This is a genomic window from Antrihabitans stalagmiti (assembly GCF_016482825.1).
Taxonomy (GTDB): Bacteria; Actinomycetota; Actinomycetes; order Mycobacteriales; family Mycobacteriaceae; genus Antrihabitans; species Antrihabitans stalagmiti.
Map to the genome: position 1 here is coordinate 848,749 of NZ_JAEMNV010000003.1, position 55,433 is coordinate 904,181.

General features: G+C 64.2%; 61 protein-coding genes (2 of these 61 only partly in view). 47 read left to right on the forward strand and 14 right to left on the reverse strand.

What is annotated here, in order from left to right; genetic code table 11:
* Both JGU71_RS12730 and JGU71_RS12735 read left to right on the forward strand, forming a co-directional pair.
* Positions 1–157 carry the end of a sensor histidine kinase gene (locus tag JGU71_RS12730; protein WP_199704464.1) on the forward strand. It extends 977 nt beyond the left edge of the window, so only the last 157 of its 1,134 coding nucleotides appear in the window; the start codon falls outside the window, past its left edge; its stop codon occupies positions 155–157.
* Positions 154–807 (forward strand): response regulator, encoded by a 654-nt coding sequence (locus JGU71_RS12735; RefSeq protein ID WP_199704465.1) that lies wholly within the window; start codon positions 154–156, stop codon positions 805–807. The genes JGU71_RS12730 and JGU71_RS12735 overlap by 4 nt, the downstream gene beginning before the upstream one ends.
* A gap of 73 nt (positions 808–880) precedes the next feature.
* Here JGU71_RS12735 and JGU71_RS12740 read toward each other — a convergent pair whose 3' ends face one another.
* The 4 genes from JGU71_RS12740 to JGU71_RS12755 all read right to left on the reverse strand — a co-directional run bounded on the left by JGU71_RS12740 (position 881) and on the right by JGU71_RS12755 (position 4,567).
* Positions 881–2,677, reverse strand: coding sequence for an acyl-CoA dehydrogenase (locus JGU71_RS12740; RefSeq protein ID WP_199704466.1), 1,797 nt, complete (start codon positions 2,675–2,677; stop codon positions 881–883).
* An 11-nt stretch (positions 2,678–2,688) separates the two neighbouring features.
* Positions 2,689–3,483 carry a class I SAM-dependent methyltransferase gene (locus tag JGU71_RS12745; RefSeq protein WP_199704467.1) on the reverse strand — a complete coding sequence of 265 codons (795 nt, stop codon included), beginning with the start codon at positions 3,481–3,483 and terminating at the stop codon, positions 2,689–2,691.
* 9 nt (positions 3,484–3,492) lie between these two features.
* A complete protein-coding gene (locus JGU71_RS12750; RefSeq protein WP_199704468.1) occupies positions 3,493–4,002 on the reverse strand; it encodes a DUF2505 domain-containing protein in 510 nt (169 codons plus the stop codon).
* A 61-nt stretch (positions 4,003–4,063) separates the two neighbouring features.
* Positions 4,064–4,567, reverse strand: coding sequence for a DUF2505 domain-containing protein (locus tag JGU71_RS12755; protein WP_199704469.1), 504 nt, complete (start codon positions 4,565–4,567; stop codon positions 4,064–4,066).
* Between JGU71_RS12755 and JGU71_RS12760 the strand changes: the two genes are divergently transcribed.
* From JGU71_RS12760 to JGU71_RS12775, 4 genes are all read left to right on the forward strand, one after another.
* Positions 4,566–5,684, forward strand: a complete 1,119-nt coding sequence (locus tag JGU71_RS12760; RefSeq protein ID WP_199704470.1) for a UDP-N-acetylmuramate dehydrogenase — start codon at positions 4,566–4,568, stop codon at positions 5,682–5,684. The two genes, JGU71_RS12755 and JGU71_RS12760, sit on opposite strands and share 2 nt — an antisense overlap.
* Positions 5,685–5,729: 45 nt before the next feature.
* Positions 5,730–6,986 (forward strand): L,D-transpeptidase, encoded by a 1,257-nt coding sequence (locus tag JGU71_RS12765; protein WP_199704471.1) that lies wholly within the window; start codon positions 5,730–5,732, stop codon positions 6,984–6,986.
* Between the two features lie 79 nt (positions 6,987–7,065).
* Positions 7,066–7,437: a TA system antitoxin ParD family protein gene (locus JGU71_RS12770; protein ID WP_233529041.1), complete on the forward strand. Its 372-nt coding sequence runs from the start codon at positions 7,066–7,068 to the stop codon at positions 7,435–7,437.
* Positions 7,434–8,009, forward strand: a complete 576-nt coding sequence (locus JGU71_RS12775; protein WP_233529042.1) for an ATPase — start codon at positions 7,434–7,436, stop codon at positions 8,007–8,009. Before JGU71_RS12770 ends, JGU71_RS12775 begins: the two co-directional genes overlap by 4 nt.
* 5 nt (positions 8,010–8,014) lie before the next feature.
* Here JGU71_RS12775 and JGU71_RS12780 read toward each other — a convergent pair whose 3' ends face one another.
* Both JGU71_RS12780 and JGU71_RS12785 read right to left on the reverse strand, forming a co-directional pair.
* Positions 8,015–8,752, reverse strand: coding sequence for an SDR family NAD(P)-dependent oxidoreductase (locus JGU71_RS12780; RefSeq protein WP_199704473.1), 738 nt, complete (start codon positions 8,750–8,752; stop codon positions 8,015–8,017).
* A gap of 40 nt (positions 8,753–8,792) precedes the next feature.
* A complete protein-coding gene (locus JGU71_RS12785) occupies positions 8,793–9,674 on the reverse strand; it encodes a TauD/TfdA dioxygenase family protein (RefSeq protein WP_372433159.1) in 882 nt (293 codons plus the stop codon).
* Between the two features lie 475 nt (positions 9,675–10,149).
* On the opposite strand from JGU71_RS12785, the gene JGU71_RS12790 reads away from it, so the two are divergent.
* The gene (locus JGU71_RS12790) at positions 10,150–11,427 is read left to right on the forward strand and encodes an ROK family transcriptional regulator (protein WP_199704474.1); all 1,278 of its coding nucleotides are present in this window, start codon (positions 10,150–10,152) and stop codon (positions 11,425–11,427) included.
* A gap of 9 nt (positions 11,428–11,436) precedes the next feature.
* On the opposite strand, the gene JGU71_RS12795 is transcribed toward JGU71_RS12790, so the two are convergent.
* Together JGU71_RS12795 and JGU71_RS12800 are read right to left on the reverse strand one after the other, a co-directional pair.
* Entirely contained in the window at positions 11,437–12,465 is a 1,029-nt protein-coding gene (locus tag JGU71_RS12795; protein ID WP_199704475.1) for a tocopherol cyclase family protein, read from the reverse strand.
* Between the two features lie 74 nt (positions 12,466–12,539).
* Complete coding sequence (locus JGU71_RS12800; protein ID WP_199704476.1) at positions 12,540–12,938, reverse strand: PaaI family thioesterase; 399 nt, start codon at positions 12,936–12,938, stop codon at positions 12,540–12,542.
* Positions 12,939–13,007: 69 nt separating this feature from the next.
* Here JGU71_RS12800 and JGU71_RS12805 point away from each other — a divergent pair, with 69 nt between their 5' ends.
* From JGU71_RS12805 to JGU71_RS12840, 8 genes are all read left to right on the forward strand, one after another.
* Entirely contained in the window at positions 13,008–13,865 is an 858-nt protein-coding gene (locus JGU71_RS12805; protein ID WP_199704477.1) for an SDR family oxidoreductase, read from the forward strand.
* A gap of 3 nt (positions 13,866–13,868) precedes the next feature.
* Positions 13,869–14,705 (forward strand): alpha/beta fold hydrolase, encoded by an 837-nt coding sequence (locus JGU71_RS12810; RefSeq protein WP_199704478.1) that lies wholly within the window; start codon positions 13,869–13,871, stop codon positions 14,703–14,705.
* A 22-nt stretch (positions 14,706–14,727) separates the two neighbouring features.
* On the forward strand, positions 14,728–16,080 hold the full coding sequence (mshA, locus tag JGU71_RS12815; protein ID WP_199704479.1) for a D-inositol-3-phosphate glycosyltransferase: 1,353 nt from the start codon (positions 14,728–14,730) through the stop codon (positions 16,078–16,080).
* On the forward strand, positions 16,077–16,598 hold the full coding sequence (locus JGU71_RS12820; RefSeq protein WP_199704480.1) for a type III secretion system chaperone family protein: 522 nt from the start codon (positions 16,077–16,079) through the stop codon (positions 16,596–16,598). The genes mshA and JGU71_RS12820 overlap by 4 nt, the downstream gene beginning before the upstream one ends.
* Before the next feature lie 4 nt (positions 16,599–16,602).
* Entirely contained in the window at positions 16,603–17,367 is a 765-nt protein-coding gene (locus JGU71_RS12825) for a phosphoglyceromutase (protein ID WP_199704481.1), read from the forward strand.
* Positions 17,368–17,517: 150 nt separating this feature from the next.
* Positions 17,518–18,765 (forward strand): sensor histidine kinase, encoded by a 1,248-nt coding sequence (locus tag JGU71_RS12830; RefSeq protein ID WP_199704482.1) that lies wholly within the window; start codon positions 17,518–17,520, stop codon positions 18,763–18,765.
* The gene (locus tag JGU71_RS12835) at positions 18,762–19,451 is read left to right on the forward strand and encodes a response regulator (RefSeq protein ID WP_199704483.1); all 690 of its coding nucleotides are present in this window, start codon (positions 18,762–18,764) and stop codon (positions 19,449–19,451) included. Before JGU71_RS12830 ends, JGU71_RS12835 begins: the two co-directional genes overlap by 4 nt.
* Before the next feature lie 162 nt (positions 19,452–19,613).
* Positions 19,614–19,856, forward strand: a complete 243-nt coding sequence (locus tag JGU71_RS12840; RefSeq protein ID WP_199704484.1) for a hypothetical protein — start codon at positions 19,614–19,616, stop codon at positions 19,854–19,856.
* Positions 19,857–19,906: 50 nt separating this feature from the next.
* On the opposite strand, the gene JGU71_RS12845 is transcribed toward JGU71_RS12840, so the two are convergent.
* Complete coding sequence (locus tag JGU71_RS12845) at positions 19,907–20,683, reverse strand: DUF3109 family protein (protein ID WP_199704597.1); 777 nt, start codon at positions 20,681–20,683, stop codon at positions 19,907–19,909.
* Between the two features lie 66 nt (positions 20,684–20,749).
* Here JGU71_RS12845 and JGU71_RS12850 point away from each other — a divergent pair, with 66 nt between their 5' ends.
* The 3 genes from JGU71_RS12850 (at position 20,750) to JGU71_RS12860 (ending at position 23,921) form a co-directional block, all read left to right on the forward strand.
* On the forward strand, positions 20,750–21,703 hold the full coding sequence (locus JGU71_RS12850; protein WP_199704485.1) for a Ppx/GppA family phosphatase: 954 nt from the start codon (positions 20,750–20,752) through the stop codon (positions 21,701–21,703).
* Positions 21,700–22,854: an Rv0497 family membrane protein gene (locus JGU71_RS12855; protein ID WP_199704486.1), complete on the forward strand. Its 1,155-nt coding sequence runs from the start codon at positions 21,700–21,702 to the stop codon at positions 22,852–22,854. Before JGU71_RS12850 ends, JGU71_RS12855 begins: the two co-directional genes overlap by 4 nt.
* A gap of 101 nt (positions 22,855–22,955) precedes the next feature.
* Positions 22,956–23,921 (forward strand): sugar phosphate isomerase/epimerase family protein, encoded by a 966-nt coding sequence (locus JGU71_RS12860; RefSeq protein ID WP_199704598.1) that lies wholly within the window; start codon positions 22,956–22,958, stop codon positions 23,919–23,921.
* Here JGU71_RS12860 and JGU71_RS12865 read toward each other — a convergent pair.
* Positions 23,880–24,296 (reverse strand): hypothetical protein, encoded by a 417-nt coding sequence (locus JGU71_RS12865; RefSeq protein ID WP_199704487.1) that lies wholly within the window; start codon positions 24,294–24,296, stop codon positions 23,880–23,882. The two genes, JGU71_RS12860 and JGU71_RS12865, sit on opposite strands and share 42 nt — an antisense overlap.
* A gap of 95 nt (positions 24,297–24,391) precedes the next feature.
* Here JGU71_RS12865 and JGU71_RS12870 point away from each other — a divergent pair, with 95 nt between their 5' ends.
* The 8 genes from JGU71_RS12870 to JGU71_RS12905 all read left to right on the forward strand — a co-directional run bounded on the left by JGU71_RS12870 (position 24,392) and on the right by JGU71_RS12905 (position 29,900).
* Positions 24,392–25,039, forward strand: a complete 648-nt coding sequence (locus tag JGU71_RS12870) for a MerR family transcriptional regulator (protein WP_199704488.1) — start codon at positions 24,392–24,394, stop codon at positions 25,037–25,039.
* A 38-nt stretch (positions 25,040–25,077) separates the two neighbouring features.
* On the forward strand, positions 25,078–25,914 hold the full coding sequence (locus JGU71_RS12875) for a thioesterase family protein (RefSeq protein WP_199704599.1): 837 nt from the start codon (positions 25,078–25,080) through the stop codon (positions 25,912–25,914).
* Between the two features lie 82 nt (positions 25,915–25,996).
* The gene (proC, locus tag JGU71_RS12880; protein ID WP_199704489.1) at positions 25,997–26,812 is read left to right on the forward strand and encodes a pyrroline-5-carboxylate reductase; all 816 of its coding nucleotides are present in this window, start codon (positions 25,997–25,999) and stop codon (positions 26,810–26,812) included.
* Positions 26,813–26,938: 126 nt separating this feature from the next.
* Entirely contained in the window at positions 26,939–27,181 is a 243-nt protein-coding gene (locus tag JGU71_RS12885; RefSeq protein WP_199704490.1) for a helix-turn-helix domain-containing protein, read from the forward strand.
* Between the two features lie 47 nt (positions 27,182–27,228).
* Positions 27,229–27,426, forward strand: a complete 198-nt coding sequence (locus JGU71_RS12890) for a hypothetical protein (RefSeq protein ID WP_199704607.1) — start codon at positions 27,229–27,231, stop codon at positions 27,424–27,426.
* Complete coding sequence (locus tag JGU71_RS12895) at positions 27,414–27,515, forward strand: 30S ribosomal protein bS22 (RefSeq protein WP_003402602.1); 102 nt, start codon at positions 27,414–27,416, stop codon at positions 27,513–27,515. Before JGU71_RS12890 ends, JGU71_RS12895 begins: the two co-directional genes overlap by 13 nt.
* A gap of 280 nt (positions 27,516–27,795) precedes the next feature.
* Positions 27,796–28,887, forward strand: coding sequence for an NAD-dependent epimerase/dehydratase family protein (locus JGU71_RS12900; RefSeq protein ID WP_307829621.1), 1,092 nt, complete (start codon positions 27,796–27,798; stop codon positions 28,885–28,887).
* The gene (locus JGU71_RS12905) at positions 28,884–29,900 is read left to right on the forward strand and encodes a lysophospholipid acyltransferase family protein (protein ID WP_199704491.1); all 1,017 of its coding nucleotides are present in this window, start codon (positions 28,884–28,886) and stop codon (positions 29,898–29,900) included. The genes JGU71_RS12900 and JGU71_RS12905 overlap by 4 nt, the downstream gene beginning before the upstream one ends.
* Before the next feature lie 11 nt (positions 29,901–29,911).
* On the opposite strand, the gene JGU71_RS12910 is transcribed toward JGU71_RS12905, so the two are convergent.
* A complete protein-coding gene (locus JGU71_RS12910; protein WP_199704492.1) occupies positions 29,912–30,904 on the reverse strand; it encodes an HAD family hydrolase in 993 nt (330 codons plus the stop codon).
* A 79-nt stretch (positions 30,905–30,983) separates the two neighbouring features.
* Here JGU71_RS12910 and JGU71_RS12915 point away from each other — a divergent pair, with 79 nt between their 5' ends.
* The 10 genes from JGU71_RS12915 to JGU71_RS12960 all read left to right on the forward strand — a co-directional run bounded on the left by JGU71_RS12915 (position 30,984) and on the right by JGU71_RS12960 (position 39,369).
* The gene (locus JGU71_RS12915) at positions 30,984–31,244 is read left to right on the forward strand and encodes a glutaredoxin family protein (RefSeq protein ID WP_199704493.1); all 261 of its coding nucleotides are present in this window, start codon (positions 30,984–30,986) and stop codon (positions 31,242–31,244) included.
* Between the two features lie 169 nt (positions 31,245–31,413).
* The gene (locus JGU71_RS12920; protein WP_199704494.1) at positions 31,414–32,292 is read left to right on the forward strand and encodes a redox-sensing transcriptional repressor Rex; all 879 of its coding nucleotides are present in this window, start codon (positions 31,414–31,416) and stop codon (positions 32,290–32,292) included.
* The gene (locus JGU71_RS12925; protein WP_199704495.1) at positions 32,289–33,710 is read left to right on the forward strand and encodes a glutamyl-tRNA reductase; all 1,422 of its coding nucleotides are present in this window, start codon (positions 32,289–32,291) and stop codon (positions 33,708–33,710) included. Before JGU71_RS12920 ends, JGU71_RS12925 begins: the two co-directional genes overlap by 4 nt.
* The gene (hemC, locus tag JGU71_RS12930) at positions 33,707–34,693 is read left to right on the forward strand and encodes a hydroxymethylbilane synthase (protein ID WP_199704496.1); all 987 of its coding nucleotides are present in this window, start codon (positions 33,707–33,709) and stop codon (positions 34,691–34,693) included. Before JGU71_RS12925 ends, hemC begins: the two co-directional genes overlap by 4 nt.
* A gap of 105 nt (positions 34,694–34,798) precedes the next feature.
* A complete protein-coding gene (locus JGU71_RS12935; protein WP_199704497.1) occupies positions 34,799–36,361 on the forward strand; it encodes a bifunctional uroporphyrinogen-III C-methyltransferase/uroporphyrinogen-III synthase in 1,563 nt (520 codons plus the stop codon).
* A 69-nt stretch (positions 36,362–36,430) separates the two neighbouring features.
* Positions 36,431–37,420: a porphobilinogen synthase gene (gene hemB, locus JGU71_RS12940; RefSeq protein WP_199704601.1), complete on the forward strand. Its 990-nt coding sequence runs from the start codon at positions 36,431–36,433 to the stop codon at positions 37,418–37,420.
* Positions 37,417–37,941, forward strand: coding sequence for a hypothetical protein (locus JGU71_RS12945; protein WP_199704498.1), 525 nt, complete (start codon positions 37,417–37,419; stop codon positions 37,939–37,941). The genes hemB and JGU71_RS12945 overlap by 4 nt, the downstream gene beginning before the upstream one ends.
* A 394-nt stretch (positions 37,942–38,335) precedes the next feature.
* A complete protein-coding gene (locus tag JGU71_RS12950) occupies positions 38,336–38,803 on the forward strand; it encodes a hypothetical protein (protein ID WP_199704499.1) in 468 nt (155 codons plus the stop codon).
* Positions 38,793–39,041 carry a hypothetical protein gene (locus tag JGU71_RS12955; protein ID WP_199704500.1) on the forward strand — a complete coding sequence of 83 codons (249 nt, stop codon included), beginning with the start codon at positions 38,793–38,795 and terminating at the stop codon, positions 39,039–39,041. Before JGU71_RS12950 ends, JGU71_RS12955 begins: the two co-directional genes overlap by 11 nt.
* A gap of 46 nt (positions 39,042–39,087) precedes the next feature.
* Entirely contained in the window at positions 39,088–39,369 is a 282-nt protein-coding gene (locus JGU71_RS12960; RefSeq protein ID WP_199704501.1) for a metal-sensitive transcriptional regulator, read from the forward strand.
* Between the two features lie 72 nt (positions 39,370–39,441).
* On the opposite strand, the gene JGU71_RS12965 is transcribed toward JGU71_RS12960, so the two are convergent.
* Positions 39,442–41,343 (reverse strand): acyl-CoA dehydrogenase family protein, encoded by a 1,902-nt coding sequence (locus JGU71_RS12965; protein WP_199704502.1) that lies wholly within the window; start codon positions 41,341–41,343, stop codon positions 39,442–39,444.
* A gap of 96 nt (positions 41,344–41,439) precedes the next feature.
* Between JGU71_RS12965 and JGU71_RS12970 the strand changes: the two genes are divergently transcribed.
* Entirely contained in the window at positions 41,440–42,129 is a 690-nt protein-coding gene (locus tag JGU71_RS12970; protein WP_199704503.1) for a TetR/AcrR family transcriptional regulator, read from the forward strand.
* Positions 42,130–42,182: 53 nt separating this feature from the next.
* Complete coding sequence (locus JGU71_RS12975) at positions 42,183–43,391, forward strand: acyl-CoA dehydrogenase family protein (protein ID WP_199704504.1); 1,209 nt, start codon at positions 42,183–42,185, stop codon at positions 43,389–43,391.
* Positions 43,392–43,445: 54 nt separating this feature from the next.
* On the opposite strand, the gene JGU71_RS12980 is transcribed toward JGU71_RS12975, so the two are convergent.
* Entirely contained in the window at positions 43,446–43,928 is a 483-nt protein-coding gene (locus JGU71_RS12980; RefSeq protein ID WP_199704505.1) for a group II truncated hemoglobin, read from the reverse strand.
* A gap of 65 nt (positions 43,929–43,993) precedes the next feature.
* Here JGU71_RS12980 and hemL point away from each other — a divergent pair, with 65 nt between their 5' ends.
* The 7 genes from hemL (at position 43,994) to JGU71_RS13015 (ending at position 53,112) form a co-directional block, all read left to right on the forward strand.
* Positions 43,994–45,316: a glutamate-1-semialdehyde 2,1-aminomutase gene (hemL, locus tag JGU71_RS12985; RefSeq protein WP_199704602.1), complete on the forward strand. Its 1,323-nt coding sequence runs from the start codon at positions 43,994–43,996 to the stop codon at positions 45,314–45,316.
* 11 nt (positions 45,317–45,327) lie between these two features.
* A complete protein-coding gene (locus JGU71_RS12990) occupies positions 45,328–45,978 on the forward strand; it encodes a histidine phosphatase family protein (RefSeq protein WP_199704506.1) in 651 nt (216 codons plus the stop codon).
* Positions 45,975–46,577 (forward strand): TlpA disulfide reductase family protein, encoded by a 603-nt coding sequence (locus JGU71_RS12995; RefSeq protein WP_199704507.1) that lies wholly within the window; start codon positions 45,975–45,977, stop codon positions 46,575–46,577. Before JGU71_RS12990 ends, JGU71_RS12995 begins: the two co-directional genes overlap by 4 nt.
* On the forward strand, positions 46,574–47,383 hold the full coding sequence (locus tag JGU71_RS13000) for a cytochrome c biogenesis CcdA family protein (RefSeq protein WP_199704508.1): 810 nt from the start codon (positions 46,574–46,576) through the stop codon (positions 47,381–47,383). The genes JGU71_RS12995 and JGU71_RS13000 overlap by 4 nt, the downstream gene beginning before the upstream one ends.
* 13 nt (positions 47,384–47,396) lie before the next feature.
* Positions 47,397–49,037 carry a cytochrome c biogenesis protein ResB gene (resB, locus tag JGU71_RS13005; protein ID WP_199704509.1) on the forward strand — a complete coding sequence of 547 codons (1,641 nt, stop codon included), beginning with the start codon at positions 47,397–47,399 and terminating at the stop codon, positions 49,035–49,037.
* 16 nt (positions 49,038–49,053) lie between these two features.
* Complete coding sequence (ccsB, locus tag JGU71_RS13010; RefSeq protein ID WP_199704603.1) at positions 49,054–50,013, forward strand: c-type cytochrome biogenesis protein CcsB; 960 nt, start codon at positions 49,054–49,056, stop codon at positions 50,011–50,013.
* Between the two features lie 267 nt (positions 50,014–50,280).
* Positions 50,281–53,112 carry an aminotransferase class I/II-fold pyridoxal phosphate-dependent enzyme gene (locus JGU71_RS13015; RefSeq protein ID WP_199704510.1) on the forward strand — a complete coding sequence of 944 codons (2,832 nt, stop codon included), beginning with the start codon at positions 50,281–50,283 and terminating at the stop codon, positions 53,110–53,112.
* Here JGU71_RS13015 and JGU71_RS13020 read toward each other — a convergent pair whose 3' ends face one another.
* A complete protein-coding gene (locus JGU71_RS13020) occupies positions 53,113–53,574 on the reverse strand; it encodes a winged helix-turn-helix transcriptional regulator (RefSeq protein ID WP_199704511.1) in 462 nt (153 codons plus the stop codon). It abuts the gene before it with no gap.
* A gap of 85 nt (positions 53,575–53,659) precedes the next feature.
* Between JGU71_RS13020 and JGU71_RS13025 the strand changes: the two genes are divergently transcribed.
* Both JGU71_RS13025 and JGU71_RS13030 read left to right on the forward strand, forming a co-directional pair.
* Positions 53,660–54,346, forward strand: a complete 687-nt coding sequence (locus JGU71_RS13025; RefSeq protein ID WP_199704512.1) for a nitroreductase — start codon at positions 53,660–53,662, stop codon at positions 54,344–54,346.
* A gap of 88 nt (positions 54,347–54,434) precedes the next feature.
* Positions 54,435–55,433, forward strand: the 5' portion of a protein-coding gene (locus JGU71_RS13030; RefSeq protein WP_199704513.1) for a lactate 2-monooxygenase. The gene runs 168 nt beyond the window's last position; only the first 999 of its 1,167 coding nucleotides appear in the window; its start codon is at positions 54,435–54,437; the stop codon falls past the right edge of the window.

Genomic DNA, 55,433 nt, shown 5'->3' on the forward strand with positions numbered 1-55,433 from the left:
AGTCGACGACGGACGCGGAATCCCTCGCGTGGTTCCCGGGCACGGGCTGACGGGCATGCGAGAGCGGATCGAAGCGCTCGGCGGGACCCTGAACGTGTCGTCGAGCCCGGGCAACGGCTTCGCCATCGAAGGCCGACTGCCTCGAGTGCTCGAATGACCGCGGCCATCCGGGTGCTCCTTGTCGACGACCAGACGTTGGTCCGGCAGGGTATTCGCAGCTTGCTTGCGCTGACCGACGAGGTCGACGTCGTGGGCGAGGGTGCCGACGGCGACGAGGCGTTGGACCTATTGGCCCGTGTCGACGTCGACGTCGTGCTGCTCGACCTGCGGATGCCCGGCCGCGACGGCATCGCAACCTTGCACGCGATGGCCGAGCGTGGGCATACGACGCCGGTGCTGGTGTTGACGACCTTCGACGACGACGAACTGGTGCTCGCGTCGCTACGCGCGGGCGCGAAGGGCTACCTGCTCAAAGACGTGACGCTGGAGCAACTCGTCAGTGGCGTCCGCTGTCTGGCCGCGGGCGGCACACTGCTGCAACCCGCTGTTACCGAGCGGCTGCTGCGCGCCATGACCGACCGCAGCTTCAACATCGGCGGAGCAGTGACTCCCGAGCCGCTGACCCCGCGCGAACTGGACGTCCTGCGGCTGGCCGCTGCGGGCTGGTCGAACCGCGAGATCGCCAAGGGCCTGCATCTTGCCGAGGGCACCGTGAAGAACCACATGTCGAGCGTTCTGCTCAAACTCGGTGTGCGGGACCGCACCCGGGCCGTGCTGCATGCCCTGGAGAGCGGCCTGTTCGACTAGGGCGCTCCGCGCCTCGTGAGTCTTTTCGGTGGGCGGGCCCACCGAAAAGACTCACGAGCGGCGTAGCCGCCTGCTAGAACCAGGCGTCCGACATATCCAAGGTAGTGCGGTCGAGGCTCGCGAGCAGATCGAGTTGCGGGGCCGTTTTCGGCAGTTCGTAGCGATAGAAGTACCGACCAGCCTGTCGTTTGCCGTCGTAGAAATCGCCGGTCTTCCCGTCGGCCGCCACGAGCTGTTCCAGCCAGATCCACGCCACGACAACGTGACCGAATGCCTCGAGATAGATCGAACTGTTCGCCATGGCGGCTTCGATGTCGCCGCCCGCGAACATCTCCGCGGTCACGGCAAGCAGCCGCTGCGACGTCGCCTGCAGAGCCACCCCGAGTTCCGCGAGCTCGCCACCGCGCTCCGTTGCCGCAGCCACGGTCCCGGACAACGCGCCACCGAAAGCCAGCAGGCTCGCGCCACCATTCTGAACTGCCTTGCGCCCCAACAGATCCATACCTTGGATGCCATGGGTGCCTTCGTGAATGGGATTGAGCCGGTTGTCTCGGTAGTGCTGTTCGACGTCGTATTCCCGGGTGTAGCCGTAGCCACCGTGTACCTGGATCGCCAAGCTGTTCGCTTCGAGGCACCACTGCGACGGCCAGCTCTTCGCGACCGGCGTAAGAATATCGAGCAATGCTGTTGCCCCGGAACGCTCGTCGTCGGATTCGGCGGTGTGCTGCAGGTCGACCAGACGCGAGCAATAGAGGTTCAACGCCAATGCGCCCTCGACATAGGACTTCTGTGCCAACAACATTCGCTTCACATCCGCGTGACCGATGATGGGAACCTGTGCGGCACTTGGATCCTTGCTCAGCGGCGAGCGGCCCTGCTCCCGAGCGCGGGCGTACTCGAGCGACTTCAGGTACCCCGTGTAACCGAGACTTGTTGCGCACAAACCGACTCCGAGGCGAGCCTCGTTCATCATGTGGAACATGTACGCCAGTCCGCGATGCTGCTCGCCGACCAAGTAGCCGACCGCTCCTGCCGCACCGCCGGGTGTGTACCTACCCTCGCCGAAGTTGAGGACCGTATTGGTGGTGCCGCGAAAGCCCATCTTGTGATTGAGTCCGGCGAGGACGACGTCGTTACGTTCGCCGATCGAGCCGTCGGGGTGCACCAGAAAGCGGGGAACGACGAACAGCGAGATGCCCTTCGTACCCGCCGGACCGCCGGGGATCTTCGCAAGCACCAGGTGGACGATGTTCTCGGTCAGTTCGTGATCACCACCCGAGATCCACATCTTGTTGCCGAACACGCGGTAGGTGCCGTCGTCGCGAGGCTCGGCGCGTGTGACGATGTCGGCCAGCGAGGACCCCGCCTGCGTTTCCGACAGGCACATCGTGCCGAAGAACCGACCGTCGAGCATTGGGCGAACGTAGGTATCGATCAGCTCGTCCGATGCATGTGCCACAAGGAGATTGGCGTTGCCGAGCGTGAGGAACGGATAGCCGGACGTGCCCACGTTTGCCGCCTGGAACCAGGCGAAGCACGCTGTTCCGACAGTGAAAGGCAACTGCGCCCCGCCGAACCTGTTGTCGAACGTCATACCGAGCAGATCGGCCTTCGCGAAGGCGTCGAGTGCGGTTGCAACTTCGGGAATGATCGTCACGCGATCACCGTCGAAGGTCGGTTCGTTGGCGTCGTTCAGCTTGTTGTGTGGTGCGAAATACTTTGTCGCGACCTGTTCGCAGAGATCGAGGACCCCATCGAAAGTCTCGCGTGAGTGGTCGGCGAATCGCTCCCTCGCCGTAAGTCCCTCGACGTCCAGCCATTCGTAGAGCAGGAAGTCGAGATCGCGTCGCGACAGCAGTGTCGAGCGCATACGTTCACCTTTCACCGTGGGTCTCTTCGAAGGTTAGGCGCAACGGCGTCCCACGGGACGGTCAGCACGTTGTCGCGCATCCGCCTGCGATACAGCGTGACCGGAACGCCCGCCGAATACAGCAGTTCCAGCGCGGACCGCCACCGCACGCGCGGCCCGAACGGTGCGACCGCTGCCGCGGAAGCCCAGGCACGGTCTGCGGCGGCGAGCAGCTCGTGGACCTGCTCACCGGGAATGTTGCGATGGATCAACGCTTTCGGGAGTCGCTCGGCGATGTCGGACGGTCGCTCGACGGCGAACGGATCCCATGCGAGGGTGAGCGAGACCGGGCCGTCGGTGTCGAGCAGAATCCACGAACACCGACGACCGATCTCGTCGCAGGTGCCGTCGACGATCAGGCCCGACGGAGCCAGACCGGATCGCAGCCTCGCCCACGCAGCCTCGACCGACTCTTCGGGGTACTGACGAAGAACGTTGAAGGCGCGCACCAGAACCGGTCGCAGGCCCGCAAGTTCGAAACCGCCACGGGCGAAGGTGACACCGTCCTGTCCTTGGACGACGCGACCGGGGTCTATTTCGAGGCCGACAACACGGACATCGGCCCGGACGGTCCGGAGTCGTTCGGCAAGTTCGAGCGTGGTGACCGGACTTGCGCCGTAACCGAGATCGACCACCAACGGGTCCTGCGCTGCGCACAGTACAGACCGAACCCGATCGTTGTGAACGAGCCAGCGATCGCTGCGGCGCAGTCGGTTGATCCCGGTGGTGCCGCGGGTGATCACCCCCTGCGGGGCAGGTGGGCGCATCGGATCAGGTCAGGACGCTGTGAGCTTGTCGAGCCAATCGACGGTCACTTCGGCTTCGCCGCGGAACAGGTCGATCACGTTGACGAGCATGAGTTGCTCGAGCTTCGGTCCGAATCCGGGGATGTATACCTTGGCCTCCGAGGAGGTCCGCAGTGTGCAGCCTGCCTCGGTCTCGAACAGTCGCATCGTGCCTGTGAGGCTGCCGGGACCTCCAGGAATCGACGCCGCGTACTGACCCGTCACCTCGGGGCCGAACGGCGAGAAGCTCTGCTTACGGGTGATGACCATGTCTTTGCGCATCACCGTCTGTGCGATCTCGGGCAGCAGTTCTCGCGGGAGGATGTGGTGGAACACGATGTCGATACCCGACGGTCCGACCTCGAAGCTCTCGATGTGATTCGGCGAGAACTCGCGCATCTTCTCGACGATCGCTTCCCAATAGTCACGGTTCGTCAATGCCGAATACACCTGCTCGGTGCTGTAGTGATACCGGGCGGAATAGTCGATTCGGCGGGCCATGGGCATTTAGATTACCGGGCCGCCGAACCCCGTTCGAACGAGCGTCCGCCCAACAGCGCGGTCAGGTTTGCTCCGACGTCCAATTTTCGGTGAACGCGTCTTCCTTCTCGTTGAGGCGCCGCAGCTGCTCTGCGATCGCCTCTTCGATCTTGCCGCCGAAGAACGGAATGTCGACCGTGACCGTGCCTTCGATGCGCAGCAGGGAACCGGTGCCGTCGGTCGTGAGCGTCAAAGTTCCGTAGATCTTGCCCGGTGCGCCTTCGGTTCGGACGGAGAATGTTCCCGTCGCCGAGCCGTTGCGTAGGGGTCCCCAGGACTCGGTGCGATCGATTCTGAGGTCGCCTGGGCGGATCCTCGTCACCATCGGCGGCAGATGTTTGGCTGCGATGCCCTGGATGAGGGTGACCGAGAACGTGTCCGAATCCGTGCGCGCTTCGACCAATTCCGCACCTGGGCCGCCGATCTCGGCAAGCCTGTCCTTCCAGTACTGCTCGGTGGTGAAAGCTGCGTGCAGAGCATCGACGGATTTCGTGTGCCGAGCGGAATGCTCGATGCGGTGTCCCATGCGCGGCACGCTACCGTTTGCAGTTGTGTTGAATCCACGCCTGCGTGCCGAACTCACTTCGGCGGGCGCTGTGCTGTCGGAGCAGGTCCCGCTCGCGGACCTCACGACGTTGCGCGTCGGCGGACCCGCGCGTGTTCTTGCCGAAGCGTCCACGACAGCGGCGTTGGTCGCAACGGTCCGCCTGCTCGATGCGGCAGGTATCCCGGTGCTGGTGCTTGCCGGTGGCTCCAACCTGCTGATTTCGGACGAGGGCTTCGACGGCGTCGTCGTGCGGGTTGCCAACGACGAGATTCGGATGGACGCAGCGAGCGTGTCGGTCGATGCGGGTGCCGAATGGGATCGGGTGGTCGCCGAGACCGTCGCCGCTGGTCTTGGCGGACTCGAATGTCTTTCCGGTATCCCCGGTTCCGCCGGTGCGACGCCGGTACAGAACGTCGGTGCCTATGGCGTCGAAATATCGTCGCTGCTGACGAGCGTCGACCTGCTCGATCGTGCGAGCGGCGACGTCCGAACCGTTGCTCCCGACGAACTCGGGCTCGCCTACCGGACCAGTGTGCTCAAGCATTCCGATCGTGCGGTCGTCCTGTCCGCGACGTTCGCGTTGCGCTCGGACGGGACGAGTGCGCCCCTGCGATTCGGCGAACTCGCTCGCGTCCTCACCGCAGACGAAGGTGAAACCCGCCCTGCGGCGCAGGTACGAGACGCGGTCCTCGGGCTCCGCCGCAGCAAGGGAATGGTCCTCGCGGCAGACGACAACGACACCTGGAGTGCCGGCTCGTTCTTCACCAATCCGGTTGTGGCAGAAGAGGACCTTTCGACCGTATTGTCCGCAATCGCCGACAGAGTGGGCGAGGTCACGGTGCCGCGTTTTCCCGCTCCCGATGGGGTGAAACTGTCCGCCGGGTGGCTGATCGAGCGCGCGGGATTCGCGAAGGGCTTCCCCGGCGTCGACGCTCCTGCTCGTTTGTCGACGAAACACACGCTTGCCTTGACGAATCGTGGTTCAGCACGGGCGTCGGACATCGTCGACTTGGCCCGAACGGTTCGCGCAGGGGTGCACGCGGCCTTCGGGGTGACACTCGAACCGGAGCCGGTGACCGTCGGCCTTTCGCTGTAGCCGGATCTCCTCGGTAGGGGAGAGCTCGCAGGTAACGTGGAGCGAGTGACTAGACGCAGTGCTCGGCAGATCTGGGGTAGAGCGTTCGCAATCGTGACGGCATTGCTCGCCACACTGGAGCTGCTTGTCGGCTGCAGCACCAAGTCGGACACCGAGCAGCCTCCCGAAGCCAAGGGTCCGCAGATCGTCTACGAACCCGCGGCCGATGCCGACGACGTCAGTCCGATCGCACCGGTTTCGGTGCGGGTCGAAGACGGCACGCTGCGCGACGTCACCCTGACGAACCCGGCAGGCAAGCCCGTCAAGGGCGCCCCGAGTGCCGACCTGACGACGTGGACTGTCGGCGAGCCGCTGGGCTACGGCGTGACCTACACCTGGTCGGGCACCGCGGTCGGCGAGGAGAACAAGACAGCGCCCATCGAGGGCAGCTTCACGACTCTGACGCCGGATTCGCGGACCTCGGCGAACATTCAGATCGCCGACGGTCAAGAGGTCGGCATAGCGGCGTCGATCATCGTGCAGTTCGATGCGCACGTCGAGGACAAAGCCGCGGTCGAGAAGGCGTTGACGGTGAATACCGATCCGCCGACCGTGGGCTCGTGGGCATGGTTGCCCGACGACAACGGCTCGCGCGCACACTGGCGCCCGCAGAACTACTGGGTGCCTGGCACCGAGGTCAGCCTCGACGCGAAGCTCTACGGCGTGAACTACGGCGACGGCGCCTACGGCGATTCCGACATCACGTCGAACTTCTCGATCGGCCGCAGTCAGATCGTCAAGGCCAGTGCGCCGAGCCACCGCATGCAGGTGATTCGTGACGGCGAGGTCGTCTTCGACTTCGCGGTCAGCTACGGCGAAGGCAACGAAGACCGCAACGTCACTCGCAGCGGTGTGCACGTCGTCAGCGAAAAACACGAAGATTTTCTGATGTCGAATCCGCCGTTCTACGAGAACGTTCGCGAACGCTGGGCAGTTCGTATCTCGAACAACGGCGAGTTCATCCACGCCAATCCGGAGACGACCGGAGTGCAGGGTTCGTCCAACGTCACCAACGGCTGCATCAACCTGTCACCGGAGGACGCTGCGGCGTACTTCCCGACCGCGCTGTACGGCGATCCGGTCGAGGTGACGGGAACTCGGATCGACCTGTCGGCGGCGGACGGCGACATCTACGACTGGACCATCGACTGGGAGACCTGGAAGTCGCTGTCGGCGCTTGCCGAGAAGCCTGGATCTCCGGTGTCCGCGACCGCGGTCAAGCCGGCGCCCATTCCGGCACAGCCGTCGACGCCCGGTCGCTGATCCGCGTTGTGACGTGGTAGAACTCACCTTCGCCTGCGCTGTTGCAGACTGCTACAGTTGATCGGAGGAGGTCACTGCCATGGCGACTACATCACCGACACGGATCGACAACGAGCTCTACGCGTCCGCGAAACTTGTTGGCGGAGTGATGAGCCGCAGCGCCGCTCAGCAAATAGCGCACTGGGCGCGGATCGGCCGCGAACTCGAATCGTCACACAGCGTCTCGCACAGCACCATCGCCGACGTTCTTGCCGGCCGCAGAGAATACGACGCGCTTACCGAGCGTGAGCAGGCAGTGGTCCGCGCGGAATGGACCGAACGAATCGGTGCCCGCCGAGAAGAGCTGAACCTCGCCGACGAGTTCTCCAGCGCTGGACGCTCGTACGTCGAACTCGACGCAGACGGCAACGTCGTCCACCATCCCCGTGCCGACGAGTCGGGCAGGGCTTGAGCCCTGACCCTGTCCTGCACACCATCGCGGGACCCAACGGTGCCGGGAAAACCACCTTCTACAACCGTGTGCTCGGACCAGCCACTCGATTGCCGTTCATCAACGCCGACGTCATCGCGGCGCAGCGGTGGCCGGAGCACGCCGCTGAGCACTCTTACGATGCCGCGAGGATTGCCGCCGAAGAGCGTGCGCAGCAGATAGCCGACCGGCGCTCGTTCGTCGCCGAGACCGTGTTTTCCCACGAGTCGAAACTCGAGCTGCTCCGCGACGCGAACGCGGCGGGTTTTCACGTCAGCGTCCACATCGTGCTGATACCGGAGCAATTGGCGGTCGCCCGCGTTGTCGACCGGGTAGCGAACGGCGGCCACTTCGTCCCCGAAGACAAAATTCGAGAACGCTTCGGTCGGCTGTGGGGACTGCTCGCGATCGCGATAGCCATGGTCGACCAGGCCTACGTCTACGACAACACAACCGCGGCCAACCCCTTTCGGCTGGTCGCGAGCTTCGCCGACGGCCGCCCAACCCATATGCCCGTGTGGCCGAAGTGGACGCCCGCCGAGCTGCGTGGCTGAGCCGGTCAACTCCGCCGATTGAACCTGCCTGCACCTGCCTGGTCGCGCGGTTGCACAACGATCTGATCGAGGTTCACGTGCGACGGTCGCGATGCGGCGAACGACACGATCTCGGCGATGTCGCTCGCGACAAGGGGATCGATACCCCGATACACCGCGGCGGCCTTGTCCTCGTCGCCGTCGAATCGGACGAGGGAGAACTCGGTTTCGACGGCACCCGGCGCAATCTCGGTGAGCCGCACAGGTTTTCCGAGTAGCTCCCCACGCAGGGTGCGATGCAGCAGGGCCTGCGCATGTTTGGCCGAGGTGTAGCCAGCCCCGTTGTCGTAGGAGACGAGCGCGGCGATCGACGTGATCGTCACGATCAGACCGTTGCCCGATTCGATCAGCTTCGGCAGCAACGCCTTCGTGATCCGCAACGTGCCGAGGACGTTGGTTTCCCACATCCACCGCCAGTCGTCGAGATCGGCGTCTGCAACCGAGGCGACGCCCTTGGCGCCGCCCGCGTTGTTGACCAACACGTCGACCCGGGGAATCACGGCGGTGAACGCCGCGACGGAGTCTTCGTCGGTGACGTCCAACTGCAGTGCCGTTGCGCCGATCTCGGCTGCGAGCTCTTCGAGTCGATCGACGCGTCGGGCTCCGATCACGACGTCGAAGCCGTCCGCCGCGAGAGCGCGCGCGGTGGCTGCGCCGATCCCAGAACTTGCTCCGGTGACGACTGCTGTGCGGTTCGTAGTCATGGTCGCGATCGTAATGCGAGGCGTCCTCGGTCCTCGCTACTCAGCCCTCGATCACCGAGTAGTGCTCGGCGTCGCCGGTGATGGACCGACTACGTTCGCCGTGTACGTCGACAGGTACGTCGCCTGCGAGAGTGATGCGGTTGAGGCGTCGGTACTGGTCGTCGTAGTCGGCAACCGCGTAGTGCTGGGTTGCCCTGTTGTCCCAGATCGCGACGTCTCCCACCGTCCAGTTCCAGCGGGTCGTGAACTCCAGTGTCGTTACGCGGTCCTGCAGGAGCGAGAAGATCGCCTGTGATTCCTTCGAGCCGAGACCGACGAACTGCTTGACGAAGTGGCCGAGCAACAGTGTGCGCTCGCCGGTTTCGGGATGTATGCGCACGACGGGGTGGACCGTCTCGAAGTAGGTCGATTCGAATTCCGCTCGGTACTCCCGCGTCTTCTCGTCGGCGGCAGTGCGAGCCGATGCCGCGGCGTAGTCGTAGCGGTTCGTGTGTACTGCCCACAGGTTCTCGACAAGATGCTTGAGCGGTGTGGGCAGAGCCGCGTAGGCCGCGGTCGTCGACGCCCACGTCGTCGTTCCGCCGTACTCGGGCAGGGTGATTGCGCGGAGTATCGAGGCCTTCGGGATGCGATCGACGAACGTCACATCGGTGTGCCAACTGTTTGCCTTGCCGTATTCGGAATCGATCGCGAGGGTCTTCGTGCCGCGGGAAGTGACGGTCGGATGCGGTGTGGTCGGCGTGCCGAGCAGCTGCGCGAACTCGTATTGGGTGTCGTCGTCCAAGTGACCTTGATCGCGGAAGAACACGACCTTGTGCTCGAGAATCGCGTTGCGAACGAGCTCGACGGTTGCTGGATCCAGGTCGCCGCCGAGCCTGATTCCGTCGATGCGGGCGCCGATGTGGGCACCGAGTTTAACCACCGATGGTGTTGTTGGAGAGGATGTTTCCGCTGACGAGTAGACATCGATCGACACTGGGTGACCTTTCTGAAGGTTGTGCGCGTGCGCGGGCTGCGATGCCCTACGCAACCAGCGCTCGATCGCGCCGCACATCCTTTCGGTCACGCTGATCACAAGCACGCCAGACCTGCGCGGATTGGACAACATGTCGAGGGGTGCTAGATTTTGCCTATGTCTGCCGGCCAGTCGACCGCTCTGCGGGTCACCTATGTGACCTCCGCATTGGGTTCACGGCTGCCGCTTGCGCGCGAACTGTGTTGTCGCTGTAGCTGTCGCTAGCGCGCCGCGCCATCACGTCGCCTTCGGGTGAACCCGTCTTTGCTCGACGAGTCGATCAGGTGCCGCTGCCAGCGTTGTTTCCACAAATCCAGCGCCAGATCCCTGTGATCGCAAAGACATTTCCCGCAGCCCGGGACTAGAACAAGGAATTACTTCTATGTCGACTCCAACACTTGCGGCACCGGCACTTGCAACACCGTTAGAACTGTCGCGCGTCGTTTCCAATCGCGCACCCGCACGCGTTCAGATCGTCGCACCGGACCTGCGAATAGCCGACAATCCGGCCGCCGCAGTACTCCGTTCGGCATCGACGCAAGGCCCCATATCTCGCGATACCGCGGCTCGCACAACAGGATTGAGCATCGCGACCGTGAATCGACAGGTCGCAGGTCTGCTTGGGGCCGGACTGCTGCGCGAACGTGCCGACCTGACGGCATCCGGTGCGATCGGTCGCCCACGGGTGCCGTTCGAGGTCAATCACGAGCCGTATCTGACCGTCGGTATTCACGTCGGCGCGGTGGTCACCAGTGTCATTGCAAGCGACCTGCGCGGCCGCATTCTCGGCGGTGTCGAGATACCGACCCCGCGTGCGAACCAGGACGTCGCGCTCGCCGCAATCGCCCGCAGCGCAAAGGCTTTCACCTCGCGGTGGCATCGTCGGCAACCACTGTGGGTCGGTGTCGCACTCGGTGGCCGGGTCGATTCGGCGACGGGGACCGCAGATCATCCTCGGCTCGGCTGGCGCGGAGCGCGTGTCGGCGCGATCGTCGGTGAGACACTCGGCCTTCCGGTGTCGGTCTCCGCGCACGTCGAGGCAATGGCGGCCTCGGAATTGCTGCTCGCGCCCCGCAGCCCGGACGACCGCGACCCGGTCGGCACCAGCCTGTACTTCTATGCTCGCGAAACCGCAGGCGTCGCTTTGACCATCGACGGCAGGGTCCACACGCCCAACAACGGCCCCGGTTCGATCGTGCACCTTCCTACCGGCTCGGACGCGAAGTGCGAATGCGGCCAGAAAGGTTGCTTGGAGGCGACGGTCAGCGACCGCGCGCTCCTGCGTCGGGCGATCGCCGACGGCATCCTCGTCGGTGACTCCCGTCCGGCGATCGGCAGCCTGTACGACGCAGCTGCAGCGGGTTCGACTGCGGCGCACGAGCTTCTGGTCGAGCGCGCCCAGATTCTCGGGCGTACGGTCGCAATGCTGCGTGACCTGTTCAACCCCGATCGTGTGATTCTCGGCGGGCAGTCGTTCACCGAGTATCCGGCAGCAATTCCGCATGTCGCAGCAGCCTTTGCGCAGACGTCGACGTTGCTGCGCAAGGACATTCGGGTCAGTGGATTCGGCAACCGGGTGCAGGAGTTCGCGGCGAGCGTCACCTCGCTGAGTGCGCTGTACGCGGATCCGCTGCCGTCGATGCGGCGTTCGCTCGGTTAGGTCGGCCGGTTACGTCGGGGGCGCGGCGACGGTCTGAACATCGCCGCCGCGCCGCTCGATTTCCGCCCTCGCGTGGTCGACACCGCCGAATTCCAATGCTGCGAGCTGCGATTCGCCGCGCCACACGATGTCGGCTCGGCGTCGGACGACAACATCGAGCCGAGCGCCGAGGTGTGCGATCGCCGCAGGCACGTTCTTTCGTTCCGCGGCGATCGGGACCGGCAGAACGAATGCGTCATCGATCGGCGACCGACCTTCGATTTCGATGCCGGAGCGCGGATTTCGGCCGTGCAGCGACCACTTCTGATCGTCGACCTTGGCGCGCACGTGCGAGGTGCTCGGGCCACCGAAGCGCAGAACGCTGCCGTCGGGTAGCCGTAGTGCGACCAGCGTCGTCTCGATGCGAAGTTTGCCTGTGTTGAAGATGCCTCCTGCGAACGCAAGGCAGGCACCCGAATCGTCGAAGCCCTGCGCTTGGCCACACCACCAGGTTTCAGGGAAACTGCCACCACCCCAACGCTTCTCGGCATAGACCTGGGCGCCGGTCAGGTCCCACTGCTCGGTGCCGATCGTCGCGGTCCCGGTCACCTTCGCGCCGAAGAGCCACGGATGCCAACGCTGGGCTACGGCAGGTATGGACTGGAAGAAGCTTGCGCCGCCGAATACCTTGTGCGGCCAGGTCACGGGTTCGGAAATCCGCACGTCGATCCGCGCATCGATACCGAGATCCACTGTGAGCCGGTCGGATCGGCCCTCGAATGCGCTGCCTGCCCGCGCCCCGAGTCGCTTCGGATCCGCAACGCCCTGCGGGTGCACCGCCGTGCGCAGGAAGCCGTTCGGGTGCGCGGCGAGGACCAGCGTCGACCACGGTCCGTCTGGACCCTTGTTGACGCTGATCAGCGCCGTGAGAGTGCGCCCGGTCTCGGGTTGCGTGAACCGCCAGAGGTAGCCCTCCGACGGGACTCCGTGTGCGGGCAGCGGGTCGCCGAACGGTAGGTCGGCGCCGGTGGCTCTGAATCGATCGAGCAGGCTCGGCATGGGGGTCACGTTAGCGAGGCTGTCGATCGTGAAGAGTCCGACCCCCTACAGGGGGCGCAACTCTTCACGATTCGTCAGGACCGCGGCGTCAGGACTGCCTGCGACTGTGTGGTCTGCGCGACGAGCTTGCCTGCCTCGTCACGAACCTCGGTCACGATCGCGATGGTCGAGCGACCTGCATGCAACGGCCGGGCTGTTGCAGTGACAGCGCCGCTGCGCACGCCCTTGGTGAAGACGGTGCTCGAGCTCGTCGTCGATGTGCTCGCGCCGGGCGGCAGGTTCAGGAACGCGCACACGGCTCCGATCGTGTCGGCAAGCGTCATGATCGCGCCGCCGTGCATACCGCCGCCGGTTGTCGTGCGGTCCTCGTGCCAGACGAGGCGCCCGACCGCCTCTTCCGGCGTCGCGGAGATCAATTCGACGCCGGCGCTCGCGGCGAAGGGAATGGATGCAATCACGTCTGCGGGGTTCATGACCTCGGATCATAGGGAAGGAAGTGAACCAGGGTTCGCATTCGGTTCAATCGCTGATACGGTTCGAAAATGGCATCGAAGTCTGAGAATCTGAACGGTCGAATCGTCGCGATCACCGGTGGCGCGCGTGGTATCGGCAAGGCGACGGCGAAGGCTCTCGTCGACGCGGGCGCTCGAGTTGCGATCGGCGATCTCGACAGCGACCTGGCCGCGCAGACTGCCTCGGAGATCGGCGGCGGCACCATCGGACTGCCGCTCGACGTCACCGATCGCGACTCCTTCGAAGGCTTCGTCGCAGCTGCGGAGGCAGCGCTCGGCGCACTCGACGTCTTGATCAACAACGCGGGCATCATGCCTGTCGGCCGCTTCGTCGAGGAGGACGACGCCACCGCTCGCCGCCTCGTCGACATCAACATCCACGGCGTGCTGTACGGCATGAAGATCGTGCTGCCGCGCTTCGTCGAACGGGGTAGCGGCCACCTGATCAACATTGCGTCCGCCGCGGGCAAGGCCGGCTTCCCCGGAGTCGCAACCTATTCCGGAACCAAGCACTTCGTCGTCGGTGTGAGTGAAGCGGCTCGCCTCGAATTGCGCGGCACGGGCGTGGAGGTGTCGTGTGTGATGCCGAACATCGTCAACACCGATCTCGGCTCCGGCATCGGCCACGCCCGATTCATCCCGAAGAGCGAGCCGGAAGACGTTGCCGCCGAGATCGTCTCGGCCGTGCGCAAACCGCATTTCGATGTGTACGTACCGCCGCTGATCGGACCGATCAACAAGATCGTCGGCGTCCTGCCGCGTGCGGGCCGCGAAGGGATCGCCAGGCTGCTCAAGGCGGACACCGTCATCCTCGACGTGGACTGGGATCAGCGGAAGACCTACGAGGATCGCGCATCCAAGTCCGATCCGCTGCACGAAGAGCACTAGTCCGTGCCGATTCGCGAGGCCACCTCCGACGATGGCACCACCATCGTCTACCGCGTCAGCGGACCGGAAGCGGCAAGGCCGTTGGTGTTGCTGCACGGTTGGGCGGCATCGCTGCGCTGCTGGGGTGACGAGGTGCTCGATAGCTTGTCGAAGGAGTACCGCGTCGTCGCGCTCGACCTACGTGGGCACGGCTATTCCGGCGCACCGGAATCGGGCTACGACAATCCGAAGAATTGGGCCGCCGACGTGGCAGCGGTCCTCGCTGCGGAACGGATCACTGCCGGAGCCGTTCTACTCGGCTGGTCCTACGGCGGCCTCGTGCTGTGCGACTACCTCGCGGTCGACGGCACGTCTGCGGTGGCGGGCATCGTCTTCGTCGGCGGCATCACGGGGATCGGGCGCGGTCAGGGCGGCGGTCGGGTCGGGCCGGCGATGCGAGAAGCGATCCCCGGCGTCTACTCCGAGAAACCGGGAGTCGCGCTGCGCGCGTTCGGCGCGTTCGGCGACGCGAACACCGGTGCCCGCGACAACGTGGGAGCGGTCGCGCAGAACCTGTTCGGCATCAGTCTCAGCACCCCGCCGCGGGTCCGCGAAGCTTTGTTCGCCAGGGAGGCCGGCCACGACGACCTGCTGCGTGACCTCGACGTTCCGGCGTTGATCGTGCACGGATCGGCCGATCCCGTCGTCGAGGTATCGGTTGCGCAGCACGGCGCGCAATTGCTGCGCGACGTTCGTGTGTCGATCTGGGAGGGTACGAAACACGCACCGTTCGTCGAAGACCCGGCGCGGTTCGTAGCCGAGATCACAACCTTCGTGGCGGGACTCGACCGGTCGCCGTGAGGCCACAGTGCAGTATGGAGGTGTGAGTTCCTTGCGAAGCAGCCGCCTGAAGCGGGTGGCGGTCCTCTCGGTTCACACCTCGCCGCTCGCTCAACCTGGAACCGGCGACGCCGGTGGGATGAACGTCTACGTACTGCAGACCGCTCTTCAGATGGCCCGTCGCGGTGTCGAAGTGGAGATCTTCACAAGAGCGACCTCCTCGGCCGACCCAACGGTCGTCGAAGCTGCGCCGGGGATACTCGTCCGCAACGTCGTCGCAGGCCCGTTCGAGGGCCTCGACAAAAGCGATCTACCGACGCAGTTGTGTGCATTCGCGGCAGGCGTCCTGCGGGAAGAGGCTCGGCACGAGCCCGGCTACTACGACCTCGTGCATTCGCACTACTGGCTTTCCGGTCAGGTCGGCTGGCTGGCGCGTGATCGCTGGGGTGTTCCGCTCGTCCACACCGCTCACACGCTCGCCGCGGTGAAAAACGCTGCCCTCGCCGAGGGTGATACGCCCGAACCCGCGGCCCGCGAAATCGGCGAGCGTCAAGTGGTCGCAGAAGCCGACCGTCTCATCGCGAACACCTCCGAAGAAGCCAAGCAACTCATCGAAACCTACGGGGCATCCCCGGAGAAGACCGACGTGGTAGCTCCCGGTGCCGACCTCGCGAAGTATCGACCAGGCGATCGCGGCGCGGCGCGTCGCGAACTCGGGCTGCGCGACGACGAGCACATCGTGACCTTCGTCGGGCGCATCCAGCCGCTCAAGGCCCCCGACGTTCTCGTGCGAGCCGCTGCAGATTTGCTGGCACGCGATGCGACCATGCCGCTTCGGGTCCTCATCGTCGGCGGACCGTCGGGAACGGGTCTGGCGCGGCCCGATTCGCTGATCGATCTCGCCCGCGGACTCGGCATCAGCGAGCACGTGACCTTCCTCCCACCGCAACCGCCGGATCGGCTCGTGGAGGTGTACCGCGCGTCGGATATCGTTGCGGTCCCGAGCTATTCGGAGTCCTTCGGGTTGGTTGCCATCGAAGCTCAGGCCTGCGGTACCCCCGTCGTCGCCGCTGACGTCGGTGGCCTCGGTACCGCGGTCCGCAATCGAGAAACGGGCATTCTGGTTCAGGGGCATCGAACCGAAGACTGGTCGTCGGCGATTCGCTGGATGCTTGCCGATCAGCACGAGCTGGTCCGGATGGGGGAGAACGCACAGCGGCACGCGGCCAACTTCTCCTGGGAGCGGACTGCAACCGGTTTGCTGGCGAGCTACGAGAAAGCGCAGGAAACGTACGCGGGGGCTCTTGGCCGGATCGACACTCAAACCACAACGAAGGTGGACGCCATGCACCGGTTACGCGAATTGATCAGACTTCGACGCGGTGTCCGCGCGTGAGCGCCGCCGAACTGGCCGACGTCATCGAGGGTGCGCTGCGTGACCGCGAGTTGGAATACACACGCAAGGGCGTCGACAACTTCGTCGTCGAGCTGCCCGGCGAACGCAAACTGAAGACGACGTGCTTGCTGACACTCGGCAAGCACGGCGTCCGGATCGAGGCGTTCGTCTGTCGGCATCCGGACGAGAACGATGCCGGTGTCCACAAATTTCTGCTCCGGCGAAACCGGCGACTCTACGGAGTGCACTACACGATCGACCGCGTCGGCGACATCTATCTCGTCGGCAGACTGTCGGCGCACGCGGTCACGCCCGAGGAGTTGGACCGCGTACTCGGCCAGGTGCTCGAGGCAGCAGACGGCGACTTCAACACTCTGCTGGAGCTCGGATTCGCGGAATCCATTCGCCGCGAATGGGATTGGCGTACCGCGCGCGGTGAGTCGCTGGCAAACCTGAAGGCATTCGAGCATCTGGTGCACGGTGCGCAGGACGGGCGCGGCACCGACGTGCCAGGATGATCGCATGACTGACGAAAGCCCCCGCAGCTCCGTTGGAACGCTTGTGCTCCTGCGCCACGGCGAGAGCGAATGGAACGCCTCGAACCAGTTCACCGGCTGGGTGGACGTGAACCTGACCGAAAAGGGAATTGCCGAGGGTAAGCGCGCAGGCAGCCTGATGCGGGAGCAGAACGTGCTTCCCGACGTCGTCTATACGTCGCTGCTGCGGCGTGCGATCAGCACCGCGAACATCGCACTCGACGTTGCGGACAGGCATTGGATTCCGGTGATTCGGGACTGGCGGCTCAACGAACGCCACTACGGCAAACTGCAGGGCCTCAACAAGGCACAGATCCGCGACGAATTCGGCGACGAGCAGTTCATGGCATGGCGTCGCAGCTACGACACCCCGCCGCCCCCGATCGAGGCCGGCACGGAATTCAGCCAGGACGGCGATCCGCGGTACGACGGCATCGACGTTCCACAGACCGAATGTCTCAAAGACGTCGTCGTGCGGATGATCCCGTACTGGGAGGAGACCATCTCCCAGGATCTGCTCGCAGGCAAGACCGTGCTCGTCGCGGCGCACGGCAATTCGTTGCGCGCTCTGGTCAAGCACCTCGACGGAATTTCCGACGACGACATCGCGGGCCTGAACATTCCTACGGGCATCCCGCTGCGTTACGACCTGGACGAAAACCTCAGTCCGCTCAATCCCGGCGGGACCTACCTCGATCCCGATGCGGCGGCTGCAGGCGCGGCGGCGGTTGCCAATCAGGGCGCAAAATAGACCCCGAGTAGGTATCGGACCGCAAGTGAATGTTCGACCCGGCCAACTCTGGGTTAACGCCGGGCGAACATCACTCTTCTGCCGTGTGACCTGCGCCAAAAAGGCTGCACCCTGCGTTGGTGAGGGTTACATCGAACGTACGATTGCCGCGTGAGTGTTGTTCAGGCGGTGCTGCTGGCTCTCGTGGCAGGCTTCGCCGGTTTGATTGCAGGTGGCCTGATTGTTCCCTATGTGAACACCAGGACCACTCAGCGTCGCCAAGCGCAATCCGGGCTCACGATGTCTCAGGTACTCGATCTGATCGTTCTCGCCTCCGAGAGTGGCATCGCGGTCGTGGACAAACACCGCGACGTCATCCTGTTCAATCCCCGTGCCGAGGAACTCGGCGTCGTGCGTAACCGCCTGATCGACGAACGCGCCTGGGTGGCCGCCAAGCGGGTCCTCGCCACCGGTGCCGAAGCCGAAGCCGACCTGAGCGCGAAGAGTCCCAACAGCAGCCGTGAACGGATCGCCGTCCGATGTGTTGCCAGATTGCTAAGTCGTGAAGACACCAGCTTCGTCGTCCTGTTCGCCGACGACGATTCCGAGCAGGTCCGGATGGAAGCGACCCGTCGCGACTTCGTGGCAAACGTGAGCCACGAACTCAAGACGCCGGTGGGAGCGCTCAGCCTGCTCGCCGAGGCGCTGCTCGAATCCGCCGACGACCCCGAATCGGTAGCCCACTTCGGCCGCCGCGTGCTCGCCGAATCTTCCAGGCTCGGCAACATGGTGAACGAACTGATCGCGCTGTCGCGCCTGCAGGGCGCGGAAAAGCTGCCCGATCTCGACGTCGTCGACGTCGACGAGGTGGTAGCCGAGGCAGTCGACCGCTCCAGAACCACAGCCGAGGCAGCCGACATCACCGTCAGAACCGACCACCCGAGTGGTCTGGAAGTTCTCGGCGACAAGACCTTGCTCGTGACCGCACTCTCCAACCTCGTCGAAAACGCGCTCGCGTATTCGCCGAAGGGTTCGCAGGTCTCGGTCAGCCGCTCCATCCGAGGCGGGAAAGTTGCGATGGCCGTCACCGACCGCGGTATCGGGATCGCGAAGGAAGACCAGGAGCGGGTGTTCGAGCGCTTCTTCCGCGTCGACAAGGCGCGGTCGCGCGCGACAGGTGGAACCGGCCTCGGCCTCGCGATCGCCAAACACGTTGCCGCCAACCACAACGGCGAAATCACGTTGTGGAGCAAAGTCGGAACAGGCTCGACGTTCACCCTGCGCATCCCTGCCTATCTGGAAGCCGATCCCGACGACGACATCGGCTCGTCCAGATCCAACGACCGACGAGACACCGCCGCGCATCGAGAAGTACTGCCGCGCGGCGCGACAACAACAAATGTGGAGGCCAACCGATGACGAGTGTGTTGATCGTGGAGGACGAGGAGTCGCTGGCCGACCCGTTGGCGTTCCTGCTCAAGAAGGAGGGCTTCGAGGTGACGGTCGTCGCCGACGGACCCTCCGCTCTCGCCGAGTTCGACCGTTCCGGAGCCGACATCGTGCTGCTCGACCTGATGCTGCCGGGCATGAGCGGCACCGACGTCTGCAAGCAGCTGCGGACTCGGTCCGGCGTTCCCGTCATCATGGTGACCGCACGCGACAGCGAAATCGACAAGGTTGTCGGCCTCGAGCTCGGCGCCGACGACTACGTCACCAAGCCGTATTCGGCACGTGAACTGATCGCCCGGATCAGGGCGGTGCTGCGACGCGGTTCGGACAGCGAACTCGACGGTGCAGGCGAGACCGGCGTTCTCGAAGCCGGTCCCGTGCGGATGGACGTCGAACGCCACATCGTGCTCGTGAGCGGAACGCAGGTTACGTTGCCGCTCAAGGAGTTCGACCTGCTCGAGTATCTGCTGCGCAACTCCGGTCGGGTGCTCACCCGTGGCCAGCTGATCGATCGGGTGTGGGGAGCCGACTACGTAGGCGACACGAAGACGCTCGATGTGCACGTCAAGCGACTGCGCTCCAAGATCGAAGCGGATCCGGCCAAGCCCGAACATCTGGTCACGGTGCGCGGACTTGGCTACAAACTCGAAGCGTGAGTTGCTAAGCTACACAACATGACTGCCGGGTCGGCTCTTCGCCGTTCACAGATCGGACACCCGGCCACCGCTTGATCCGGTTGCGGGCCCGTGCCCCGCCGCCTCGTCTCTGCTCGAAACCCGCCTTATGGGCGGAATCCTGCAGCGGAAGGAGGTGAAAGCATGATTCCGGATCCAGACAATCGCCACCAAGACCCGAAGTGGCAGCAATTCGTCGAGCGTCATGCCGTAGGCGATGTGATCGACGGCGTCGTCGTCGACGTTGTGGCTTTCGGCTCGTTCGTCGAATATCGAGGTCTACACGGCCTCGCGTTTCAACTCGAATGGCCCGTGGGCACCCAGGTGAGCGTGCGAATTCTCGCAATCGACAGCGAGCGTCGTCGCTTCAGCCTCGAAGCGGCGTAAGTCAGTCGGCTAGAAATCCGGCCCGGTTGCCGTTGGTGGCCGGGTCGGGTTCAGGTGCGTTGGGCGTGCACGGTTGCGGGATGAATCGCGATGAGCCCCAAGCCTTCTCGTCGTTTGCAGTGCCGTGCGAGCTCCGCGTACGCGGCTTTGCCGAGCAACTCGGTGAGCTCAGGGGCGTAGGACTGCCACACCGGTCGCTTTCCGACATGAGCGTCGGGCGATCCGCTGCAGTACCAGTTCAGATCCTCGCCACCCTCACCCCAGCCCCGTCTGTCGTACTCGGTGATGGTCGTCTTGAGAATCTCGACGCCGTCGGGTCGCGTGACCCAGTCCTGGGTTCGGCGAATCGGCAACTGCCAGCACACTTCCGGCTTCACCTCCAACGGCTCGATGCCTTTACGCATCGCCATGATGTGCAGCGAACACCCGAGGCCACCCTCGAAACCCGGCCGATTGAGGAAGATGCAGGCGCCCTGATAACGCCGAGTCCGTAAAGCGGGCTCGTCCTCCAACTCGTCCTGCTCGACGTAGCCCTTCTTGCCGAGGCCCTTGTCCATGAACTGCCAGTCCTGCGGTGTGAGCAGCTTCACGGCTTTGTCGAGCTTCTTGCGATCGTCGTCGTCGGAGAAGAAGGCGCCGTGTGAGCAGCAGCCGTCGTCGGGGCGATCAGCGATGATCCCCTGGCACGCTGCGGTACCGAAAACGCAGGTCCAGCGAGAAAGGAGCCATGTCAGATCGGCGACAACAATATGTTCGGCGTTGTCGGGATCGGCGAATTCGATCCATTCGCGAGGGAAGTCGAGATCTACTTCGGGTGTCGGCGCCATCTTGTGCGAAGGCCGACCATCACCTGCTGTCACAAGGGCTGACCGTAGACCCAGTACCGTGTCCCTGTGCGCCTAGGGGTACTCGACGTCGGAAGTAACACCGTCCATCTACTTGTAGTGGACGCACATCGTGGTGGGCACCCACTGCCGATGAGTTCGACAAAGGCCACTTTGCGGCTGTCGGAGAACATCGACGACGCAGGCCGGATCACCCGGACAGGCGAAGATCGGCTGGTCTCGACGGTCGACGAGTTCGCAAGCATCGCCAAAACCTCGGGGTGCGGCGAGCTGATGGCGTTCGCGACCTCGGCGGTCAGGGATGCGGACAACTCGGAGGCAGTCCTTGCCGCGGTAAGGGAGAAGACCGGCGTCGAACTCGAAGTGCTTTCGGGTGTCGACGAAGCCAGACTTACCTTTCTCGCCGTTCGCCGCTGGTACGGGTGGAGTGCCGGTCGAATCCTCAATCTCGATATCGGCGGCGGATCCCTCGAACTGAGCATCGGTCACGACGAAGACCCCGACGTAGCCGTCTCGCTGCAACTGGGTGCCGGCAGGTTGACGCGCGACTGGTTGCAGGCGGACCCGCCAGGAAAGCGTCGCGTCGCTGTGCTGCGCGATTGGCTAGAGGCCGAGTTGGTCGACCCGGTGAAAGAACTGAACACGGTCGGTGCTCCCGACCTCGCGGTCGGCACATCGAAAACTTTCCGATCCCTCGCCCGACTCACCGGTGCGGCACCGTCCGGTGCAGGTCCACGGGTCAGACGAACATTGACGAGCAGCGGCTTGCGGCAACTCATCGCCTTCATATCCCGGATGACGTCGTCCGACCGTGCAGAATTGGAAGGCGTGAGCATCGACCGTTCGCCGCAGCTCGTGGCAGGCGCGTTGATTGCCGAGGCGGCCATGCGGGCGCTGCAGGTAGAGACGATCGATATTTGTCCATGGGCACTGCGCGAGGGATTGATATTGCGAAAGCTCGATACCGAGATGGGCGGTGACCTGGTGGTGAGCACCCGATGACGACAGAAAACGGCACGGACGACAACGGCTCCGGCGAACCCAAGCAGATCTCGGTGGCCGAACTGCTCGCCCGCAACGGCCAGCAGGTGGCCTCCGCCGCAGGTGGGCGTCGTCGGCGCGGAACCAAGGGCGGAATCTCCGTCGCCGAGCTGACAGGCGAAATACCGGTGATTCGGGATTCGTCGCCGTCGGGATCGTTCCATGCGGTTCTCGACGACGAACCCGTCGACGATCCCGAGGCCGAAGCGCGCGCAGCTGCAGAGGCGAAAGCCGCCGACGAGCGCGCCGCACAGGAGCGTGCGGCAAAAGAGCGCGACGAGCGGATTGCTCGCGACAAGGCCGAACGGGAGAAGGCCGAACGGGAGAAGGCCGAACGGGACAAGGCTGAACGGGACAAGGCTGAACGGGATAAAGCCGCAAAGGCCCAGCGTGAGAAGGCCGAGCGGGAGAAGGCTGAGCGCGACAAAACCGAGCGCGACAAAACCGAGCGTGAGAAGGCCGAACGTGATCGGGTAGCCGCAGAGCGCGCAGATCGGGACAACGCCGCGGCCGAAACGGCCACCGCAGCCTTGCCTGCCGTGCCGAAGGGCGTCGAACGTCGGCCTGGTCGGGATTCCGCCGCCGACCTCGGAGCGCCGCAGGACAAGGCTCCCGATCTCGTCAAGCGGGCCGAGCCGAAAACACAGAATCCGACGGCGTGGTCCTCGGCCGAACGTGAGCCGCAACTGCTTTCGGGTTCGACCGTCGCAGGCGACCTGATGCGCGGCAGACAATCGGGTGAACTCGACTCCGAGTTCGACAGCGACTCCGACACCGACGGGTCCGTGCAGCTTCTCGACGATCGGACGCCGAGCGAAAACACCGAAGCCGCGACGAAGCCGGAGCGCAGCGCTGCGCGGCAATGGCTCGTTCTGCTCGGGCAAGCTGTCGTCGCCGTCATCGCGGGCGCATTGATGTTCACCGGTTTCGAAAAGCTGTGGGACGTGTTGCCGCTCGTTGCGCTCGTGCTGTCGGTTCTCGTGATTCTGGGACTGGTTGCGCTCGTGCTCGTTCTACGCAAGACCGAAGACATCCTGAGCATCGTGATTGCCGTCGTAGTAGGAGTTTTCGTGACATTGGGTCCGCTCGCCTTCCTGTTAAGCGCCCGTTGAGCGACATATTCGGCAGCGCGGCCGGTACCGACAAAGCGTCGAGCGACACAACGCAGGGAGGTCGCGCTCGCAGGGGACGGCGTCGCGAGATTCTCGTCGGGATGTCGACGGCATCGGTCTATCCGCAGAACACCGAAGCTGCGTTCCGCTATGCCGCGGAGCTCGGTTACGACGGTGTCGAGCTTATGGTCTGGGCGGAATCGGTCAGTCAGAATCTCGACGCGGTCAAGGCACTTGTGCGCAAGTACGGTGTGCCCGTCCAGGCGGTCCACGCACCGTGCCTGCTGATCTCGCAGCGGGTGTGGGGTGCGGATCCCGTCGCGAAGTTGGAGCGATCGGTTCGGATGGCGGAGTCGCTCGGCGCAGGCAATGTCGTCGTGCATCCGCCGTTCCGGTGGCAGCGTAAATACGCGGAAGGCTTTCGCGACCAGGTCGCCGAGTTGGAGTCGTCCAGTCACGTCATCGTCGCCGTCGAGAACATGTTCCCGATGCGAGCGGACAGCTTCTTCGGCAGGCGAGACGCTGCGGTCGAACGTTTGAAGCGTCGAGGTGGTCCTGGGCTCGGCCTTTCGGCGTTCAGCCCGTCGTACGATCCGACCGATTCCGACCACGATCACTACACGCTCGACCTGTCGCACACGGCTACGGCGGGTATGGATGCGATGGCTCTCGCAGCGCGGATGGGGTCGCGCCTGACCCACCTGCATCTAGCCGACGGTCGCGGCGCGGCCTACGACGAGCACCTCATCCCCGGCCAGGGCACACAGCCGTGTGTCGAGGTCTGCGAGTATCTCGTCAAACGTGGCTTCGACGGGCAAGCCGTTGTGGAGATCAACACGCAGAACGCCAAGACGACAACCGAACGCGCGTCGATGCTGCATCAGGCGCTGATGTTCGCTCGAGTGCACCTGAACAGGCGGACGATTCCCGAGCAGCCTGCGGCAGGCGGGTCGGATTCGGAACCGCCGAGCTCGGAACCGCCGGCCTCCGAAACGACGCAGCAGGTCGAATCGCAGCAGGTCGAGTCACAGCGCGCTGACTCCGGCGACGACGACGGCAACTCCTGAGATAATCAGGCCCACCGTCAAGAGGGCCGCGCCGATCCAGATCGCGGCGACCATCCGGCCGGGTTTCTGTGGATCGTGTCCGAGGACGGAGAGAAAGAATCCGATCGGAACGAAGATGGCCGCGGTGAGTACGGCGATGGTGCCTGCGGCGCCCCAGACGTTGTCAGCGCCTGCGGCATGGGTGAGCACGCCGATGGTGAGGCCGAGCGTCACGAGCACCCCCGCGTGGGCGTGACCGGCCCGGAAGAAGGTCTTTTGCAGCTCGTTCGCACCGTGCGCGCCGGTCACGACGCGCAGCATGAACGTGCCCCCGAATGCGATGCCGACGACGGTCAGCACAGTGACGCCCAGCACGATTGATAACAGAGGTTGCATGATTTCTCTCCGGGGCGAGTAGTGTTCGACAGCAGTGGATACCTTGACTATCCAATAGTGGATAGTCGAGGTATCCAATGTCAAGGAGGACTTTCGTGCGGGTATCGGAACTGGTGGCAGCCAGTGGGGTGCCGCTCGCGACCGTCAAGTACTACCTGCGCGAAGGCCTGCTGATGCCGGGGGAGTCGACAAGTGCGACGCGGGCCGACTACACCGATCTGCACCTGCGCCGACTGACGCTGATCAAGGCACTCGCCGGCATCGGTCTACCACTGCCCAAGATTCGCGTCATCGTCGAGCTGATCGACGAACCACGGGAATCGCTGTTCGACACACTCGGCCATGCCCTCGCGGCGTTGCCGCCCTACCTCGAGCCCGTGCGAGAGGGCTACCCGCGAGCGAAAGCAGCACTCGACCGCCTCGGTCAGATCTACGATCCCGACTACCCGGCCGTCGCGCAGTTGGAACACGCGCTCGCCGCCGCGGAAGACGTCGGCATCCCGATGAGCGACGAGCGGCTGCGTAGTTACGGCGAACACGTGCTTGCGATAGCGCGGATCGATCTCGCATCGATGCCGGCTCGATCTTCAGAATCCACTGTCGAGTACGCCGTCCTCGGGACTGCCATCTACGAACCCGTGCTCGCAGCACTTCGCAGACTCGCTCATCAACATCTGATGGCGACGATGCTTCTCGATCCCGATGCCGACACCGATGCCGACGAAAGGGCACACGACCGATGACCACCGAAGAACGAAGCGCAACGACACCCGTGGACGCGATCTCGTCGGCACCGTTCCGCGAACTGTGCACGCTGACCGATGTCGACACCGATCGCTACGGCGGCACGATCGATCCCATCTGGACGATCGGCAAGAAAGTGCACGGTGGCGCAATGCTCGCCGTGTGCGCTGCAGCAGCCAGGCGGAAGCTGCGGTCGGGGACGGGTCCGTCCGCGCAATTGCAGCCGGTCGCGGTCAGTGTCGACTATCTCGGTGCGCCGGACCCCGGTGCCGTCGAACTGTCGGTCGAGGTCCGCAAGCTCGGTCGGCAGATCTGTCTCGTCGACGTGAACCTCATGCAGGGTGACCGCGTCGCCGTTCGTGCCGCCGTGACGCTCGGCACCCTCGACGTCGATCCGCCGGTGCACCAACTCGACGCTCTGACGTCCATGCCGGCCGAGCCGCCGGAGGACGCGCATCGGTACGACGGCAGCAGCCCCCTCGGCAAGGTCGTGAACATAGCCAAGGGTTGCGAACTTCGTCTCGATCCGACCTCTGCGGCGTTTATGACGGGTGGTCAGGGTGAGCCGATGCTGCGACTGTGGGCGCGACCGTTCGCCGAAGACGAGAACGATCCCGATATCGCGCCGCTGTTCGCGATGATGGCCGGTGACATCAGTCCGCCGGTCGTCTTCAACCGCGGCATGTTCGGTTGGGCGCCGACGATTCAGCTGACGACCTATCTGCAACGCAGGCCTGCGCCGGGCTGGCTGCGAGTCATGTCGAGCAGCAGGTCGATCGGCACGCGCTTCTTCGACGAGGATCACCTGATCCTCGATTCGACCGGTGCCGTCGTCGTTCAGAGCAGGCAACTTGCGTTGATCCCGCAGCGGTAGGCGGCTTCGCCGCTCGTGCGTCCTTTCGGTGGGCGGGACCACCGAAAGTGCTCACGAGGCCGAAGGCCCTATTGTTTCCGCCATGACGAGAATTGCAGTTATCGGTGGCGGCCGGATCGGTGAGGCACTGGTCGCCGGGCTCCTCGAGGCAGGCCGTGCGACCAAGGACCTTGTTGTCGCCGAACAGATGCCTGCCAGGGCGAAGGAACTCGCACAGGAGTTCGGCGTGCGCGTGACGACCGTCGCCGACGCCGCAGAAGGCGCCGACGTGATCGTGGTTGCGGTCAAGCCGGGCGACGTCGACGCCGTGATGAGCGCACTGTCCGAGGTCGAGCTCGATGCCGAGCGCGAGCAGCTACTCGTCTCGCTCGTCGCCGGTATTCCGACGAGCCGTTACGAACCCAAGCTGCCCGCAGGTTTCCCGGTGATCCGGGTGATGCCGAATACCCCGATGCTCGTCGGTGAAGGCATGAGCGTCCTGGCACCGGGTCGCTACGTCAAGGATGCCCACCTGGATCTGGTGCGTGACGTCCTGCAATCGGTCGGCAAGGTCGTGACCGTCGCCGAAAACCAGATGGATGCGGTCACTGCTGTATCGGGATCGGGGCCGGCATACTTTTTCCTCGTCGTCGAGGCCATGGTGGACGCTGCGGTAGGCCTCGGATTGACCCGGAAGACGGCGACGGAGATCGTCGTTCAGACCATGATCGGCTCTGCGGCGATGCTCGACCGCTCGAACGAAGACGCCCACGAGCTGCGAGCAGCAGTAACTTCTCCGGCCGGAACGACCTCCGCAGCGCTTCGAGTTCTCGAGCAAAACGGCCTCCGATCTGCATTCATAGAGGCTTTGCACGCTGCGAAGGACCGTTCGGCGCAACAGGGTGTCACAAACGAATAAAGGTTCATTTGCCCACACCCGTCGCATTAACCCCACTGGTCCCGCTAAGCTCCACACAGCACGTGCGTGTCTGTTCCGCCGGTGGGGAAGCCGGCGGCGCGAGACGTGCCGGAGGTATGTGGGTCTATGGCGTCTGTAAACAAGCCGCCGCAGGGTTCGGGATCGTCTTCGGACGGTCAAGGCACCCTCGGTGGAACGCAGTTCCTCACGGTCGCCGAAGTGGCGAGTCTGATGAGGGTGTCCAAGATGACGGTGTACCGACTCGTACACGGAGGTGAACTACCTGCCGTGCGCGTCGGGCGTTCGTTCCGGGTGCACTCGAAGGCGGTGCACGACTACTTGGAGACCTCGTACTTCGACGCCGGCTGACGGGTCGAAGGTCAACATCACTGGCGCGGTGGCTCAGGGTGCGCGCAATGCGATCGGCGATATCCGAACGTGAGCGTTCGGGTGACCTCGGTTTCGTTGTGCGTGCCCGGCACGGGTACGATGGTGACCTGTCGTGCCAGCCAGCCGGTTTCGTGGGCGCTGTGCGGAAAATGAAGGCGTACGTATCCGGCGTGCGCAACCAGGCAAAAGAAGAACGCGAGGGCTACCCGCTATGGGTTCTGTGATCAAGAAGCGTCGCAAGCGCATGTCGAAGAAGAAGCATCGCAAGTTGCTTCGTCGCACGCGAGTGCAGCGTAGGAAACTCGGCAAGTAGCCGAACACAGCGTGGATGCCCGTCCCTTTCGAGGGGGCGGGCATCTCCTGTTTCGGTTCTGATTCTGGTCGCTTGACTACTTGTCGGCCGTCTCACGATGTGGGATTCGTAACATTAATTAACTGTAAGAAGCTGCTGCAAACCTGTCGGCCGACAGACGTAGTCGTTAGGCTCGACCAAGTTGGTCGAAGCTGATCAAGGCAGTTCGATCGTTTCGAGACCACATCGGGGCAGATGTGTCAGGACCGGATCGGGTCCACCTCAGCGCGAGGAGTCGCTAGTGAGTCAGAACGAACGCGGTGTGCACACACCGAGCGTCGTGCTGGTCACCGGCGCGAGCAGATTCCTCTCCGGCTATCTGGTTGCCAGACTCGCGCAGAATCCCGCTATCGACAGGGTCATCGCAGTCGACGTCAAGACGCCGAGCAAAGACATGCTTCGCCGGATGGGCAGGGCCGAGTTCATCCGCGCCGACATCCGCAATCCGCTTATAGGCAAAGTGATTTCGGGCAACAACGTCGATACGGTCGTGCACGCGGCGACGATCTCCCGCCCGCCCAAGTCGGGTAGTCGGACCGCGATGAAGGACCTCAACGTCCTCGGCGCGATGCAATTGTTCGCCGTGTGTCAGAAGGCGCCGAGTGTGCGCAAAGTTGTGGTTCGGTCGTCGTCGGCCGTCTACGGCGCCAGCGCGAGGGATCCGATCAAGTTCACCGAGCAGATGAGCGCGCGGACCCCACCGAAGGGCGCATTCGCGCGCGACACGATCGAGGTCGAGGCATTCGCGCGCGGCCTCGGGCGTCGTCGCCCGGATATTGCGATCTCCACCCTGCGCCTCTCACCACTCGTCGGCCCACGGCTCAACGGCGCGATGTCGCGATACTTCGCGCCCCCGATAGTTCCGACCATCATCGGACGCGATGCTCGGCTGCAACTCCTCCACGAAGAGGACGCGCTCTCGGCGTTGGAGCACGCGACCGTCGGCGGACGCGCGGGCACGTACAACATCGCAGGTGACGGCGTGATCATGATGTCGCAGGCGGTCCGGCGCGCGGGCAGGATCGAAGTGCCGATGCCGTTCTTCCTGTTCCGCACCGCAGGCAAGGGCCTGATGGGCACGGTCATGCGCGAGTTCACCCAGGAGCAGCTCGACTACTACCACTTCGGCTGCGGTCTCGAAACATCGAGAATGCGCACCGAACTCGGCTTCGAGCCACGGTGGACGACACTGCAGGCATTCGATGATTTTGTGAAGGGCGCAGCGCTGCGGCCGGTCATCAACCCCGAATGGATCAATTCGGCAGAAACCAGATTGCTCGAGCTCGTCGGAGCCCAAGCCGGATCGCCGAATACGAAGGGCATTGCGAGATGAACGAAGTAGCGAAGGTCATCCCTCTGCACACGGACGCGGCGGCAAAGCCGAGTCGCACGGTGAGTCGGCGTCGTCACGCGATCGACACCGAGCAATTCGGCGCAGTCACGTCGATCACCGAGCGCATCGAGGAGTCGAACCCGCCGCAATCGCTCGCCGAAGGTATTCGTCGCCGGGTCTCGAAGCAGATCTCCGGGACCGCCGACTTCCTTCGCCGTCGCGTCGTCGGTGACTACCACGTCGACGAGTTCGGCTTCGACAGCCACTGGGCCGAGTCGATCTTCCTTCCTGCGTTGCGGCCGATCTACGACAACTGGTTTCGCGTCGAGGTCAGCGGCATCGAAAACCTGCCGTTGCACGGCGCCGCACTGATCGTCGCCAACCACGCTGGTGTCGTTCCGATCGACGGGCTGATGACGTCGGTCGCGGTGCACGATCACCACCCACTCAATCGGCCGCTGCGCATGCTTGCAGCCGACCTGCTCTTCGAGACGCCCGTTGTCGGCTCGATCGCTCGCAAGGCCGGTCATACGCTCGCCTGCAACCCCGATGCCGAGCGGCTGCTGCGCAACGGCGAACTCGCCGCTGTGTTCCCCGAAGGCTTCAAGGGCATCGGCAAGCCCTACAACGAGCGCTACAAGCTGCAGCGGTTCGGCCGCGGTGGCTTCGTGTCGGCGGCAATGCGGACCGGAGCGCCGATCATTCCGTGCTCGATCGTCGGATCCGAGGAGATCTACCCGAAGATCGGTGACCTCGCGCCGATCGCGCGGCTGCTCGGACTGCCGTACTTCCCGGTCACTCCGCTGTTCCCGCATCTGGGTCCGCTCGGCCTGATTCCACTGCCGTCGAAGTGGTACATCGAGTTCGGCGAGCCGATCTACACCGACTCCTACACACCGGCCGACGCCGACGACCCGATGGTCACGTTCGAGGTCACCGACCACGTCCGCGAAACGATTCAGCAGACGCTGTATCGGCTACTTGCCAAGCGGCGCAACGTCTTTCTGGGATAACGCCAGGCTGCTCAGCCGAGCAGTTCGCGGCGTCGCGTAATCGCAGCCGCCAGGGCGCCGCCTGCCGCGCCGAGCACGAGTGCGGTCGGAACGCCCACCTTCGCCGCTTTGCGCGCGGTCCGGAAATCCCGGATCTCCCAGCCGCGGTTCTTGGCAAGCTCCCGCAGATCCGAATCGGGATTGATCGCGACCGCTGTGCCGACGAGCGAGAGCATCGGTACATCGTTGTGGCTGTCGGAGTACGCGGTACACCGCTTCAGATTGAGACCTTCACGGATGGCAAGGGTGCGCACCGCGTGCGCCTTGCCCATGCCGTGCAGGATGTCGCCGACGAGTCGACCTGTGAACAGACCGTTCTCGCTCTCCGCCACGGTCCCGAGAGCACCGGTCAGACCGAGTCGCTTGGCGATCACCTGGGCGAGTTCGAGCGGCGTCGCCGTGACCAGCCAGACCTGCTGCCCGGCGTCGAGGTGCATCTGCGCGAGTGCGCGCGTGCCCGGCCAGATCTTCTCGAAGATGATCTCGTCGTAGATTTCCTCGCCGAGTCGGGCGAGTTCGGCTGTCGATCGGCCTGCGATGAAGGACAGTGCCTTCTCGCGGCCGCTTGCAACGTCGTTGCTGCTTTCCTTGCCTGTCACGCGGAACTTCATCTGCTTCCACGCGAAGTCGACCAGGTCGGAGGTATTGAGGTACTTCCTTGCGGCAAGGCCACGTGCGAAGTGCACGATCGACGCGCCCTGGACCATCGTGTTGTCCACGTCGAAGAATGCGGCAGCGGTGAGGTCGCGGGGGATCGCAGGCTGCTCCGTGTCGGGCTCGAGAGCTGAATTCGCTTCGGCTTCGTGCAGCGCGAATGCGGCCTCCGCGCTCGCTTCGCCTGCAAGATTTGCGCGGACTTCGGCTTCCGTCGGTCCCAACGGATTTCGTGGACGACGACGGCTCGTGCCAGCGCTGAGCCGGCCGACGACCGGCCCTGATCCGTCCGGACCTGATTGGCCAGGCACTCATACCTCCCGTGTCGGGGTTCGAACCTGCCCAACAACATTAGCCCGGCTGGTTCGATCCGATGGCAGAGTGAACGCCATGACACCGCCCACACATTCCGTTGTACTGCTGACCCGCGCCGGTTGCGGACTGTGTGAGCGGGCCCGGGGGCAGCTCGTCTCGATCTGCGGTGAGGTCGGAATCGAACTCGAGTCCGTCGATGTCGACGCAATTGCCGCAACGTCACCCGAATTACGCGCCGAGTACGGCGATCGCCTGCCTGTCGTGCTGCTCGACGGTCGGGAGCACAGCTATTGGGAGGTCGACGAGGCGCGGTTGCGAGCAGACTTGCAGCGCTGAGGATTTGCGCCGAAACGCAGCGGTTCGGTGCCGTCGCCGTCGCGGGGGTGATCGGTGGGCAGGATCGCCGACTTTGGGAATGGCTTCACAAGCAGTTACCGTGGTGTGAAACATTCCCCGGAACAGCGTGAACCCCGGCAGCTGAAACCGCCGGACGAGGAGCCAAAACGTGACCGAGCAGCACCCGGCGCCAGGTGTGCGCGGCGTTTCCGCTGCTCCCCGAAGCGATGGTTTGCACTCGACGAAGAGTCTGCATGCGGCCAAGGACATTCCGCAGGCAACGGTCTCGCGTCTGGCTACCTATCTTCGGGTGTTGAGCATCATGGTCGACGAGGGAACGCTCATCGTATCCAGCGAAGAGTTGGCTGCGGCGGCGGGTGTCGGTTCGGCGAAGCTGCGTAAGGATCTGTCGTTCCTCGGCCCGAACGGGGTCCGTGGCGTCGGCTACGACGTCTCGCGGCTGCGCGATCGGATCGAAACCGCGCTGGGCCTCGACCAAGGCCATCGGGTCGTACTGGTCGGTGTCGGCAACCTCGGTAGAGCACTCGCCGGATACGGCGGTTTCGGCCGCAGGGGATTTGCCATGGTCGGCCTTTTCGACACCGCGCCAGGCGTCGTCGGCACCGTTGTCAGCGAACTCGAAGTGCGTGACGCAGGTGCTCTGCTCGCGGCGTGCATCGAGTTGCAGCCGACCATCGCCGTCATCGCGGTTCCCGACGAGGCTGCACAGAACGTGTGCGATCGCCTGGTCGAGGCCGGTCTGCGCTGCATCCTCAGCTTCACACCGGTCGAGCTCGAAGCACCGGATCATGTCGAGGTCCGTCGGGTCGATCTTGCGGTCGAAATGCAGATGTTGTCTTTCCGCAGTGCACGCAACGCCGAGATCGTCGACGCCGAAGCTGCAACCGCCAACCAGTCTCGTGTTCCATCGACCCGACTCGGACGCAGCCGAGGTCCGCGCAGTGCCGCGACCGCGGCGAGCGCACCGGCGCAGGGCACCGTCGCGAACACGACTACCAACAGCAAGGGATCGGTGGTTCGGCAATGAGTGTTCTGCTAGTCGGGATTTCGCATCGGAGCGCCCCCGTCGCAGTCCTCGAGCGTGTCGCCATATCGGAGACCGATCGACCGAAGCTGACAGACAAGATGCTGGCGTCGAGCCACATTTCCGAGGCGATGATCGTGTCGACCTGTAATCGCGTCGAGGTGTACGCAGTGGTGGATGCGTTCCACGGCGCTCTTGCCGAGGTCGGCGAGTTGCTTGCCAAGCACGCGGGGATGCCGATGGCAGACCTCACCAAGCACGCCTACGTTCGCTACAGCGAGGCCGCTGCAGAACACCTCTTCGCGGTTGCCAGCGGACTCGATTCGATGGTGATCGGCGAGCAGCAGGTGCTCGGCCAAATTCGCTCGGCGTATGCGTCCTCGGATGCGCAGCAGGCGGCAGGCAGGGTGCTGCACGAGCTCGCTCAGCACGCGCTGCGTGTCGGCAAGCGTGTGCACTCCGAAACCGGAATCGATTCGGCGGGCGCGTCGGTTGTGTCCGTTGCGCTCGATCGAGCAGCCGCACTGATCGCGGGCGCCGGCGCAACCAGCGGCACCGGACTGGTCGGGCGAACGGGCGTTGTCGTCGGAGCCGGTTCGATGGGTGGGCTGTCGGTCGCACAGCTGACCCGTGCCGGCATCGGCAAGATCATCGTCGTCAATCGCACCCGTGAGCGCGCCGAACGGTTGGCGGAGACCGCCCGCTCGAACGGCGTCGAAGCCGAAGCCGTCGCTCTCGACGAGCTCACGTCGGCAATGTCGCAGGCCGACGTCCTCATCACCTGTACCGGCGCGGTCGGAACTGTCGTCACTCTCGCCGCGGCGCATCTCGCGCTTTCCGACCGGCGCAGCGACAGCCCGCTCGTCATCTGCGACCTCGGTCTGCCGCGCGACGTCGAGCATGCCGTCTCCGGACTTCCCGGGGTGAGCGTCATCGACATGGAGACGCTGCAACGTGATCCCGCAGCGGGTGCAGCAGCAGCCGACGAAGACGCCGCACGCGACATTGTCGCGGGTGAGCTCGCATCCTATCTGACCGGCCAACGACTCGCCGAAGTCACTCCCACCGTCACAGCACTGCGTCAGCGCGCTGCCGAAGTGGTGGAAGCCGAACTGATGCGTCTGGAATCCCGGTTGCCGAGTCTCGACGATCCGCAGCGTGACGAGGTTGCTCGTACCGTTCGACGCGTCGTCGACAAACTGCTGCACGCGCCGACCGTCCGGGTGAAGCAACTCGCCTCGACGCCAGGCGGAGACACCTATGCCGAAGCGCTGCGCGAGCTTTTCGAATTGAAGCCCGGAGCTGCCCAGGCCGTCGCGACTCCGATGGAGATCGGCGCCGTCGAGTTGGCCGACGATTTCACGATCGGACACGAGATCGCCGACGTCATCCGCGCGCAGGAGCGGGGGGCGAGGCCATGACAGCCACCACCGCATCGGCCGACGAGACGTCCGTCGACACCCAGACGGTCTGGAAGATCGGCACCCGCGGCAGCCTCCTTGCGACTACGCAGGCGGGAACCGTTCGCGACGCGTTGATCGGCGCAGGTCACCGTGCCGAGCTTGTCATCGTGCGAACCGCAGGCGACGAGTCGTCGGAGCCGGTTGCCAAGATCGGTGTCGGGGTCTTCACCACTGCGCTTCGCGATCAGCTCGCTGCGGGCGCTGTCGACATCGCCGTGCATTCGTACAAGGACCTGCCGACCGCACCCGACGCCAGGTTCACCATCGCAGCCATCCCGGTGCGTGAGGATCCGCGTGACGCGCTCGTCGCCCGCGACAATCTGGTGCTCGGCGAATTGCCCGCCGGTTCTCGGATCGGTACGTCGGCACCACGTCGCATCGCTCAGCTGCATGCGCTCGGCCTCGGGCTCGACATCGTGCCGCTGCGCGGAAATCTCGATACCCGGCTGTCGAAGGTCAGCAGCGGTGAACTCGACGCTGTTGTCGTCGCACGCGCAGGTCTTTCGCGGATCGGCCGTCTCGACGCGGTGACCGAAGCACTCGAACCCGTGCAGATGCTGCCCGCGCCTGCCCAGGGTGCGCTCGCGGTCGAGTGCAGGGCAACCGATACCGAACTTGCCACCGCGCTGTCGGCGCTCGACGACGCACCGACGCGCGCGGCCATCGTTGCCGAACGTGCAGTGCTCGCCGAGCTCGAAGCAGGCTGCACAGCACCGGTCGGCGCACTGGCCGAGGTCGTCGAATCGATCGACGAAGACGGCCGAATTTTCGACGAACTTTCCCTGCGCGCCTGCGCGGTCGCGATCGACGGTTCGGACGGCGTCCGCGCCTCCATCGTCGGATCGCCTGACCGCGCTCACGAGCTCGGTCGCGACCTTGCTCGCGAGTTGTTGGAGCTCGGCGCGCGTGAACTCATGAGAGGGGGTGGAGGCGATGGGTGAGCCGGTACCTCGACCTCCTCGATTGCGGTCGGTGCCGCCAGCCACAGCCACCGACCAAACGATGAACCTGATTGCTCGAGAAACAAAAGCACTGGAGAACAACCCATGAGCCGAGCCCGCAAGAACACTCCCGGACGGATCCTGTTCGTCGGATCCGGCCCGGGCGATCCGGCCCTGCTCACTGTGCGTGCACGCGATGTGCTCGTCGGCGCCGAGCTGGCCTTCACCGATCCCGATGTCGATCGCGGCGTCGTCGCGTTGATCGGCTCTGCCGTCGAATGCGATGCCGAGACCGGCGAGCCGGTAGCCGAGGTGCGACCAGCGCTCGGTGACCCTGCAGAGGTCGCCAAGATGCTGATCACGGAGGCCCGCAACGGACACGATGTCGTCCGCGTCGTCGCAGGCGATCCGATGACGACCGACTCGGTCATTTCCGAGGTCGGAGCCGTCGCCCGCACGCAGGTGCATTTCGAGGTACTGCCCGGCCTGCCCGGCGGTTCGGCTGTTCCGAGCTACGCCGGTATGGCGCTCGGTTCGACGCACACCGAGGCCGACGTTCGTGGCGAGGTCGATTGGACTTCGCTCGCGGCCGCACCCGGACCCCTCGTTCTGCATGCCACGTCGGGTCATCTCGCCGAGACGGCAAGTGCCCTCGTCGAGCACGGTCTTGCGCCGCAGACCCCCGTTGCCATCACCGTGCGCGGCACGACACGTCAGCAGCGGACCGTGGATGCGACGCTCGCGACGCTGAACGACGCCGGTGCCGAACTGCTCGGACCGCTGGTCGTGACGGTCGGCAAGGTAGTCGGTCAGCGCAACAAGATGTCGTGGTGGGAATCGCGCGCACTCTACGGCTGGACGATCCTCGTGCCTCGCACGAAGGATCAGGCAGGCGAGATGAGTGAGCGGCTGGTCACGCACGGTGCCATCCCCATCGAGGTGCCGACGATCGCCGTCGAGCCGCCGCGGAGTCCGGCGCAGATGGAACGCGCAGTCAAGGGTCTCGTCGACGGCCGCTACCAGTGGGTCGTGTTCACCTCGACGAATGCCGTGCGCGCGGTGTGGGAGAAGTTCGCCGAATTCGGTCTCGACGCTCGGGCGTTCTCCGGCGTGAAGATCGCCTGCGTCGGTGAGGCGACTGCCGACAAGGTGCGGTCGTTCGGTATCAAGCCGGAACTCGTGCCGACCGGTGAGCAGTCGAGCCAGGGCCTGCTCGACGAATTCGCGCCCTACGACGACGTTTTCGACCCGGTCAACCGAGTCCTGTTGCCGCGTGCGGACATTGCGACGGAGACCCTCGCAGAGGGTCTGCGTGAGCGCGGCTGGGAAATCGACGACGTCACCGCATATCGCACGGTTCGGGCGGCACCGCCCCCAGCCGAGACCCGCGAGATGATCAAGACCGGCGGATTCGATGCCGTGCTGTTCACCTCGTCTTCGACGGTCCGCAATCTGGTCGGCATTGCAGGAAAGCCACATGCGCGGACACTGGTGGCGTGCATCGGACCGAAGACCGCGGAGACCGCGATCGAGTTCGGTCTGCGCGTCGATGTGCAGCCGGAGTTGGCCCAGGTCGGTCCGCTGGTCGAGGCTCTCGCCGAGCATGCGTCGCGGCTGCGTGCCGAGGGTGCGCTCCCACCGCCGCGCAAGAAGAGTCGTAGGCGCTGACGCGCCTGTGCGCGGTCGAGGGGTGTACACCCTTCAACCGCGCACAACCGAACGAAGTGAGGGTGACCCATCTTTCCGGCCGATCGTCCGCGCAGATTGCGTCGAACTCCCGCGTTACGTCGTCTCGTAGCTCAAACATCGCTGGAGCCAAGACATTTGGTGCTGCCGATGTTCGTTGCGGACGGTATCGACGCGCCCCGTGAGATTTCGTCGATGCCCGGCGTCGTGCAGCACAGTCTCGACTCGTTGCGTTCCGCGGCAGTCGATGCGATCGCCGCGGGCGTCGGCGGGTTGATGCTGTTCGGCGTACCGAGAGCCGAGGACAAGGACGCGACCGGGTCGGCTGCGTCCGATCCCGATGGCATTCTCAATCGCGGATTGCGAACGCTGCGAAGCGAATTGGGCGTCGACGCTGTTGTCATGGCAGATACCTGCCTCGACGAGTTCACCGATCACGGCCACTGCGGCGTCCTCGATGCGCACGGCGCGGTCGACAACGATGCGACGCTGTCGCGGTACGTCGATATGGCTCTCGCTCAGGCGGATTCGGGTGCGGACCTACTCGGTACGAGCGGCATGATGGACGGCCAGGTCGGTGCGATCAGAAGTGCACTCGATGCTGCCGGGCGAACCGATACGGGCATCATCGCGTATGCCGCGAAATATGCGTCGGCCTTCTACGGACCCTTCAGGGAGGCTGTCGGATCGTCGCTGCAGGGCGATCGACGCACCTACCAGCAGGACAGTGCGAATCGACGTGAGGCGCAGCTGGAAACCGACCTCGACGTTGCCGAGGGCGCCGACATCGTCATGGTCAAGCCGGCGATGTCCTACCTCGACATCTTGCGCGAGGTCGCCGACCGATCGCCGGTTCCCGTTGCCGCGTACCAAATCTCCGGCGAATATTCGATGATCGTCGCCGCTGCGAACAACGGCTGGATCGATCGCGATGCTGCTGCGCTCGAATCGTTGGTCTGCATCAAACGGGCCGGCGCAGACGTGATTCTCACCTATTTCGCGGTCGACATCGCGCGCACGCTGTCGGGAACGTCGTCATGATCACGAACCCAGCAAAAGCTGAGCCGGCGCCGGTACCTGTCGACGTCGCAACGGCATACCAGTTGTGGTGGGGCGTCGTCGGATTCGGCTTCGTCAATCTCCTCGGCTCGCTCGCGCTGATGTTCGGTGAGCGCTCGAGTCTCGCCGAACAATTGCTGAAAGACGTCACCGCCCGAGATCCGAACCTGAAACTGACCCAGGACAGTGTGGAGTTGCTGGTGTTCGCCGGCATGGCTCTCGTTGCGGTCATCGGCCTGGTGGTCGGAGCTGTCGCCCTTGTGATCGGGTACCAGATGCGTCGCGGTCGACAGTGGGCGCGGACGCTGCTGACCATGATCGGCGTGCTGCTTGTGATTCTCGCCGTGCCGAATCTGCTGGGTCTTGCTGCGCCCGACAGTGCTGCGATGCTGGTCATCGGTGGTGCGAGCATCGTGCAGGCCGTGTTGGCCGCAGGTGCCATCTACCTGATTCACCGCAAAGAATCGAACGCCTATTTCCTGCAACGCTTTACTCGAACCTGAGCTTGACGCCATCGGACGCGCCGTGAGTTTGCACGCGACACGCCCACCTGTACTGTGAGTGCTGTCACTGGGTTTGCGGTTGGCTCCTGTTGGTAATCCATTGTTTGGAAATGCGACACCGCACAGCCACCGAGTGGTCATTGACGTATGGCAGTTGCGTGCGAGTCACGCAACTTATCGGGCGAGTTTGCGAAGGGTCTTTCAACAATGCGCGTAGTGATCGAGCAGGACCACAGTCTGAGGCGCGAGCTGGCCATCATCGGCGTCATCGTGGCGTTGTTCGGACTAGTTGCGGTTGTGCTGCTCACCGTTCCCGGCCTGCTCGGCTGAGTATTTCCGGCTAGCGGATCGTTCCGCCGCGCGAGCAATCGTGCATGTGCCGCAAGATGGTCCCGTGACTACCTCGCCTGATTCTCCGATCGACCTGCCGCGTCCGTCGTCGGTCTCCGTCGCCTACTGGCTGTGGATGTTCGCCGCCGTTGTGCTCGTCTTCTCCGGACTTTTGATTGCCACCACTTCTGGTGACGTACTCCGAACGCGTCTGGTCGATCTCGGTACGAATGCGGACAGCATCGATGGACTTATCCGGTTGATTCGCGGGATCGGCATCGTGTCGTTGCTTGTCGGCGTCGTCGTCGGTTTTCTGTCCGGCGCGGTCAAGGCGGGCGACGCCAGATATCGACGTGCGCTGGTCACGCTGTCCGGAATCTTCGCTGTGCTGCAGATCGCCACCGTCCTCCTCGGACTGAGCCCGACCTACCTGCTGCTGGTTCCCATCTTGCTGATCACTGCATCGGTCGTCGTCTATCGGCAGGCGGCAGCACCGTGGTTCTCGAACCCACAGGAGTCGGATGACGCGTAGAGCTGCGCTGATCGCGAGTGAGAGCGTCGTTGTCGTGCTCTGCGTGGTCGCGGTGTTTCTCTGCTGGGGACAGGGTGTGCGGACGTCCGATTTCGGTCCGGCGCTGGAGGGGGCCCCGCCGTACTCGGGCACCTACTATTCGGGTTCGTGGCTCACGCTGGCGGTTCTGCTCGTTCTGATTGCCGGTGTGCTTACCATCGACTGTGTGCGGCGCGTTCTAGGCCGCGAAGAAACGTGACCGGTGAACGAGGCTCTTGAGTACCTAAGGGGGGTATGGTAGAGAGATGAACTCGTACTCTCCCGAGAAGGACGAGCTGCTCAAGCGGCTCAGGCGGATCGAGGGCCAGGTCGCGGGTATCTCGCGAATGGTCTCCGACGACCGCTACTGCATCGACGTGCTCACGCAGGTATCCGCGGTCACCAGTGCGCTGCAATCGGTTTCGCTGAAATTGCTCGATGCCCACCTCGCGGGTTGCGTCGTAGCAGCAGCGCGCGAAGGCGGCCCCGAGGCCGATGCGAAGGTGAAGGAAGCCTCCGACGCGATCGCGCGTCTCGTTCGCTCGTAAAGGCGGCTGCGCCGCTCGTGAGTCCTTTTGGTGGTCGGGCCCGCCGAAAAGACACACGAGCGGCGTAGCCGCCTAGTCTTCCAGCATCGCCGCGCCGAGGAGATATTCGGGGACGCCGAGACCGTCGACCAGTTCGCGGGCATGAGGACGCAGCACCCGGCAGCGATCGTTGATTGCCCGTGTCACTGCCTTCGCTCGTTCCACCGAGAGGTAGCGGTGCTCCATGAACCAGGCTTTGTCTTCGTCGATGATGGACAAGGCGTACAGGTCGCACAGATCGTTGAGCAGTTCCTTGGTCTCGGGGTCCGCGCAGGTATCGATACCGCCGATAAATGCTTCCAGGACAACACGATCGATGTGCGCACGAGCGGCGTGCAGAACGTGGTCCTGCACGAAGTTGAACGCATCGAACGGGTCGTCTTCGCGCTTGGACGCACCCTGCAGGCGACGTGCGGCGGTGCTGAGTAGGTATTCTTCGCGGTCCTCGAACATGCCGAGTTGAGTACCGCGGTTGAAGAGGCTGCCTTCCTCTTCGTTGTCCTGCCGCGTGTCGATGATGGTCTGCAGGATTTGGATCGCGGCAGTGCGTTTCTTGACCAGATCGCCGACGGTCACGGTCGCGAACTTCATCCATTCGACCGGGCTCATGCCGTGAATCTCGTCGGCGTAACCGGTCAGCAGTTCTTTCGCGACCAACTGCGTCAGGACGACGTTGTCGCCTTCGAAAGTCGTGAAGACGTCGGTGTCGGCCTTCAACGCGACCAGGCGGTTCTCCGTCAGGTAGCCGGCGCCACCGCAGGCTTTACGACATTCCTGAATCGCACGCGTCGCGTGTTCGGTGTTGGCGGCTTTGAGTCCTGCAGCGCGACCTTCGAGTTCGCGCTGTTCGTGCGGGTCCGCGTCGTCGGAGGTCTGAATCTTGTGTAGCTTCCCGATCAGTTCGTTCTGCGCGAAGCCGAGTGCGTAGGACTGCGCGATCAGGGGGAACAATCGGCGCTGGTGCGCGAGGTAGTCCATGATCAGCACTTCTTCGTCGCTCTTGGGGGCGTTGAACTGCCTGCGCTGCAACGCATATCGGGTCGCAATGGTCAACGCGACCTTGGTCGCGGCGGCGGCGGAACCACCGACGGTCACGCGACCGCGCACCAGCGTGCCGACCATCGTGAAGAACCTGCGGTTGGTGTTGTCGATCGCCGACGAGTAGTTGCCGTGCTCGCTGACGTCGCCGTACTTGTTGAGGAGGTTCTCGCGCGGGATGCGGACCTGATCGAACATGATGCGGCCGTTGTCGACGCCGGGCAGTCCACCCTTGTAACCGCAGTCCGACGTGGTGACGCCGGGCAGGTCGTTGCCGTCCTCGTCGCGGATGGGGACCACGAAGCAGTGCACACCCTTGGACTCGCCGTCTATCACGAGTTGCGCGAAAACCGCTGCGACGCGGGCATGTTGGGCCGCGCCGCCGATGTAGTCCTTGCGTGCGGACGGGGTCGGGCTGTGCACGACGAATTCACGTGTCTCGTGGTCGTAGGTCGCGGTCGTCTCGAGTTCCTGGACGTCGCTACCGTGACCGGTCTCGGTCATGGCGAAGCACCCGAGCAGGTCGAGATCGATCAACGGCTTCACGTAGAGATCGTGATGACGCTTGGTGCCGAGGTTTTCGATGGCTCCACCGAAGAGGCCCCACTGGACGCCGGCCTTCACCATCAGCGAAAGGTCCGACATAGCAAGCATTTCGACGCTGGTGACGGCGCCCGCAACGTTGCCGGTACCGCCGTGTTCGACGCTGAACGCGCTGCCTGCGTAGCCCTCTGCCGCAAGGAGTTGCATCTGCGACAGCGCCTTCGCGCGAGCCTCGGCCAGGTCGGGGGTGTAGTGAGGGAGGAATTCCGGGCGGTTCAGATCCACGCGGGACTTCTCGCGCAGTTCGTGCCAAGGTCCGTCGAGGGTCTTGCGGAGGTGGTCTGCGATGGCCATACCTTCGACGTTAGCGCGCCGGGAGGTCCAGTGAAGGTGAGTTGCCGCACTCGACCGTCCTTGGACTCGAGGCACGATTCACGTATAAGTAGCGACATGTCAGTGCAGCGGCCGGATGCCGAGTCCGACTCCGTTGTGCCGCCGTCGCTCGCGCGGGCGTCGCTGCTCCGCGAGCCGCCGGCGACCCAACGGGGAAATCGGACGCGGGCTGCGCTGATCGAGGCGGCGCGGGTGGTCTTCGAGCGTGACGGTTACGTCGACGCGCGCCTGACCGATATCGCAAAAGAAGCCAACTGCGCGACCGGATCGTTTTATACCTATTTCGCGGGCAAGGACGAAATTCTCGCCGCGGTACTCGAGATCGCGCAGGAGGACATGCTGCATCCTGGCACCGGACGCGTCGCCCCCGCCGACGATCCGCACGCGGTGATCGAGGCGAGCAATCGGGCGTACTTCGAGGCTTACCAACGCAATTCGCGTTTGATGGGCCTCCTCGAGCAGGTGTCCAACGTCGATCCGGCCTTTCGCGAGTTGCGACGTCGTCGCAGCGACGCGTTCGTCCAGCGCAATGCGCGTTCGATCGCGGACCTGCAACGTCGCGGGTTGGCCGACCGTGAGTTGGATGCGGAGCTCGCGTCGCGCGCGTTGTCGTCGATGATCAGTCGGCTCGCCTACGGCGCGTTCGTCGTCGGTGACGGACCAGGCGATTCGGCGACGTTCGAGCAGTTGGTGTTCACGGCGACCCGGATCTGGGCGAACGCACTGCGCATCCCGGATCAAACTTGAACTTGACGTCAGATTCAAGTACGTTTCGAGCAGTCGACACCGAGGAGAATTCCATGTTCGAGGCCAGTGCCCGCAGCTTGAAGTACCAGGCCGACCTGTTGGCATTTATGGACGAGCATGTGTACCCGGCGGAGTCGGTCTACGACCAGCAGATGCGCGAGGCGGGCGATCCGCACTTCCACCCGCCGATCCTCGAAGAACTCAAGGCCGAAGCCCGCAAGCGCGGACTGTGGAATCTCTTCCATCCGCACGAGGAGTGGGGTCCGGGACTCACCAACCTCGAGTACGCACCGCTGGCAGAAATAATGGGGCGCAGCCACATCGCGCCCGAGGCGTGCAACTGTTCGGCGCCCGACACCGGCAACATGGAGGTGTTCACCCTCTTCGGCACCGACAAGCACAAAGAGCTCTACCTGAAACCGTTGCTGGAGGGCACAATTCGGTCAGCGTTCGCGATGACCGAACCCGATGTCGCGAGCTCGGACGCAACCAACGTCGAAATGCGGATGGAGCGCGACGGCGACGCCTACGTGCTCAACGGCCGAAAGTGGTTCGCGTCCAACGCAATGCACGCCAACTGCAAGGTCCTCATCGTGATGGGCAAGACCGATCCGAGCGCAGCGACACATCGCCAGCAATCGATGATGGTCGTGCCGATCGACGCACCTGGCGTGACGGTCGTGCGCAACCTGCCGGTCTTCGGGTACCAGGACCGCGAAGGCCATGCGGAGATCACCTTCACCGATGTCCGTGTCCCGCTCGAGGACGTATTGTCTGGCGAGGGCGAAGGTTTCGCGATCAGCCAGGCACGCCTGGGACCGGGCAGAATTCATCACTGCATGCGGGCGATCGGCATCGCGGAGCGCTCGCTCGAATTGATGTGCAAGCGCGCGTCCTCGCGGGTCACTTTCGGTCAGCCGCTGAGCGAGCGAGCCAACATTCAGGACTGGATAGCCGAAGCTCGTATCGACATCGAGATGGTCCGCCTGCTGTGCCTCAAGGCAGCTCACATGATGGACACGGTGGGCAACAAGGCGGCTCGCGTCGAGATCGCGGCGATCAAGGTCGCAGCACCCAACGTCGCGCTGAAGATCATCGACCGTGCGATCCAGGTCCACGGTGGTGGTGGTGTCACCGACGATTTCCCGTTGGCGATGGCCTACGCCCACGTCCGTACGTTGCGCCTCGCCGACGGACCCGACGAGGTGCACAAGCGCTCGATCGCCCGCTACGAACTCCGCAGGCACACCAAGCCGGCGTAAGGGCAACCCAGACCTCGCCGGATCATGTGAGGGGCGCCCTCGCGCCGCAAGCTTCTAGCCGAAATACGGCGGCGCGACGCCCCAACCCCAGCGCGGGACGGGTGCGTGCGGGACTACCGGTGCGTCGGGCTGCGAATTGTGCATCGCAAGTCGCGTGCCCCACTCGACGTACGCCATGAACGCCGACCTGAACTCCGGGTCGGCGGGCAGTCCAGCGTCGTCGGCGGCGAGGCTCATCGTCGACGCGAAGGGATGGCGTTGCTCAGCAGTGATGCCGAGATTGACGTGGTGAGCCAGCATCCGCTCGTACCCACCGAGCTCCGCGGTATAGGTCGCCGGACCGCCGAACACCTCACACCACCAGGTCGTCACATGCGCGCGATGCTCTTCGCTGACGCCACCGGGAAACAGGGGAGCGATCAGGTCGTCGTGCTCGACGCGGTCGTAGAAGGCATCGATCAAACGTCGAAACGCCGGACCCCCACCGGCCCAGTCGTACAGGGTCGGATCGTTCGAAACCGATGTGTCTTCGGTCATGGAAACAAGGGTAGGCCCGGGAGACAACTACACCCTGTCGGAGACGATTTGCTTTCGATGAGACACTGGGTGTCGTGACTGTCTCCACCGCCAATTCAGCTCGGTTGTTCGATCGTGCCAGCTCAGTTATCCCTGGTGGCGTCAACTCCCCGGTTCGGGCTTTCCAGTCGGTCGGCGGTACACCGCGTTTCATCGCGAAGGCCGCAGGTTCACGGCTGACGGACGCAGACGGCAACACCTACGTCGACCTCATCTGTTCGTGGGGCCCGATGATTCTGGGGCACGCGCATCCGGCCGTCGTCGAGGCTGTGCAACGAGCTGCCACCTCGGGTCTTTCGTTCGGCGCCCCGACCGAGGCCGAGATCGAACTCGCCGAAGCGATCGTCGAACGCGTTGCACCCGTCGAGCAGGTTCGCCTGGTCAACTCCGGTACCGAAGCGACGATGAGTGCGGTCAGGCTGGCTCGTGGATTCACCGGGCGCAGCAAGATCGTCAAGTTCGCGGGTTGCTACCACGGCCACGTCGACGCATTGCTCGCCGAAGCGGGTTCGGGCGTCGCGACACTCGGACTGCCGACCTCACCAGGCGTCACGGGCGCTCAAGCCGAGGACACGATCGTCCTTCCGTACAACGACCTCGATGCCGTCGCCGCAGCGTTCGCAGCAAATCCGGGTGAGATCGCGTGCGTCATCACCGAGGCTGCGGCAGGCAACATGGGTGCTGTTGCACCTGTGCCAGGTTTCAACGAGGGGCTTGCCAGGCTGACCAAAGCGCACGGCGCACTGCTGATCATGGACGAGGTGATGACGGGTTTTCGCGTCAGTCCGTCCGGCTGGTTCGGTGTCGACGGCGTCGCGGGCGACCTCTACACGTTCGGCAAGGTGATGTCGGGCGGCCTGCCTGCCGCAGCATTCGGCGGAAGCAGCGAGATCATGAGCCGCCTCGCACCTGCCGGGCCGGTGTATCAAGCAGGCACACTTTCGGGTAATCCCGTCGCCGTCGCCGCTGGTCTGGCGACGCTGCGCAACGCCGATCAGGCCGTCTACGACGCACTCGACCGCAACTCGCAGCGGCTCGGCACCATGCTGGGTGATGCACTCACCGCAGCGGGCGTCACCCACCGAGTCCAGTTCGCAGGCAACATGGTGAGCGTGTTCTTCAGCGATCGACCCGTCGTCGACTATGCCGGCGCGAAAGCGGCGCAGACGTGGCGCTTCCCAGCCTTCTTCCACGCGTTGCTCGAGCGTGGGGTCTACCCGCCGCCGAGTGCGTTCGAGGCCTGGTTCGTCTCTGCCGCGCTCGACGACGACGCTTTCTCGATCATTGCCGACGCCCTGCCCGCTGCCGCCGAGGCTGCAGCGGCAGCGACCGACCCGACCGACACCTGAGGGACCCAGACGTGACTCGTAACGACCAGGCCGACACCAAGACGATCGTGCACGTCCTTCGCCACGGCGAAGTGCACAATCCGAAGGGCATTCTGTATGGCCGTCTCCCCGGCTTCGGGTTGTCCGTGACCGGACGATCGCAAGCCGCGGCAGTTGGTGCTGCGCTTGCCCATCACGACATCAGCCATGTGATCGCGTCGCCTTTGCAACGCGCGCAGGAGACTGCCGGCCCGATCGCGGCGGCCCACGGCGTCGAGATCCAGACCGATGAAAACCTGATCGAGGCTGGCAACACGTTCGAGGGTTTGCGGGTCGCCGTCGGCGACGGTGCACTCCGCAAGCCGCGGCACTGGTGGAAGCTGCGCGATCCGTTCACGCCGTCGTGGGGTGAGCCCTACCTGCAGATCGCGCACCGAATGTTGGCTGCGGTCAACAAGGCTCGGGTGGAAGCGGTCGGGCACGAGGTCGTTCTCGTCTCGCATCAGTTGCCGGTGTGGACCTTGCGCAGGTTCCTGCAGGGCGACCGACTCTGGCACGATCCGCGGCAGCGTCAGTGCGGTCTGGCGTCGTTGACGTCGCTGGTCTACGAGGGCGACACCCTGGTCGACATCGTGTACTCGGAGCCTGCGGGCAGCTCGGATCCGAGGGTGACGGGAGCATGAGGCGCTCACGAGCAGCTTGCTGCCTCCTCCTCGCGGGAGCAGCGATCGTGGCGAGCACAGCATGCTCGACCGGCACCGACGCAGTTGCGCAAGGCGGCACTTTCGACTTCGTCTCACCCGGCGGCAAGACCGAGATCTACTACGACCCGGCCAGCGACCGCGGGTCCATCGGCGACCTCTCCGGACCCGACCTCATGGTCGACGGCAAGACGACGTCGCTCTCGGATTTCGAAGGCAAAGTCGTCGTCATCAATCTGTGGGGCCAATGGTGTGGACCCTGTCGAGGTGAAGCCGACGACCTCGAAAAGGTCTACGAGGCAACCAAAGACAGCGGTGTCGCATTCCTCGGCATCAACGTGCGCGACGGTCAGAAGGACAAGGCGCAGGACTTCGTCATCGACAACAAGGTCGGCTACCCGTCGATCTACGACCCCGCCATGCGGACCCTGATCGCACTCGGCGGCAACTTCCCGACCAGCGTCATCCCCACCACCCTCGTTCTCGATCGGCAGCATCGCGTCGCCGCTGTCTATCTGCGTGAACTGCTTGCGGAGGACTTGCAGCCGACCGTCGAACGCCTCGCCGGAGAAGCTGCATGACCGTCCTTGCCGGTGTCGGTGACACGTTCGGGTCGACTGCGGCGAGCGGTCCGCTCATCCTTGCGCTCGGTGCCTGTGTGCTTGCGGGCCTCGTCTCGTTCGCGTCGCCGTGTGTGGTCCCGTTGGTTCCGGGCTACCTGTCCTACCTCGCGGGAGTGGTCGGCGCCGACGCGCCGCCGGTGACCCCTGCCGAAGCCGTACAGACGAAGGTCCGAACCGGACGCGCTCGCGTCGTCGGTGCCTCCGCCCTCTTCGTCGCGGGCTTCACGGTTGTGTTCGTCCTTGCGACCGCAACGGTTTTCGGTGTGACGCAATCACTTTCGGTCAACCGGGAGGTGTTGCAGCGGGTCGGCGGTGTGGTGACCATCCTGATGGGACTTGTGTTCGTCGGTCTCGTCCCGGCACTGCAACGTGACGTCCGATTCGAGCCGCGACGCGTCAGCAGCCTCGTCGGCGCACCGCTGCTCGGCGCGGTGTTCGCACTCGGCTGGACCCCGTGCCTCGGCCCGACCCTCGCCGGGGTGATCTCGGTTGCATCGGGAACAGAGGGTACGACGGCAGCTCGTGGCGTGAGCCTCATCGTCGCGTACTGCCTCGGCCTCGGGTTGCCGTTCATCATCCTTGCGTTCGGGTCGGCAAAAGCGTTGCGAGGCGTCGGCTGGCTGCGTCGCAATGCGCGTGCAATCCAGATCTTCGGTGGTGTCCTGCTTGTCGCGGTCGGCATCGCGCTCGTCACGGGCGTCTGGGATCAGTTCGTCAGCTGGGTGCGTGACGCCTTCGTCTCCGACGTGACGTTGCCGATATGACAGAACCTTCGATATGACTGACACTCTGACCAGAGAGCCAACGCGACCGCCCCGCCAGTTCCTGCCCGGCCGCGGGATCGCACTCGTCCGCAACACCTGGCGCGGACTCACCAGCATGCGGACCGCCTTGGTCCTGCTCTTCCTGCTTGCCCTGGCCGCGATACCGGGGGCGTTGCTGCCGCAGCGCAGTCTCAACACGCAGAAGGTCGAGCAGTACATCGCCGACCGACCGTCGCTCGGACCGCTGATGGATCGCTTCGAACTCTTCGATGTGTTCGGCAGCTTCTGGTTCACGGCGGTCTACGCGTTGCTGTTCATTTCGCTGGTCGGGTGCATCGTTCCGAGGTGCGTCGACCATGCGCGCGCACTGCGGACCCCGCCCGTCCCTGCGCCCCGCAACTTGGGCAGGCTGCCGCACCACCACCTGACGACCGTCGACGGTGACCCTCGGCAGCTCGCGTCCGAGATCTCGTCGCAACTGAAAGGTTGGCGTTCGCGGACGCGTTCGGCCGACAACAGGTCGGCGCACGACGGCGAGATCACCGTGTCGGCCGAGAAGGGGTACACCCGCGAACTCGGCAACCTGGTCTTCCACCTCTCCCTCGTCGGTCTGCTCATCGCCATCGCGGTCGGCAAGTTGTTCGGCTACGAGGGCAACGTGATCGTCATCGCCGACCCCGACGGTCCTGGCTTCTGCACGACGTCGCCTGCGGTGTTCGACTCCTTCCGTGCGGGCAATGTCGAGGACGGCACCGGGCTCGAGCCGATCTGCGTACGCGTGAAAACCTTCACGGCCGACTATTTGGACAACGGCCAGGCCGAGATGTTCACCTCCGACATCGAATACCAGGCCGGCGACGACCTTGCCTCGAATACGTGGCGCGACAATCAGCTGCGGGTCAACCATCCGCTGCGAGTCGCGGGGGACCGCGTCTACCTGCAGGGGCACGGCTACGCGCCGACCTTCACGGTCACGTTCCCGAACGGTGAGACGCGGACCGAGACGCTGCAGTGGCGACCCGACGACGCGACGACGTTCTTGAGCAGCGGTGTCATGCGGTTCGATCCGCCTGGTGGGTTGTACCCGAACACGGCGGATCGACGGAAGAACCAGATCGCGATCGAGGGCCTGTTCGCGCCGACCGCCTCGTTCCACGGCGAGCTGCTGTCGTCGAGCTTCCCTGAGATGACGAAGCCCGCTGTCGCGATCGACATCTACCGTGGCGATACCGGACTGGACACCGGTATCCCGCAGTCGCTCTTCGCGCTCAACAAGGAACTGATCAACCAGGAGCGTCTGACGAAGGAAGCCAGAGTGAATCTGGAGCCCGGCGAGTCGACCTCGTTGCCCGATGGAACGCAGGTTCGCTTCGATGGCGCGAAGGAATTTGTGAACCTGCAGGTGTCGCACGATCCGGCCCAGGGTTTTGTGCTCGGCTTCTCGATCTCGATGATGTTGGGGTTGCTGGTGTCGCTGCTCATCAAGCGGCGCAGAATCTGGGTACGTCTGTATCCCGCCGATGGCGAACGACGTACCGTAGTAGAACTTGGCGGGTTGGCCCGAACCGACCACGCCGGGTGGGGTGACGAGTTCGATCGATTGTGCGACCGACTGCTGCCGGATGCACGATCCACCAAGCAGAACAAGACATAGGAACCAACTGAGCATGCTGCCGATCAACGAGACCCTTGCCGGATACAGCGATCTGTCGTTCCGGTCTGCCTTCCTCGTCTACGTGCTGTCGTTTCTGCTCTTGATCGGGCAGTACGCATCGGCACGGGTCAAGCAGACGGCTGCGAAGGAAATGGTCAACGCCGGACCCGCTGCCGGGGTGCCTGGGCGCCTCGTCGAAGCGCCGCGCAAGCCATGGTCGGAGCGCCTCGGCAACATGGGCGTTGCTGTGCTCGTCGTCGGTGTGCTGCTGCATCTTGCCTCGATCGTGTTGCGCGGCTTTGCAACCGAACGCTTTCCGCTCGGCAACATGTACGAGTTCGTGACGATGGCATGTGCCGCTGCGGTGCTCGTCGGGTTGACGATCATGCGTGGCGAGCGGTTCCGTTCGATGTGGGTGTTCCTCATCCCCCCGGTGCTCGTTTTGATGTTCCTTGCGGCAACGGTGCTTTACGCCGACGCGGCCCCTGTTGTCCCGGCGTTGCGCTCGTACTGGTTGCCGATTCACGTGACCATCGTCAGCATCGGCAGCGGCGTGTTCCTGGTTTCCGGTGTCGCGAGTGCGATGTTCCTGCTGCGGATGCGCCATCCCGAGGGCAGTGAAGCCAGCGGAATCTGGGGTCGGCTCGCGGCCAGAATGCCCGACGCGCAGACACTCGATCGCTTGGCCTACAGGACGACGATCATCGGGTTCCCGCTGTTCGGCGCCGGTGTCATCCTGGGCGCCATCTGGGCGGAATCGGCGTGGGGACGCTTCTGGGGTTGGGATCCGAAGGAGACGGTCGCCTTCATCGCGTGGGTCATCTACGCCGCCTACCTGCATGCGCGCGCGACCTCGGGCTGGCGCGACACCAAGGCGGCGTGGATCAACATCGCCGGCTTCGTCGCGATGATCTTCAACCTCTTCGTCATCAACATCGTCGTCTCCGGACTGCACTCGTACGCGGGCTTGACCTAGAGGATCGAGTGCTGCTGACGCTCCACGATCGCGTCCGGCGCGCGGGAACCCGCCGATCCGCGTCGATAGTGGAGCGCGGGCCGCAGCCTCCCCGGCCTCCCGGTGAACAGGATCTGCACTCTCGGGGAAGCTTCTCTACAAATCGGGCATAACTGTCCAAAGCAATCTCACCCGCCAGTTTTCGGGCCTACGGTTGGTTTTGTCGCCACGTCGTCTCAGCGATTGCGAGTCGGCTCCGGTGGTGGTCATAACTGCGGGAGGTTGGACATGGCCGAGGTCAATGCACGTGCCTACAACAGTGTTTGGCAGTTCAGGGCCGATGCGTGGTGTCGACTCGAAGAGGCTGCCGAGCGGTTGGCGAGAGCGTCGTCGCACGGCAAACCGACCGACCAGCTGGCCGAGACCGTCGGCGACCTTGTCACCAAACTTGCTCCCTACGAACACTTCTGGGCATTCCCCGGCAAGACTTTCTTCGCGCAGACCCAGCGGCAGTTCAGTGCTGGTCACTACGACCGGTTCGCGCGAACGGTTGCGAAGATCAACCGCGCGCTGGTGACGGAGTCCTATCGCGGCGGCGAATCGCTGATCAATGTCGCGCACGATCACGAAGCTCTCAACACCGACAACGGTCAGCAGGAAGACATTTCGGCCGAGGGCAACGAACGCCCCTACTTCGAGGTGCTCGTCGTCGAGACGATGTCGGAGTCGCAGGAGCGGGCGCTGCGCAAGGCGGTCCGCAGTTGGCGGCGTGCCGACGATGAGTTCATCTACGAGTTGGTCGTCGTCGGCAGCGGCGACGAGGCAGTGATCGCCGCGCGGCTGAACGTGAACCTGCAGGCCGTCGTGGTCCGGCGTCGATTCGCGCACAAGTCGAGTCGCGAACTTGCCGCGCTCGGCGACTTCGTCGACAGTCGGGTATCGGAGGACCTTGCCGATCATCCACCGGAGGAGCGGGCGCAGATTCTGGCCGCCTCGATCTCCGACATTCGGCCCGAACTCGACCTCTATCTGATGACCGAGATCGAAGTCGAAGACATGGCGGGGCGCGTCGGCCACAACTTCCGCAGGGTCTTCCATGCGCGCGAAGGGGTCCTCGAGCTGCACCTGAGCATCCTGCACGGCGTTGCAGAACGGTATCGCACGCCGTTCTTCAGTGCGCTGAAGCAGTACAGCCACCGGCCGACCGGAGTGTTCCACGCGTTGCCGATCTCGCAGGGCAAGTCGATCGTCAACTCGCACTGGATCAAGGACATGGTCAGCTTCTACGGCCTCGACGTGTTCATGGCGGAGACGTCGGCGACCTGCGGTGGTTTGGATTCGCTGCTGGAGCCGACCGGCCCGTTGCGTGAGGCGCAGGACCTCGCGGCGAAGGCCTACGGGTCACGCCACACCTACTTCGTCACCAACGGAACGTCGACGGCGAACAAGATCGTCGGCATGGCCTTGATCGCACCGGGCGACATCGTGCTCGTCGACCGCAACTGCCATCAGTCCCATCACTACGGAACCATGATGGCCGGTGCCCACGTCACCTATCTCGAGGCGTATCCGCTCAGCAAGTACTCGATGTACGGCGCTGTTCCACTTGTCGAGATCAAGTCGAAGCTGCTGGGTCTGCGGCGGGCGGGCAAGCTCGACCGCGTCAAGATGCTGATGCTGACCAACTGCACCTTCGACGGTGTCGTCTACGACGTCGAACGAGTGATGGAGGAGTGTCTCGCAATCAAGCCGGACCTCGTATTCCTTTGGGACGAAGCGTGGTTCGCGTTCGCCCGGTTCCACCCCGTATACCGGACTCGTACCGGAATGGCGGCAGCGAAGACCCTTCGGGAACGGATGAAAGACCCCGCGTATCGCGAGCGCTACAACGAATATCTCGCCGAGCGCGCGATGCATCCGGAGCCGACCGACGAAGAGCTGCTTACGCAGCGCCTGCTACCCGATCCCGCGCAGGCGCGCGTGCGTGTCTACTCGACCCAGTCGACGCACAAGACGCTGACCTCGCTGCGGCAGGGTTCGATGATTCACGTCTTCGATCAGGACTTCGATCAGAAGGTCGCCGAGACCTTCCACGAGGCCTACATGGCACACAACTCGACGTCGCCGAATTATCAGATTCTCGCCTCGCTCGACCTCGGTCGTCGGCAGGTTGCGCTCGAAGGCGTCGAGCTCGTCCAGAAGCAGATCGAAAATGCGATGCAGCTGCGCGACGCGATCGACAACCATCCGCTGCTCAGCAAGTACATGCACTGCCTCAGCACGGCGGAGCTGATCCCCGAGGAGTTCCGGCCGTCGGGTATCGCACAGCCGTTGCGGTCGGGTTTGGCGAACATGATGGCAGCCTGGGCGGCTGACGAGTTCGTTCTCGATCCGTCGCGAATCACGCTCTACATCGGGCCGACGGGCTACGACGGCGATACCTTCAAGCGGCAGCAGTTGATGGATCGCTACGGCGTGCAGATCAACAAGACGTCGCGAAACACCGTGCTGTTCATGACGAACATCGGTACGACGCGTAGTTCGGTCGCCTATCTGGTCGAGGTGTTGGTCAAGATCGCTCGCGAACTCGACGACCATCTCGCCGACCTCAGTCAGACCGAGCGAGCGATACACGACCGCCAGGTGGCGAGTCTGACTGCCGACGCGACGTCGATGCCCGACTTCAGCGGTTTCCACACGAGCTTCCTCGATCTCGGCGGCGACGGTGAGCCGACGCCGGAAGGTGACGTGCGCAAGGCGTTCTACCTTGCCTACACCGATTCGTTCTGCGAGTACCTCTCACCCGAGGAGGTCGAGTCGAAAATAGATGCGGGACAACAGGTTGTGTCGGCGACATTCGTGACGCCCTATCCGCCCGGATTCCCCGTGCTGGTGCCGGGACAGGTGTTCAGCAAGCAGATTCTGAACTTCATCCGCTTCCTCGACACGCCTGAGATTCACGGCTACCAGCCGCACCTCGGTTACCGCGTCTACACCGACAAGGCGATCGAAATGGCAACGCCGACAACGACTGTCGCGCCAGCCATCACGAACGGGAATGGCAGCGCCGCGGCGAGCAAGCACTCCGGTAAGCGCAAGTCGAAGGCTGCCGCAGACTGATCAGCTCTCGGCGGGCAGTTTCATGCCCGGTCCTGCTTCGAGTTCGATGTCGCGAGCGGTGAGTTCCGTTGCGCACGAGTCGCATTCGAGCCTCACGTGCGCAGCACCACCGCAGTCGCGATGCAGATAGTGGACCGGCGGGCCGTCGGGCGCCATGTAGGTATCGCCCCAGTCCTTGATCGCCATCAGGATCGGATAGATGGCGTGGCCCTTCGGGGTCAGTCGGTACTCCTCGTACGCGGTGCCCGCCGCCTGTTGTTTGACGAGGATGTCGTGTTCGACGAGGCGGTCGAGGCGGTCCTGCAATCGGCTACGTGAGATTCCTAGTGTGCTCTGCAAGGCGTTGAAACGTCGGACGCCGGCGAAGGAGAACTTGAGAACGAGCAGCGTCCAACGGTCGCCGAAGATCACCAGTGGTCGCGTGATGGAGCACGGGAGGTCGGCAAGTTCTTCGTAACGCACAACGTCGATCCTACCGGTATCGAAATGAGACTGGTCGTGTTAGCGTTCAGTCTCGAAATAGGACCGACCTGTCGAGGAGTTCTGTATGAGCACAACCACCGATTTCGCCGCGCTGTCCCGAGTGCTCGACGAACGCTGGACCTGCCGCCAGTTCCTGCCGGACCCGGTTCCGAGGCGCGATATCGAGCAGTTGCTACGGCTGGCCCAACGCACGCCGTCGTGGTGCAACACGCAGCCATGGCAGGTCGTCGTCACCGACGGCGCCGCGACCGAGCGGTTCCGCAAAGAACTCCTCACCCACATCCAGAGCGGGGTCGGGCCCGCGCCCGACCTCGAATTCCCCGCTCAGTACACCGGCGAATATCGGCAGCGTCGCCGCGACTGCGGCAAGCAGCTCTACGACAGCATCGGGATAGCCAAAGGCGATCACGAGCGGACCATGAAGCAGATGGTGCGCAACTTCGAACTCTTCGATGCGCCGCACGTCGCGATCATCACGACCGAAGCCGATCTCGGCGTCTACGGTGCCGTCGACTGCGGTCTGTACATCAATACGTTCCTGCTCGGCGCGCAGAGCCTCGGCCTTGCCGCTGCCCCGCAGGCTGCACTCGCGTCGTATTCGCCGTTCCTGCACGAGTATTTCGAGATACCCGAGCACAGGCACGTGGTAGCCGGCATCAGCTTCGGCTACGCCGACCGAGAACATCCGATCAACAAGTTCCGCACAGCGCGTGAAAATGTCGACTCGGTTGTCACCTGGCACGAGGTCTGACTGCTGAGGTCCGTCTACACGGGATAGTGTCGAGCCTGGTTCTCAGCCGGTGCACTCGACGACGCGTTGTAGAAAGAGGTTACTAACGATGGCAACCCTCGCGGACTTCCAGAACGAGATCTATCTGCAGGGACTCGGAGGCTCGACGCCCGAGTTGCCGACGAACCTCACCAAGTTGGAAGCGCTCGCCGAGCAGGTCATGACGCCGGAGGCCTTCGGCTACGTCGCAGGTTCGGCTGGTGCCGAATCGACCGCCAAGGCCAACCTCGACGCGATTCGGGACTGGCGAATCGTGCCACGGATGCTGCGTGACACCGGAACCCGCGATCTGTCCGTCGAACTGTTCGGGCAGAAGCTACCCGCGCCCGTGCTGCTCGGTCCGGTCGGCGTGCTGTCGATCGTGCACCCGGACGGTGAACTTGCGGTAGCGCGGGCAACCGCTGGGGTCGGCGTGCCGATGGTCCTGAGTACGGCGGCGTCCAACAACATGGAGGACGTCGCCTCGAACAACGGCGACGGTGGTCTGCGCTGGTACCAGCTGTACTGGCCGAAGGACCGTGAGCTTGCCGCAAGCTTCCTCCAGCGCGCAAAGGCCGCCGGTTACACGGCTCTGGTGGTCACCCTCGATACCGTCACCCTCGCCTGGCGGCCGCGCGACCTCGACGGCGCCTACCTACCGTTCCTGCGTGGCATCGGTGTCGCGAACTACTTCAGCGATCCGGTGTTCCAGAAGTCGGTCGGTGGTCCGATCACCGACGAGAACCGGATGCAGGCGATCCTGCACTGGGTCGCAAACTTCAGCGACCCGACGATCACCTGGGACGATCTCGCGTTTCTGCGCGAGCACTGGGACGGTCCGATCGTGCTCAAAGGGATTCAGCATGCCGACGACGCGCGTCGGGCCGTCGACACCGGCATGGACGGCGTCATCGTCTCCAACCACGGCGGTCGCCAGGTCGACGGCGCGATCGGCGCAATCGAAGCACTGCCCGAGGTTGTCGATGCCGTCGGCGATCAGATCACCGTGTTGTTCGACAGCGGAATACGGACCGGAGCCGACATCGCGAAGGCGCTCGCGCTCGGCGCG

What these genes read in the sequence shown, in the direction of transcription:
- JGU71_RS12735 (WP_199704465.1), top strand. Translation starts at nt 154, where the DNA reads ATGACCGCGGCCATCCGGGTGCTCCTTGTCGACGACCAGACGTTGGTC.
- JGU71_RS12740 (WP_199704466.1), bottom strand. Translation starts at nt 2,677, where the DNA reads ATGCGCTCGACACTGCTGTCGCGACGCGATCTCGACTTCCTGCTCTAC.
- JGU71_RS12745 (WP_199704467.1), bottom strand. Translation starts at nt 3,483, where the DNA reads ATGCGCCCACCTGCCCCGCAGGGGGTGATCACCCGCGGCACCACCGGG.
- JGU71_RS12750 (WP_199704468.1), bottom strand. Translation starts at nt 4,002, where the DNA reads ATGGCCCGCCGAATCGACTATTCCGCCCGGTATCACTACAGCACCGAG.
- JGU71_RS12760 (WP_199704470.1), top strand. Translation starts at nt 4,566, where the DNA reads ATGCGCGGCACGCTACCGTTTGCAGTTGTGTTGAATCCACGCCTGCGT.
- JGU71_RS12755 (WP_199704469.1), bottom strand. Translation starts at nt 4,567, where the DNA reads ATGGGACACCGCATCGAGCATTCCGCTCGGCACACGAAATCCGTCGAT.
- JGU71_RS12770 (WP_233529041.1), top strand. Translation starts at nt 7,066, where the DNA reads ATGGCGACTACATCACCGACACGGATCGACAACGAGCTCTACGCGTCC.
- JGU71_RS12780 (WP_199704473.1), bottom strand. Translation starts at nt 8,752, where the DNA reads ATGACTACGAACCGCACAGCAGTCGTCACCGGAGCAAGTTCTGGGATC.
- JGU71_RS12790 (WP_199704474.1), top strand. Translation starts at nt 10,150, where the DNA reads ATGTCGACTCCAACACTTGCGGCACCGGCACTTGCAACACCGTTAGAA.
- JGU71_RS12795 (WP_199704475.1), bottom strand. Translation starts at nt 12,465, where the DNA reads ATGCCGAGCCTGCTCGATCGATTCAGAGCCACCGGCGCCGACCTACCG.
- JGU71_RS12800 (WP_199704476.1), bottom strand. Translation starts at nt 12,938, where the DNA reads ATGAACCCCGCAGACGTGATTGCATCCATTCCCTTCGCCGCGAGCGCC.
- JGU71_RS12805 (WP_199704477.1), top strand. Translation starts at nt 13,008, where the DNA reads ATGGCATCGAAGTCTGAGAATCTGAACGGTCGAATCGTCGCGATCACC.
- JGU71_RS12825 (WP_199704481.1), top strand. Translation starts at nt 16,603, where the DNA reads ATGACTGACGAAAGCCCCCGCAGCTCCGTTGGAACGCTTGTGCTCCTG.
- JGU71_RS12835 (WP_199704483.1), top strand. Translation starts at nt 18,762, where the DNA reads ATGACGAGTGTGTTGATCGTGGAGGACGAGGAGTCGCTGGCCGACCCG.
- JGU71_RS12840 (WP_199704484.1), top strand. Translation starts at nt 19,614, where the DNA reads ATGATTCCGGATCCAGACAATCGCCACCAAGACCCGAAGTGGCAGCAA.
- JGU71_RS12845 (WP_199704597.1), bottom strand. Translation starts at nt 20,683, where the DNA reads ATGGCGCCGACACCCGAAGTAGATCTCGACTTCCCTCGCGAATGGATC.
- JGU71_RS12855 (WP_199704486.1), top strand. Translation starts at nt 21,700, where the DNA reads ATGACGACAGAAAACGGCACGGACGACAACGGCTCCGGCGAACCCAAG.
- JGU71_RS12860 (WP_199704598.1), top strand. Translation starts at nt 22,956, where the DNA reads ATGTCGACGGCATCGGTCTATCCGCAGAACACCGAAGCTGCGTTCCGC.
- JGU71_RS12865 (WP_199704487.1), bottom strand. Translation starts at nt 24,296, where the DNA reads ATGCAACCTCTGTTATCAATCGTGCTGGGCGTCACTGTGCTGACCGTC.
- proC (WP_199704489.1), top strand. Translation starts at nt 25,997, where the DNA reads ATGACGAGAATTGCAGTTATCGGTGGCGGCCGGATCGGTGAGGCACTG.
- JGU71_RS12885 (WP_199704490.1), top strand. Translation starts at nt 26,939, where the DNA reads ATGGCGTCTGTAAACAAGCCGCCGCAGGGTTCGGGATCGTCTTCGGAC.
- JGU71_RS12890 (WP_199704607.1), top strand. Translation starts at nt 27,229, where the DNA reads ATGCGATCGGCGATATCCGAACGTGAGCGTTCGGGTGACCTCGGTTTC.
- JGU71_RS12895 (WP_003402602.1), top strand. Translation starts at nt 27,414, where the DNA reads ATGGGTTCTGTGATCAAGAAGCGTCGCAAGCGCATGTCGAAGAAGAAG.
- JGU71_RS12905 (WP_199704491.1), top strand. Translation starts at nt 28,884, where the DNA reads ATGAACGAAGTAGCGAAGGTCATCCCTCTGCACACGGACGCGGCGGCA.
- JGU71_RS12915 (WP_199704493.1), top strand. Translation starts at nt 30,984, where the DNA reads ATGACACCGCCCACACATTCCGTTGTACTGCTGACCCGCGCCGGTTGC.
- JGU71_RS12925 (WP_199704495.1), top strand. Translation starts at nt 32,289, where the DNA reads ATGAGTGTTCTGCTAGTCGGGATTTCGCATCGGAGCGCCCCCGTCGCA.
- hemC (WP_199704496.1), top strand. Translation starts at nt 33,707, where the DNA reads ATGACAGCCACCACCGCATCGGCCGACGAGACGTCCGTCGACACCCAG.
- JGU71_RS12935 (WP_199704497.1), top strand. Translation starts at nt 34,799, where the DNA reads ATGAGCCGAGCCCGCAAGAACACTCCCGGACGGATCCTGTTCGTCGGA.
- JGU71_RS12945 (WP_199704498.1), top strand. Translation starts at nt 37,417, where the DNA reads ATGATCACGAACCCAGCAAAAGCTGAGCCGGCGCCGGTACCTGTCGAC.
- JGU71_RS12955 (WP_199704500.1), top strand. Translation starts at nt 38,793, where the DNA reads ATGACGCGTAGAGCTGCGCTGATCGCGAGTGAGAGCGTCGTTGTCGTG.
- JGU71_RS12960 (WP_199704501.1), top strand. Translation starts at nt 39,088, where the DNA reads ATGAACTCGTACTCTCCCGAGAAGGACGAGCTGCTCAAGCGGCTCAGG.
- JGU71_RS12965 (WP_199704502.1), bottom strand. Translation starts at nt 41,343, where the DNA reads ATGGCCATCGCAGACCACCTCCGCAAGACCCTCGACGGACCTTGGCAC.
- JGU71_RS12970 (WP_199704503.1), top strand. Translation starts at nt 41,440, where the DNA reads ATGTCAGTGCAGCGGCCGGATGCCGAGTCCGACTCCGTTGTGCCGCCG.
- JGU71_RS12975 (WP_199704504.1), top strand. Translation starts at nt 42,183, where the DNA reads ATGTTCGAGGCCAGTGCCCGCAGCTTGAAGTACCAGGCCGACCTGTTG.
- JGU71_RS12980 (WP_199704505.1), bottom strand. Translation starts at nt 43,928, where the DNA reads ATGACCGAAGACACATCGGTTTCGAACGATCCGACCCTGTACGACTGG.
- JGU71_RS12995 (WP_199704507.1), top strand. Translation starts at nt 45,975, where the DNA reads ATGAGGCGCTCACGAGCAGCTTGCTGCCTCCTCCTCGCGGGAGCAGCG.
- JGU71_RS13000 (WP_199704508.1), top strand. Translation starts at nt 46,574, where the DNA reads ATGACCGTCCTTGCCGGTGTCGGTGACACGTTCGGGTCGACTGCGGCG.
- resB (WP_199704509.1), top strand. Translation starts at nt 47,397, where the DNA reads ATGACTGACACTCTGACCAGAGAGCCAACGCGACCGCCCCGCCAGTTC.
- JGU71_RS13015 (WP_199704510.1), top strand. Translation starts at nt 50,281, where the DNA reads ATGGCCGAGGTCAATGCACGTGCCTACAACAGTGTTTGGCAGTTCAGG.
- JGU71_RS13025 (WP_199704512.1), top strand. Translation starts at nt 53,660, where the DNA reads ATGAGCACAACCACCGATTTCGCCGCGCTGTCCCGAGTGCTCGACGAA.